Raw genomic sequence first — 56,159 nt, 5'->3', positions numbered from 1 at the left:
GGAGGAGCACCTGCTCGGCCCGCAGGACGAGACGGTCGCGGAGCGGTTCACCGCGCTGGTCCGTTCTCGGTACGACCTCAGGCTCGGCCAGGAACTCACGGCGCTCGGCGGTCGCCCGGGCGAGCTGCGCCTGACCCTGGACGACGGATCCACGGTAGAGGCGGACATGCTGCTCGTCGCGGTGGGCCGTGTCCCGAACACTGACCGGCTGAACCTGGAAGCGGCGGGCATTGCCACCCACGGCGACGGCCGGGTGATCGTGGACGAACACCAGCGCACCACCGCGGACGGTGTCTACGCGCTCGGTGACATCTGCTCGGCGGTGCCCCTCAAGCACGTGGCCAACCGTGAGGCGAAGGTCGTCGCGCACAACCTCCGCCACCCGGACGACCTGATCTCCGCCGACCACGGCCTGGTGCCGGCGGCCGTCTTCACTCACCCGCAGATCGCCTCCGTCGGCGCCACGGAGCAGGACTGCCGCGACCAGGGCCTCGACTATCTGGTGGGCAACGCCGAGTACGCCGACGTCGCCTACGGCTGGGCCATGGAGGACACCACCGGCTTCTGCAAGGTACTCGCCGAGGCCGGGACCGGGCGGCTCCTCGGCGCCCACCTGATGGGCCCGCAGGCCGCCACCCTCATCCAGCCCCTCGTCCTGGCCGCGACCCTCGGCATCGACGCCGCGACCCTCGCCACGTCTCCGTACTGGATCCACCCCGCGCTCACCGAGGTCGTGGAGAACGCTCTCCTCGACCTCGGCCTCTGAGCGGGCGGCGGTCGTCGCTCCTGCCGGCGCGAGATCGGGTGAATGCGCCGTCGGGGTCGGGGCAGGCGGAGTTCAAGGGCGTTCACCCCGCCCCGCAAGGCACACGGAAGAGGAGGGAGCCGGCGATCCGCCGGCTGCCCTTGCCTACCGGAGGAGTTGTTTTCGCGTGACTGAGCACGTGTGGAGCTACAAGTCGACCTCGGGTCATCTGGCCGGAACCGAATTGACCGGCTACAAGGTCGAGGCGATCGACGGCAGCATCGGGAAGGTGGACAAGCACTCCGACGAGGTCGGTGACGCCTATCTGGTCGTGGACACCGGGGTCTGGATCTTCGGCAAGGAGGTCCTCCTTCCGGCCGGCACCGTGGTGCGGATCGACGTGGACGACCGGAAGATCTTCGTCGACCGGACGAAGGAGCAGATCAAGGACGCGCCCGAGTTCCACAGTGACAAGCACCTCGGGGACCCCGACTACCACCACCAGCTGGGCTCGTACTACGGGCTGGGTGGCCCCTTCGGAGGCCGGATCGTCTGAGTCGTCGCGCGACGTTCGCGTGCGGTTCGTGCGAGGGAGGGCCCGTGCTCGTCGAGCACGGGCCCTCCCTCGCGCCGCAGCCGGCCCGGGAGAGCCGGGTCCCGCCGCGCCACGTGGGCGGGCACCCGGCCCCGTGAGGAGGCGATCACCGGACGGTCTGCGTAGCCTGAGAGCCACTCCAGGGGGCGCCCGGGGAGGACGGCAGCCCGCTGTCGCCGCCTCGTGAGACGTCCGAGGAGAGCCGCGGAGGTCGTGTGTCGACGTACGAGGATGTCCTGGCCGATCTGCTGGCCCGCTCCCACCTGCTGTCCGGGCGGGAGCTCGCCGGCCTGGTTCACGACGCCGGTCGGGGCCTGGGGCTCCAGGGGACAGCCATGTACGTGGCGGACCTGCAGCAGACCCGGCTCGTCGCACTGCCCCAGCCCGGTGCCGCGCGGCCGGAGACGGTCGACGTCGACACGTCACTGGCCGGCCTGGCCTACCGTACGCAGCAGGTGCAGCGGTCCAGGGACGGCAGCACCGCCTGGCTGCCGATGATCGACGGAATCGAACGCCTCGGCGTCCTGATGGTGACGGCGCCCTCGCTGGACGGCGCACTGCTCAAGCGCAGCGAGACGCTCGCCGGTGTCGCAGCCCTGCTCGTGGTGTCGGAGTCGTCCCACAGCGACCTGCTGGTCGAGGCGGAGCGCACACGGCCGATGACGGTACAGGCCGAATTGCTGTGGGCCTTCCTGCCGCCGCGGACCATCGGCACGGCGGATGTGACCTCCTCGGCCGTGCTGGAGCCCGCGTACGACATCGGCGGCGACACCTTCGACCACACCCTGGACGACACCGGCCTGCACCTGACCGTCCTCGACTCCATGGGCCACGACCTCGCCTCGGGCGGAGCCAGTGCCGCCGGGCTGGCCGCCTGCCGCGCGACGCGCCGCTCCGGCGGTTCACTGACCGACATCGTCACGGCGATCGACCGGATCCTGGACCAGTGGTTCACCGACCGGCTCATGACCGCCGTCGTCGCCCATCTGGACACGGCCGACGGACGGTTGACCTGGATCAACTGCGGCCATCCGCCGCCGCTGCTCATCCGTCAGGGAAGGGTTCTGCCGCAGGTTCTGGCCCGGGAGCCCGACCTGCCGCTCGGGTGGGGCTTCCTCGCCGAATCACCGCCCACCGAGCACTCCCAGCGCCTCCAGCCCGGTGACCGGATCCTCCTCTACAGTGACGGCGTCACCGAGGCTCGCTCACGCGGGGGAGACCTGTACGGCGAGGAACGGCTGGCCGACACCGTCATCCGCGCGACCGCCGCGGGCGACCCCGCCCCCGAGGCCCTACGCCGTCTGATCCAGGGGCTGCGCCAGCACCAGGACCACAAGCTGCGCGACGACGCCACCATCCTGCTCACCGAGTGGCACCCGAGCGACCGTGGCACGGAGCCACGAGGCCGGGCCCGCGACGTCCGCGGCGCACGCGGATAGGCTCTCAGGCCGCGTCGGCCGCGGTATCGGGGCGGACGCCGTGCGCGGGCTCGTCCTCGAGGGGAGAAGCGTCCGGTACGGGACGCAGATGCCGGGGCCGGGCGTGCCGGGGCCGCCCCGAGGGCACCTCCGCAGGTTCCCCGTCCGTCATCCGGTCCTCGAGCCGGTCCATCGCGTAGAGCAACAGCGCCAGCGTGGGCATCAACAATATGGCGACGGCGGTCACGGCCTTGCCTCCTCTGCGTGTCCCAGTCGTCCTCTTTCGGTGCGGCTTCCCCGGATGCCGTGCGATGCGCGCCACCTACGTGAAGATTCTGCGAGGGTCAGAGGGAGCGCCGACCGCCGATGCCCTGGAGGTCGGGCTGCTGGGCGATGGACCGGCGGGCCGGGTCGGTGAACTCCCGCTCGACCGACTCCTCCAGCAGGCTCGACAGCGTGCGCACCGCGGCGTGCTGCGGCGGCGGGAGGGCGTCGAGCAGACCGTCGAGCATGGCACGAAGCCTGCGGCAGATCTGCACGGACGAGCTTCCGTAGTCGATGATCTCGCAGACGGCGAGCTGAAGGTAGTTGTCCCAGTCACGCCCCGGCAGCACGAGCCGGGCCTCCCCCTGACCGTCGGCGAGAACGTAACGACCGGGGAGAGGAGACCTTCCCGCCGTGTGCAGGAACCACTCGATGTAGTTGATCACCTGTACGGCGGTCGTGGGATCGTTCACCGCCGGGGACAGCGCCCGGATGGCGATGTCGACGAGGACCCGCAGAGCGAAGGCGGGGTCCTGTTCGATGGTGCGCTCCGGCCCGAGGGCGATGAGTCCGGTCACCCGCACCGGGTCGGGCGCGGATCTGCCCCCGTGGACCTCGACGAGCACGGTGCCGGGCGGTACGAAATCCCCGATCAGCCGGGTGATGACGAAGACGCAGTCGTGGCGCGCCGCCTCCGCGACCAGACCGGTGAGATCGAGGGCCTGGATGGCGCCTCCCCGTGCGGAACGGATGCGCGTCACAGGACCGCCGGACTCCACGGCTCCGGCCTCGGACGGGGCTCCGGCTTCGGCTTCCGCCTGGGCTTCCGCTCCTGCTTCGGCTGCTGTTTCGGCTCGGCGTGGCGCCGCGTTCCGGATCGCCTCGGCGCCACGCGTGAACACGCCCTCTCCCATGCGCGCCACCAACTCGGCGATGGCCACCGGCCGGAGACTGTGGGTGAACCGGTTGAGGTAGATGAGCAGAAGCACGAGACTGACGGCCACGGCCGCGCCGGCCAGGGTCACCCCGAGGTCCGGAACCGAGTCGGACTCGACGCTGCGCAGCAACGAGAAGGCGAACGCGAACGTCCCCGTGAAGGTCGCCAGAACCGCCTTCTGCAGCCGGTCCCGGTACCAGAGGCGCATGTACCGGGGGGAGAGGGTTCCCGTGGCCTGCTGCACCACCAGCACGCCGATGGTGACGACGAACCCGAGCAACGCCACCATCGCGCCCACGATGGCGGCGAGTACCCCGCTCGCCGTCGCGGCGGAGTAGTGCCAGCCGCTGGGCGGCCAATCCGCGCTGTCGGCGGCGAGGGCGAGTTCGGCGAGGAGGGTGCCGAGGACGAGACCGAGCATCGGAATGATCCACAGGCTTGCCTTGACGTATTGGCGCAGCCTGAATCGGTCGGCCCAGGACGTCATGACACCCACGCCACGCCCCCTTCACCGGAGGAGTCAGGTGCTCTTGAGGCACTCGGGACGGCGGGCTCCCCAGGCGGGAGCGCCGTCACCTCACGGTAGGGCGATTCCCGCCCCCGCGCAGCGGCAGCACCGCTCTCACCTCGGGTGATCCCCTTGTCAGGACGGACCGGCGTCGGCGGCCTAAGCTGATCGCGTGACGCCGGGTGCACCTCGTCCGCGGCGTGACGGTGCCCCGAGTGTGGTCGACCGGGGCTGAAAGGGGTCCCTGATGGACGACTTCCCCCTGATCGAGGACCACGGACTGATCGGTGACCTGCAGACGGCGGCCCTCGTGACGACCGATGCGACGATCGACTGGTTCTGTTGTCCGCGGTTCGATTCGCCCAGTGTCTTCGGCGCCCTGCTCGACCGGACCAAGGGTGGCCACTTCACGGTGCGGCCGGCTGCGGGCACGTACACCACCAAACAGCTCTACCATCCGGATACCGCCGTTCTGGTGACCCGCTTCATGACCGAGGCAGGTGCCGGGGAGGTCGTCGACTTCATGCCGGTGACCGGAAAGACCGCGACCGACCGGCACCGACTCGTCCGTCTGCTGCGCTGCGTACGCGGCAGCATGACGTTCGAAGGTGAGATCGCTCCGCGCTTCGACTACGGCCGCAAGCCTCACGAGCTGCACCGCACCGAGCACGGGGCCGTCTTCACCTCGGAGGACCTGCGCCTCGCCGTCCACCCCGTCCGTGAGCCGGAGGACGAACGGCTGTTGAACATCCTGTCGGCCGACGGGAACGACCTGCGCTTCTCCTTGACCCTGCAGGCGGGGCAGCGGCGCGGCCTGATCATGGAATCCTCCCCGGCAGGGCCGCCGTACGAGGTCCGCGTGGAGGAGTTCGACCGGCTCTTCCACGAGACGGTCCGCTTCTGGCGTTCCTGGCTGGGGCAGTCCACCTACTCCGGCCGCTGGCGGGAGGCGGTGGAACGCTCGGCCGTCACGCTGAAGCTCATGACGTACGCGCCGACCGGCGCCCTGGTCGCCGCCCCCACGACGGGCCTGCCCGAGCAACTGGGCGGAGAGCGCAACTGGGACTACCGGTTCACCTGGATCCGTGACGCCTCGTTCTCGGTGTACGCCCTGTTGGGCATGGGTTTCAAGGAAGAGGCGGCCGCGTTCATCGACTGGCTGCACGACCGCGTGAAGGAGAAGGCCGGCCAGGCGAACAGCTCCGGACCGCTGAACATCATGTACCGGGTCGACGGCTCGGCCGACCTGGTCGAGGAGACCCTCGACCACTGGGAGGGGTACCGAGGCTCCGCGCCGGTCCGCATCGGCAACGGGGCGGCGAACCAGCTCCAGTTGGACATCTACGGTGAGGCGCTCGACAGCATCTACTTCGCGCACGAGCACGGCATGCATCTCGACCACGGAGGCTGGACCGCGCTGCACACCCTGCTCGACTGGTTGGTCGACCACTGGGATCAGCCCGGCGAAGGGCTCTGGGAGACACGCGGCGGCCGGAAGGACTTCACCTACGGTCGCGTGATGTCCTGGGTGGCCTTCGACCGTGCCCTCCGGATGGCGTACGACGACGGCCGTCCCGCGGCCGGCGGACGCTGGGTGGAGGCGCGGGACAAGATCTACGCGCAGGTGTTCGAGCGGGGATGGGACAGCGGCAAGCGGGCCTTCGTGCAGCATTACGGCGACGACGTGCTCGACTCGGCGCTGCTGCGCATGCCGACGGTCGGCTTCATCACGCCGGGCGACCCCCAGTGGCAGTCCACCCTGGACGCGATGGAGCGTGAGCTGGTCAGCGACAGCCTCGTCTACCGCTACAACCCCGAGGCGTCCCCCGACGGCCTGCGCGGCTCGGAGGGAACCTTCTCCCTGTGCACGTTCATGTACGTCGACGCCCTGGCGCGGGCCGGACGTACCGACATGGCCAGGCTGGTGCTGGAGAAGATGCTCACGTACGCCAACCACCTGGGCCTGTACTCCGAGGAGATCGACCTGACCGGGCGCCAGCTGGGCAATTTCCCCCAGGCGTTCACGCACCTGGCACAGATCGACGCGGCGATCACCCTGGACTCGATACTCCGGGAGGAGCGGCGGGACGAGATCTAGCCCGCGGAGCCGCCCCAGGAGCGCGCAGCGCGGGTGCTCAGCGCGAGTGCTCAGGGCGGGGGAGTGGCCGACGTTGTCGGCGCGGGCCCGAGAAGGACGAGGGTGTCCCCTTCCCGCGGGGCGCTCTCCCGGGTCTCGGTGACAGGGACGAGCTGGTGGTCGGCCCGCACCACGAAGAGCGTCTCGTGCCCCGGTGGCAGCGGGGCGGCGGCCGGCTGCACCACGAACCGGGCCCCCCGCGCGTAGCGCTCCGCGAGCACATGGCGGACCAGGGAGGTGCCGAAGAGGATGTCGCCCCCGGTGTACGGCGCGACCACGCCGTGGCTGTCGTGCGGGGGACCCACCCGGTAGACGGGCCCGTCGACGTTGTCCTGCATCACGATCGAGGCGAGCGCGTTGAAGTCGTCGTCCTCGGTGGCCAGGAAGACGGCCGTCACGCCCTCCAGACGCGCCCCGGGGTTGATGGCCGTGGCCAGCAGATCGCCCTTAGCCAGTTCGAGCCCCGCTCCCTTGATGCGTTCCCGCTCCTCCTCGAGCCCCGCCCACATCAGCATGTCGAGGCCGGCGGACCGCAACGCCCTGCCCAGGTCGACGACCCAGGGCCGGCCGCCCACCAGGAGAACGCGCGTGCCCTCCGCCTTCACGACCCCCAGCCGTCTTGCCATCGGCGCCGCCGTCAGCGCGTACAGCAGAACGGTTCCGACGATCACCAGGAAGGTCACCGGAAGGATCTTCGACGCCCCGGGCACCCCCCGTTGGACCAGACCGGCGGAGAAGGCCGAGGCCGTGGACGCCGCGACGATGCCACGTGGGTCCATCCATCCGATGAAGGTGCGCTCCCCCCGTGACAGGTCCGAACGCGCCGCTGCGCCGAAGGCCACGAGGGGGCGGATCACCAGGACGAGGATCGCGATCAGACCGAGCGCGGGAAGGAGGACCGGCACCACGGACGCCGGGGTGACGGTGGAGGAGATGGAGACGAACAGCAGCCCGATGATCAGCTGGACCAGCGTCTCGAAGAAGGGCCGGCGCGAGGGCATGTCGAAGCCCCGGATGTTGGCGACCGCCAGTCCCGCCACGATCGCGGCGATGAGTCCCGTGTCGTCCCGCACGATGTCGCAGACCGCCGACACGCCGATCACGATGGCGAGCTGCGCCAGCGTGCCGAGGGTCTCGCCGAGCCGGAGGGTGCGCAGGGTGAACCAGAGCAGAGCGGTGCCCACGACCCCGCCGGCCAGCCCGACGGCCATGCTGAGGAGGAACTGGCCCAGCTGGTAGCCCCGGCCGATGTCGATCTGGTGCGACGAGGCGACCGCGTGGAACGTCAGGGCGCCGAGGATGCCTCCGATCGGGTCGGTCAGCGTCCCCTCCCAGATCAGGATGCGCCGCACCTTGTCGCTCGGCCGCACGAAGTCGAGGATCGGCCCCACGACCGTGGGTCCCGACACGACGAGGATCATGCCGAGCATCGCGGCCACGCGCAGGGGCATGTCGAACATCGCCGGTGCCACCGCTCCGGTGACGAGGAAGGTGAGCAGCACGCCGTACACCAGCAGCCTGCCCACGATCCCCCGGGTGTGGTGGGCCAGCTTGCGCAGGTCGAGTCCCAGACCGGCGTCGTAGAGAATCACCGCGACGGACAGCGACACCAGGGCGGAGAACGACGGCCCCAGCAGTTTGTCCGGGTGGATGACGTCGGTCATCGCGCCGGCGGCGAACCCGACCGGAAGCAGGATGATCAGGGCAGGGACGCGCAGTCGGCCCGCCAGGATCTGTGAGCCGGTCGCGAGCACCACGGTCAGGGCGAGGCCGAGCAGGATCTCGTCGTCGGTCACTGGGGCTTCCTCCGTCGGGGGCGGGCGCGAAGGGGACGTCCGGATGGGACACGGGCAGGCGATCAGCCGTCGCCGACCGCTCCGTCACCGGCGGTGCCGCTTCCTCGGCGCAGCTCGGAGTCGGTGAGCTCTTCCAGCTCACCGTGGGTGTCCAGCCAGTAGAGGAGGACGACGGCCGGCACGACGACCACCAGGGCCACCAGCGTGACGATCGCCAGCCACGTCAGCGTGGAGGACGCGCCCGCGGCATCGGACACGGTCAGCGAGGTGGGGAGCAGGTAGGGGCGCTGGGCCATGCCCCAGGCGATCACGGCGGAGGCGACGACTCCGACTGCTGTGACGCGCATCCACGTCCCCGGTGTCCGCAGGAGGAGCCAGGCGGTCGCGAGAGCGGCCACCCCGGCCAGGATGACGAAGAGCAGCCCCAGACCGTGGGTGAGGCCGTGCCATACGTACGGGGAGTCCTCATGGGTGACGAACCCGGTCACCACGGCCAGGACGGTGAGCACGGCGAGACTGCCGAGCGCGCGCCGCCTGAAGTAGCCGACCAGATCGGGTGCGTCGAACCTGCGGGCGTCCCCGGTGAGGAACACCGCCCCGAGGAACGCCGTCGTCGCGATGGCGACAGACCGAAGACGAGCGAGGTCGGGCCGGCCCAGACGTCCGCCGAGGCTTCGGTACCGGGAGCCACGCGCTCCGACGCGACCCCGCCCACGGCCGCACCGAGGAAGAAGGGCGTGACGACCGAGGCCGAGGCGAACACGGCACCGTACAACCGCCGGCCGGCGAGCCGTTGGGACGGCTTGCGCAGTGCGAAGCCGGCGCCACGCAGGACCATGCCCACGACGGCCAGGGCCAGAGGGAGCCACATCGCCGTGAACACGGTCTGGAACAGGACGGGGAACCCGGTCCACATGATGACGAGGACGAAGATCAGCCAGACGTTGTTCACCTCCCACACGGGAGCCATGGCGTGGTCGATGAGCCACCGGGGACGCCGTCCGCGCTCCGTCCCACCGGCTGTCAGGTCCCAGAACCCGGCCCCGTAGTCCGTGCCGCCCGCGCAGGCGTAGGCGGTCACGGCCAGGAGCAGTACCACGGCGATGAGGTCGGCGGTCATGGGCTGTCACCCCCGGGGCGGCCGGCTCCGTTGCCGGCGGGCACGTCACCCGTGGGCAGCGAACCCCGCGGCCCGTAGGGGATGTCGGCCTCCGGCGTGTGGACACCCGCCGCGGCCTGCTGCTCGTCGGCGAGCCGCCAGCGCGTGCGCATCTTCAGCAGGACGACGAGGAACGAGGCGAAGAGGAAGACGTACACGACGATCACCACCCCGAGCATGATCCACAGGGTGGTGGAGCGGGTCGAGGTCACGGCCTCGGCGACGCGCATGTTCTGGTAGACGATCCAGGGCTGCCGTCCCACCTCGGTGGCGATCCAGCCGCACTCGACGGCCACGACGGAAGCGACACCGGCACAGGCCGCGGAGCGGTAGAACCACTTCGAGGCGGGCAGGCGGCGGTGCCGCAGCCAGACGAGCCCGTACCAGAGGGCGAGCAGCACCAGGACGGATCCGATGAGGACCATGATGTCGAAGGCCCAGTGGGCGATGGTCGCCTGAGTCGCCGTGGGACGCTGGTCCGCCGGGACAGAGGTCAGCCCCCTCACCTCGGTGTCCGCGCTGAATCCGGCCAGCACCGAGTCCAGGAGCGGGATCTTGATGCCGCCCGAGACGGTGCCGTCCTCGTTCAGCCTCCCGAAGAGGTACTCCGGCACACGGGTGTCGGTCTTCCAGACGATCTCCATCGCGGCGAACTTCACCGGCTGCTGGTGGAAGACCGACCGGGCGATGAAATCGCCGAGGAAGAACTGCACCGGTGCGGCGACTGCGGCGATGGTGAACGGAACGGCGAAGCCGAGCCGGTGGTAGTGGTCCCGGCGGCCGCGCAGCCACCCCATCGCGTAGACACCGGACACCATGAAGCCCGCGGTGAGGACCATCGCCACGACGAAGTGCCAGTACTGCGGCCCGAACATCGGCGTGAAGATGGCCTTCCAGACGTTCACGTCGACCGGGTTGCCCTCGGCGTCGAGCGAGAAGCCCTGTGGCGTGTTCATCCAGGAGTTGGCCGCCAGGATGCCGAACGCCCCGAGCAGCGCGGCGAACGGCAGGGGCAGCCCGAGGAGGAAATGCGTCCGCGGCTTCAGCCGCCGCCATCCGTACAGATAGATGGCGATGAGCACGGCCTCGAGGAAGAACGCCCACGCCTCGACGCCGAAGCCGACCCCGAAGACATCACCCCACCGCCCCATCAGCCCCGGCCACAACAGGCCGAACTCGAACGACAGCACCGTGCCCGTGACGATGCCCAGCGCGAACTGGACCGCCATGACAGCCGACCAGCGCCGTGCCAGGAGCAGCGCCGTGGCGTCCTTGCGGCGCAGTCCGCGGTAGTGCATCACCAGGGTGATGAAGGGGAAGGCCACGCCGAGGGGTACCAGGATGATGTGGGAGGCCAGGGTGAAGGCCATGAGCTCCCGGGCGGGCAGGAGTTGGGCCGGGGCATCCGCCAGCAGGTGGAGCGAGGTGGGCATGCGCGCCTTTGCCGTTCGAGGATGTGCGGGGCCGGGAGAGGGTCATCCACCGGTGGCGAAGCCGGGGAAGAGCGTCATGCCGCCGTCGACGTACAGGGTGGTGCCCACCACGTAGTCCATGAGGTCGGACGCGAGGGCGACCACCGCGTAGGCGATGTCGTCGGGGTCACCGATCCGGCTGTACGGGATGAGCCTCAGCAGGTCCTCCCGGGCCTCGGCCGTCTCCCAGGCCGCGCGGTTGATCGGCGTCTTGATCGCCCCCGGGGCGACCGCGTTCACCCGGATCTTCTCCGGCGCGAGCTCCTGGGCCAGGGTCTCCATCATCATCTGCACGCCGCCCTTGGAGGACGCGTAGTTGACGTGACCCGCCCAGGGAATGATCTGGTGCACCGAACTCATGCAGATGATCTTCCCGGCGGACCGGGACACCTCGGGGACCACGCCCCGGCGACGGAACTCCTTGGCCGCCTCCCGCGCACACAGGAACTGACCGGTGAGATTGACGTCGATGACCTTCTGCCACTGGGCGAGGGTCATCTCCGTGAACGGAGCGTCCCGCTGCAGTCCCGCGTTGGCCACCAGGATGTCGATGGTGCCGAACTCCTGGACCATCCGGTCCATCATGGCGACGACCTGGTCCTCCTGGGACACGTCCGCCTGGTACGCCGCCGCCCGCACCCCGAACGAGGCGATCTCCTCGACGACCTTCTCTGCCGCCTCGGGGTCCGCCACGTAGTTGACGACCACGTCGGCGCCGGCCCGGCCCAGGCCGATCGCCGTGGCCTTGCCGATGCCCGAATTGGCGCCGGTGACCAGAGCCTTCTGGCCGCGCAGCAAACGCGCCGGGATCACACCCTGCGGTGCTTCCACGGTGGAATCCATGCCGTCCTGCCTCCTCGCTGCGCGGATGCGCTGGGCCCGGGCGTCGGCTCGGCCGGGCACCGTCACGCAACCACCCGACGAGGCGGTCGGCATGTCCTCGGAATCGGCTTTAGGCCGTTGGGTCCAGCATCTTCCGCCGAACGGATGAGCGGTCGGCGTCGTTCTCCACCCGGCCGGGCGCTGCTCGCGACCCGGCCGGACGTCGTGTCATCCCAGCCGGTCCACGAGGTGGTCGCCGACCCGGAGGGCATTGGCGATGGCCGTCAGGGACGGATTGACCGCGCCGATGCTCGGGAAGAAGCTCGTGTCGACGACGTACAGGTTGTCGAGATCGTGGGCCTTGCAGTTGACGTCCAGCGCTGAGGCGGCGGGATCGGTGCCGAAGCGCACGGTGCCCGCCTGGTGCGCTGTCGCTCCGATCGGCATGCCCTTGTGCAGGTAGATACTGTGAGACAGCAGATGGTGCTCGTGCATGCCCAAGTGGCCCAGCATTCCCTGCAGTTTGTGCCGCAGGCGCTTCAGGCCCTCCATGTTGTTCGTCTCGTCGAGAGCGAGCCGGATCCGCCCGTCACCGTCGAGGGTCACCCGGTTGTCCGCCAGCGGCAGGTCCTCACCGCACAGCCAGAAGTCGACGGCGTGGTGTGCCAGCACCTCGAACGGCATGTCGGGCGCCACCGCACCGGCCCACCGGGGGGCCTCGCCGTGGATCTGCTCGGCGTCCGACTTGCCCAGCATCTGGATGCCGCCCAGCGGGAAGTCCCAGTCGTCCGCGCCGAGATACCAGTCGTTCAGGGCCAGGGTCTTCTGGAACTGGGTGTCGTTGGGCTCCTTCGACACCGCCATCAACGCCAGGTTGTTGTGCCGCATGTAGAACCGGCCGACCACGTCGGAGCTGTTCGCGAGACCACGCGGATGGTGCTCGTTCGCCGAGGCCAGCAGCAGCGCCGCGGAGTTGACCGCCCCGCAGGAGACGACCACCACGTCGGCCGTGAACCGGACCTCCGAGCCGTCGGGGAGCCGGCCGACGACCGCGCTGACCCTGCGCCCACGGTCGTCGGTCTCCAGGCGCACCACCTGTGTGTCCGTGACCATCTCGACGTTGGCGTGTTGCAGAGCCGGCTCGACGCAGATCACCTCGGCGTCGGACTTGCCGCGTACCAGACACGGAAAGCCGTCGACCCGGTTGCACCGGATGCAGACACTGGAGTGGGTGGGCCGGCCCCCGTTCTCCTGGCTCAGATTGACGCCGATCGGCAGATGGAACGGGTGCAGCCCACGCTTTTCGAGGTCGTCGCTCAGCTGCTGGATGCGCGGCTCGTGCTCCACGGGCGGATGGGCGTACTGCGCGCTCACGGGCCCTTCGCCGGGATCCTCGCCGTGCCGTCCGTGGACGAGGTAGAGGTGCTCGGCCTGCGTGTAGTACGGCTCCAGATCCTCGTACCGGATCGGCCAGGCCGGAGAGATGCCGCCGTGATGGCGGAGCTCGCCGAAGTCCTCGGGGCGCAGCCGGAAGAGGGCGGCTCCGTAGAACTTGGTGTTTCCGCCGACGTAGTAGTTGACCTCGGGCGGGAACTCCGTGCCGTTCTTGTCGAGCCAGAACTCCGGAGCCCGGTACTTGCCCTTCACGAAGACGGCCGTCGAGTCCCAGTTGTCACGCTCACGCGGCAGGTAGCCGCCGCGTTCGACGAGGAGCACACGCTTGCCCGAAGGGGCGAGGCGATGGGCGAGAGTCCCTCCGCCGGCACCGGTGCCGATGATGATGACGTCGTAGTGAGGGGTGTCGCCCACGGCGACCACCGTCCTTGGGGTCATGGCCCCGACCGGGTGTCAGGCACCGGGCGCCCCCCTCGGCGAGGGGCCAGAGGTCCCACCCCCCTCGAACGTAGCCGCCTTCCCCGCGCACGGCGACCGGAGCGGGCCGCCTGGTGGGTGCCCCGGAACGCTGCCCCGCCGCGCCCCGGTCACAGCACCGCGATCGGGTTCACCGGCGACCCCGTGGCCCCGGGCAGCCGCAGGGGGGCGACCACGCAGAGGAAACTCCAGCGTCCGGCCTCCGCGCAGGCGGCGCCCAGGTCCTCGAACCGCAGGTAGTCCATGAGGTGGATGCCCAGGGCGTGGATGGCCAGGACGTGTACGGGGAAGGCGATGTCCTTGACCGCGCTGGGCGCGGTGTCGTTGTTGCCGTCTCCGCCCAGGACCGAGACCTCGCGCTCGGCCAGGAACTCCACGGCGGTCGGATGGAGCCCCACCCGTGCCTCGGCCGCGTTCCACGGCCCGCGTTCGGTGCGCCGAAGACGGTGCCCCACCCGGACGAACAGCAGGTCGCCCGGTCCGGCGCGGACCCCCTGCGCGGCCTCGGCAGCCGTCAGATCGTCCGAGGTGACATGGTCGCCCGGTTCCAGCCAGGGCACGCCGCGCAGCCGCGGGATGTCCAGCAGGACACCACGGCCGACGATGCCGGCTGAGAGCAGGTCCACGGAGAGCCTCCGGGCACCCTCGGCCGTCACGGTGCTCGCGGGCACTCGGCCGTAGAGTTCTCCGTCGAACATGACATGACACAGCGCGTCCAGATGGCTGTCCGCGTCGCCGTGCACGTTCATGGCGAAGCGGTCCGTGGCGAAGTGAAGCGCGTCCGAGCCGACGTCGTCCGGGCTCGGTCCGGTCATCCGGTGGACCGCCGGCTCGGGATCGTCGGGGCCCGGCACGGTGTCGATCGGAGCCGCCAGCGAGACCGTACGTCCGACCCGCACCTCCGCGGCGGCCGCCGCCACCCGCTCGGGAGTGAGATGGCGCAGCGCGCCGCACCGGCCTTCCACCGCCGGCGGCGCCGCCCGGCCCCGTAGCCGCTCGTAGAGCGTCCGGAAGTCGTGCGCGCTCATCCCGCCCGTCGGCGAGGGCTCCACGGACGGGGTCACGCGTACCCCCATGGGCTCAGGCCCCATCGGAGCACATGGGTCGCGCCCGGCTGCAGGACGGTGAGGTCCGTACCGCTGTGGAAGGCGTCCGGTGGACAGGACATCGCCTCCACGGCGACCCCGCGCCGCCGTTCGGGTTCGGGCAGGGTGTCGCCCGTGTACACCTGCACGTAGCGGGTTCCCTCGCCGAGCCAGAGATCGACGCCCCGCAGCCCGGAGGGGTGTGCGAGCCGTACGGTCGCCCGCCCGTCAGGGGCGCGGTCGAGCCCGGTGAAGGCGGTGTCCAGTCGCAGATCGCCGATGGGCCGGGCGGTGCGGAAGTCGTACGGGGTTCCGTCGACGGGCTCCCGCCCGACGGGCAGGCCCCTGTTGTCGGTACGCAGCAGGTACCGGGCGGGAACGGTCAGCGCGGCGCTGTCCACGAGGTCGGTGCCGACCGTCAGATAGGGATGCTGCCCCGCTCCGTACGGCGCCGGCCCCGTACCGGTGTTGGTGGCGTGGACGGCGGCCGAGAGACCGTCCGGGCCCAGCCGGTACTCGACACGGACGTCGAGGAGGAACGGATATCCCGGCTGGGGACAGAGCGTCGTGCCGAGCATCACCGAGTCCTCGGTGCGGGCGAGCGGCTGCCACAGGGCCCAGCGAAGCAGTCCGTGGATCGCGTTGCCCTTCTCCACTTCGGTCAGGGGGAGCTGCAGACTCCTGCCGTCGAAGCGGTAGCGCCCGTCGCCCACGCGATTCGGCCAGGGGACGAGCAGCTGCCCCCGGCCGCCCGTGACGGCGGACCCCGCGGAGTAGCCGTCCAGCAGCGGTCGGCCGTTCACGGTGTAGTCGCGCAGGGCTCCGCCCAGCTGGACCACCGCCGCGCTCTGGTCTCCCCGGACCAACCGCCACGACGCGCCCGTGAGGCTGGGAGACGCGGAAGCGCCGACGCGGGCGGCCCGGTCCGTGTCCGGCCCGGCCGGCGGTGCCCCGACAGCGGGTTCCCCGGGCATCAGCGACAGCACGGCCGCGACGGCGGCCTCCGGGGGCTGGTCGATCTCCACCACCAGCGGGTGCTCGTCGGGCTCCGGCTCCTGGAGAACGGCGAGCTGGCTGTCCAACAGATCCGCCGGGAAGAAGTGGCCGTCCCGCGCGGCCAGCCGGGACCTCAGCAGGGCGCGCGAGCCGTGCAGGTACACCAGAAGAACTCCGTGGCGCCCCGCCAGCAGCTCGTCCCGGTAGTCACGCTTGAGCGCCGAGCAGGTGACGACGGCCTGCCGGCCAGCAGCGATCGACCGGTCCATCCACTCCCCGATCGCTTCGAGCCACGGCCCCCGGTCGTCGTCCGTGAGGGCCTGACCGGCAGCCATCTTGGCGCGGTTGGCCTCGGAGTGGAACGCGTCCGCGTCCTGGTACTCCCAGCCCAGTCGCTCGGCGAGAAGTCGCCCCACCGTCGACTTTCCCGACCCGGCGACGCCGACGACGAGCACCATCTGCGGCAGCTCCCCGATCGCCGCTTCACGTGCCACGCGTGCCACGCCTGCCGTTCCGTTCCCGGACGTCAGTCCCTCATCGGCCGGGGAGCGACGCACAGTCCCCAGATGATGAGTGCGTCGATGGCGATCAGCAACAGCGCCCACCACGGCGTGTAGGGAAGCCACATGAAGTTGGCGATCATGCTGAGACCGGCCAGCCCCACACCGACGACCCTGGCCCAGGTGGCGCCGGTGAACAGGGCGGCACCGGTGAGCGCGATGAGGATGCCCAGGATGAGATGGATCCAGCCCCAGCCGGTGAGGTCGAGCTCGTAGACGTAGTTGCGCGTGGCCAGGAACACGTCGTCCTTGGCGATGGCCGAGATGCCGCCGAGCAGCGTCATGACGCCGCTGAAGATCATGATGACGGCGGCGAACACCAGCCAGCCGCTGCTGTGTGTCTCCCCTTGGCGACCGGGTGCTCCCGTGTGGGTTGTCATAACTCGCTCCTCCGTCGTCTGCCCTCCGAGGCGTCTCCGTCCCGTGGGTCGGATACCTCCAATCTGACCCCCGTCGTCCCGCGACGCATGTCGGCGAGACGGGGGAGGGCCGCGAAGCTGCGTCCACCCGGCGCCAGGACCCGGAGCGGTCCTGGAGAGGACGCGCCGGGTAAAAGCTGAGAATTGTTCACTTTCCATTGACAGGGCGGACCCCGGGACCCGAAAGTGCCGTGAGCACCCCGCCCCGCCCCCCCCGCACCTCGCACCTGGCACCCCGCACCCGGCGATCGAAGCGAGTCCTCATGGCAGCGCCCGTACCCGAGTTCCCGGCCGACTTCCTCTGGGGAGTCTCCGCCTCCGCCTTCCAGATCGAAGGCTCCCTCACGGCCGACGGCCGTGGTCCCTCCTCCTGGGACGCCTTCACCGAGGAGCAGGGACGCGTCAAGGACGGCTCGCACGCCGCCGTGGCCACCGACCACTACCGGCGCTACCGCGAGGACGTGGCGCTGATGGCCCGACTCGGCGTCGACGCCTACCGGTTCTCCGTCTCCTGGTCCCGCGTCCTGCCCGACGGCCACGGCCGGGTCAACGACAAGGGGCTGGACTTCTACGACCGGCTCGTCGACGAGCTCTGCGCCTCGGGGATCGCCCCGGTACCCACCCTCTTCCACTGGGACACCCCGCTCGCCCTGGAGCGGCACGGCGGCTGGCTCGACCGGGACACCGCCGAGCGGTTCGCGGCGTACGCCTCGGTGGTCGCGGAGCGCCTCGCCGACCGGGTGCCCATGTGGATCACCATCAACGAGCCCGCCGAGGTCACCCTGCTCGGATACGGCCTCGGCGAGCACGCCCCCGGCCGGCGTCTCGTGTTCGACGCCCTGCCCGCGGCCCACCACCAGCTCCTGGCCCACGGCATGGGTGTCCAGGCCCTGCGCGCCGCGGGCGCCCGCCAGATCGGCATCGCCGCCTCCCACAGTCCCGTATGGAGCGCCGGCGACGGCGACGACGACCGCGCGGCCGCCGAGTTGTACGACACCCTCACGAACCGCCTCTTCGCCGACCCCGTCCTGACGGGCGCCTACCCGGACGAGGGCCTGGCCTCGCTCCTCCCCGGCCCGGTGGCGGAGGACCTCAAGACGATCTCGGCCCCGCTGGACTGGTACGGCATCAACTACTACAACCCGATGCTCGTCGGCGCCCCGCGGCCGAGCGCCGAAGCCGCCTCCGCTGACGCCCCCTCCTTCGGCGACACGTCCGCCGACGCCACCGCCTTCGGCGGCATCGACATACCGTCGGACCTCCCCTTCGCCATCCGGCAGATCGAAGGGCGGGAGCTCACCGACTTCGGCTGGCCGGTGGTCCCGGACGGACTGCGCGAACTGCTCGCCACCATGCGCGAGCGCTACGGCGACCGGCTGCCGCCCCTGTACATCACCGAGAACGGCTGCTCGTACGGTGACGGTCCGGACCCCCAGACGGGGAGGATCGACGACGCCCGCCGCGTCGCGTACCACGACGGCCACGTGCGCGCGCTGCACGAGGCGATGGCGGAGGGCGCCGACGTCCGCGGGTACTTCATCTGGTCGATCCTCGACAACTTCGAGTGGGCGGAGGGGTACCGGCAGCGGTTCGGCCTCGTCCACGTCGACTACGAGACGCTGGCGCGGACGCCCAAGCAGTCGTACGTCTGGTACCGCGACCTGATCAAGAGCGGCAGATGACCGCCGAGGGGACGGCGGAGGGAACCGCGGCCGAGCCGGCCCCCACGACCGGTACCCCGGCCGGCGGGCGGTGGGTGGGCGCGCTGTCCCTCGCGAACCTCGGAGTCTGGGTCGGCTGGTTCGGCCCGCTGCAACTGCTCCTGGCACGCCAGGCCGAGCAGCTCACCCCCGACGACAAGGCGTCCACACTCGCCCTGGTGACGGGGGTCGGAGCAGCCGTGTCGATGGTCGCCAACCCCGTCTTCGGCGCGCTCTCCGACCGGACGACGGCGTCCGTGGGCCGGCGCATCCCGTGGGTGGCCGGCGGAGTGGCGGGCGGGGCGGCCGGGCTGCTCGTCCTCGCCGGGGCGCGGAACGTGGCGACCGTGATCGCGGGCTGGTGCCTGGTCCAGCTCGCCCTCAACGCGGCCTTCGCCGCCCTCACCGCGGCCGTCCCCGACCAGGTGCCGGTGCGGCAGCGCGGTCTCGTCGGCGGCTGGCTCGGCGTCTCCCAGGTCGGCGGCGTCCTGGCGGGTACGGCGCTGGCCACGGTCGCGGGCGGGGTGGCCGCCGGATATCTGGCCTGCGCGGTCTTCTCGGTGCTCGCGGCCGTGCCTTACATCCTCATGCGGCGCGACACCCCGCTCTCCCGCGCCGCCCGGCCGGCCTTCCGGTGGGGGACGTTCCTCGGCGGCTTCTGGATCGACCCGCGGCGCCACCCCGATTTCGGGTGGGCCTGGCTCACCCGGTTCCTGATGAACCTGTCGTACTCGATCAGCACGATGTACCTGCTCTACTACCTGACCGACGCCGTGCACTACGAGGGCGACGCGGACAACGGCGTCCTGATCCTCACGGCGCTCAACGCGCTGACCCTGCTCTCCACCGTGGTGATCAGCGGCATCCGGTCGGACCGCAGCGGCCGACGGAAGTCCTATGTGATCTGGTCGGGTCTTGTCATCTCCGCGGCCACCCTGCTGCTCGCCGTCTGGCAGACCTGGACGGGCGCGGTCGTCGCCTCGCTCGTGCTCGGCCTCGGGTACGGCGTGTACACGGCCGTCGACTTCGCCCTGCTCACGGACGTGCTGCCGACGGCGGAGGACCGGGGCAAGGACCTGGGCGTCATCAACATCGCCAACGCCCTGCCCCAGGTGCTCGCACCCGTGATCGCGGCCCCGGTCGTCACCCACTTCGGCGGGTACACGGCCTTGTACGCGCTCGCGGGCACTCTGGCCGTAGCGGGCTCGGTCCTGGTGCGCCGCATCCGCTCGGTCTCCTGAACCGACGTCGTTCGAGCCCCCGTTGGGGCGCCCGGACGGGGCGTCAGCCGCTGGTCTGGTACGCCGAGGCCGTGCTGCCCCGCCTCGAACTTGCCGCAGAGGATCGTCGCCTCCCGTCGTGGACGCACAGCTCCGGAACCGCACCGACGTCCGGAGCCGCGGCGCGCCGTCCGGTCCCGGGTGTGGACGCGGTGGGCGTGTCAGGTGAGGGACCGCCATGTGCGGTGCAGGGCCTGCCGGAAGGCGTCGGTCTCCTCCGGGGTCAGGTCGGCCACCATGTGCTCCTCGAGCCTGCGGGCCGGCTCGGCGTACTCGCCGAGGAGCCGCCGCCCCGTGTCGGTCAGGAGGATCAGGCGCTCCCGGCGGTTGTCCGGGTTCGGCTCGCGGCGGATCAGGTCGCGGCTCTCCAGGGCGCGGACCATGTCGGCCATGGTCTGGGCCGTGACGAAGGAGTGGCGGGCGAGCTGAGCGGCGGAGATTCCGTCGTGCTGCTCCAGGACGGTCAGGGCGGTGTACTGCAGGGCGGTGATGCCCGCGGGTCTGACCAGCTCGTCGAGGCGGGCGCGTACCGCCAGCTCCGTCCGCTTGACCAGGTAGAGCAGCGAGGTGGTCACGTTCGTCCTCCTGTGATGCCGGCCGGTGAGTGGCGGGTACAGCCTAAGGCATTGACAGGAATCCTGTTGATTGGCGAGGCTGTCATTCATCAGGATTCCTGTCGATCGAACCCGGGCGGTGTGCCCGAAGGTCTCGACGTCCCACCCACCGCTCACACGAAGGACCCTCCATGGACCTCCACGGGAAAGTCGCCGTCGTCACCGGCAGCGGACGCGGCCTCGGCCTCGGATACGCCCGGGCCCTCGCCGCGGCCGGCGCCGCCGTCGTCGTCAACGACGTCGACCAGGACGCCGTCGACGCCGCCGTCGCCACCCTTCGCTCCGAGGGGGGCGCGGCGGTCGGGGCAGCCGCGGCCGTCGGGGACAGCGCTGCCGCCCAGGAGCTCGTCGACACCGCGGTACGGGAGTTCGGCCGCCTGGACGTCCTCGTCACGAACGCGGGCATCCTGCGCGACCGCGTGCTGTGGAAGATGACCGACGACGACTTCGACGACGTCGTCCGCGTCCACCTCCGCGGCACCTTCACCTGTGCCCGGGCGGCCGCGATCCGCATGCGGGAGCAGGGGGCCGGCGGCCGGCTCGTGCTCATCGCCTCGCCCGCCGGGCAGCGCGGCAACTTCGGCCAGACCAACTACGCCGCGGCCAAGGCCGGCATCGTCGCCATGGCCCGCACATGGGCCATGGAACTGGGCCGAGCCGGCATCACCGTCAACGCCGTCGTCCCGGTCGCCGCCACCGAGATGACCAGGACCATCCCCGCCTTCGCCCCGGTCATCGAGGCGTCCGAGCGCACCGGCACCCCGCTCCCGGACTGGCTGCGCAAGGGCGAGGGCCTGGGCACCGTCGAGGATGTAGCCGGACTCGTCACCTTCCTCGCCTCCGACGCCTCCAAGGACGTCACCGGACAGGCCATCGGTATCGGCGGTGACCGGCTGGCCCTGTGGTCGCACCCCAAGGAGAAGGCCGTCGCCTACGCCGACGGAGGCTGGAGCTCCCAGGCCATCGCCGAGGAATGGGCCGGCGGCCTCGGAACCGACCCCGAGACCTACGGCATCCCCGCGCCGCAGGCCCCGGAGGCGTGACATGGGCGTCCCTGTCTACGAGCTCGCGCTCGACCTCGACCGGCTGACCGCCATCGACATGCACACCCACGCCGAGGTCTCCAAGGACGGGCGTGCGGCGCTGAGCCCCGAACTGCTCGGCGCGTCCGAGAAGTACTTCAAGGCCCATGGGCACCGGCAGCCCACCATCGACGAGATGGCCCACCACTACCGCGAACGCCACATGGCCGCCGTGGTGTTCACCGTCGACGCCGAACACGCCACCGGACATCCGCGGATCTCCAACGAGGAGATCGCGGAGAACTGTGCCGCCCATCCCGACGTGCTGATCCCGTTCGCCAGCGTCGACCCGCACAAGGGACGCGCGGGGGGACGAGAGGCACGGCGCCTGGTGGAGGAGTACGGCGTGCGCGGGTTCAAGTTCCATCCCAGCATCCAGGCGTTCGCCCCGAACGACCGGCTCGCCTACCCGCTGTACGAGGCCATCGAGGAAGCCGGCGTACCCGCCCTGTTCCACAGCGGCCAGACCGGTATCGGCGCCGGTGTCCCGGGCGGCGGCGGAATCCGGCTGAAGTACTCCGACCCCATGCTCGTCGACGACGTCGCCGTCGACTTCCCGGAGCTGCGGATCATTCTCGCCCACCCGTCCTTCCCCTGGCAGGACGAGGCCCTGGCGGTGGCCACCCACAAGCCGCACGTCCACATCGACCTGTCCGGCTGGTCGCCGAAGTACTTCCCGCCGCAGCTCGTGCGCTACGCCGACACCCTGCTCAAGGACAAGGTCCTCTTCGGCTCCGACTACCCGGTCATCACACCCGACCACTGGCTCGCCGACTTCGGAGCGCTCGACATCAGGCCCGAGGTCCGGCCGAAGATCCTCAAGGAGAACGCCGCCCGGCTGCTCGGCCTGCTCACCGACTGAAGGAGTCGACGTGTTGAACCAAGGCATCGGCTCCTGGCCGGCCCGCCGGGCGCGCAGGACCCCCGACCGGATCGCCCTCGTCCACGACGGCGGCACCCGGACGTACCGCGAACTGCACCAGCGCGTCCTGTGCCTGGCTCACGCCCTGCGCGCGCTCGGCGCGGAACGCGGCGACCGCATCGCCTACCTGGGCCCCAACCACCCCGCGTTCCTGGAGACGCTGTTCGCCGCCGGTCTGCTCGGAGCGGTCTTCGTCCCGCTCAACACCCGGCTCGCGCCTCCGGAGCTGGCGTACAACCTGGCCGATTCCGGCAGCACCTTCCTCATCCACGCGCCGGAGCACACGGAGGCCGCCCAGGCCGCGACCGCCGAACGCGGCGTGGTGCGGCACCGGATCACGCTCGCCGGGGCCGGCCACGACGCCCTCGGCCACGACGCCCTCGGCCACGACGCCCTCGGCCACGACGCCCTCGGCTATGACGAGTTGCTTGCCGGCGGCGGAACCGAGCCTCTGGACGAGGCAGTGACCCCTGGGGATCCATGCATGATCATGTACACCTCGGGGACCACGGGCCGCCCCAAGGGCGCCGTGCTCTCCCACGGCAACGTCACGTGGAACAGCGTCAGCGTCCTCGTCGACACGGAGCTCCGCAGCGACGAGGCGACGCTGGTCGTGGCACCGCTCTTCCATACCGCCGGCCTCAACATGACCTGCCTGCCCACGCTCCTGAAGGGCGGTCGGGTGGTGCTGCTCGACACCTTCGACGCCGAGCATGTCCTGGAGACGATCGAACACCACCGCATCACGTACATGTTCGGCGTGCCCACGATGTACGACGCGATGGCCGCCCGGCCCCGCTGGACGACCAGCGATCTCTCCAGCCTGCGCACCCTCAACTGCGGCGGCGCGCCGGTCCCGGCCCGCACCATCGCCGCGTACCTCGACCGCGGCCTGGCCTTCAGCCAGGGCTACGGCATGACCGAGGCGTCTCCGGGCGTGCTCTTCCTGGATCAGGAGCAGGCCCGCGTCAAAGCGGGCTCCGCCGGTGTGCCCCACTTCTTCACCGACACGCGCGTCGTCCTGCCCGACGGGCGCGACGCCGGACCCGGCGAGCGCGGCGAGGTCCTGGTCCAGGGCCCGAACGTGATGGCCGGCTACTGGGGCAGGCCCGAGGAGACCGAGGCCGCGTTCACGGAAGACGGCTGGCTGCGCACCGGCGATCTCGCCCGGCTCGACTCCGACGGCCACGCCTACATCGTCGACCGGGTCAAGGACATGTTCGTCTCGGGTGGCGAGAACGTCTACCCGGCCGAGGTCGAGGACGTGCTCCTCACTCACGACGCCGTCGAGGAGTGCGCCGTCGTCGGCGTCCCGGACCCGGTCTGGGGCGAGGTCGGCCGCGCCGTCGTCGTCCTCAGACCAGGCGTCCGCACGGACGAGCAGGACCTGCTCGGCCATCTTCAGGGCCGGCTCGCCAAGTACAAGATTCCCAAGTCGGTGGTCCTCACGGAGGCCCTGCCCCGTACAGCCTCCGGAAAGGTCGTCAAAGCCGCCGTGCGCGAGCGCCACGCGGACTGACCGCCGCTCACAGAACGCCGGTCACAGAACGCCGGTCACAGAACGCCGGTCACAGAACGCCGGTCACAGAACGCCGCTCACAGAACGCCGGTCACACACCTTCGCCCCTTCGCACCTCCACCGGAAGGACCGTCCCACCATGTCCACCACCGCGCACGGCCTCGACGCCCTCAGGAACCTCAGCGGAGCCGACCTCGGCCGCACCGCGTGGCGGGAGATCACCCAGGAGCGGGTGAACACCTTTGCCGACGCCACCGACGACCACCAGTGGATCCATACCGATCCGGAGAGGGCCGAGACCGGCCCCTTCGGCCGCACCATCGCCCACGGTTACCTCACCCTCTCCCTCATCATTCCCCTGTTCGGCGAGCTCCTGGACATCACGGGCATCTCCATGAGCGTCAACTACGGCCTGGACAAGGTCCGTTTTCCCAGCCCCGTCCCCGTCGGTGCGAGGATCCGGCTGCACGGGGTCGTCGGCACCGTGGAGGAGGTCAACGGGAACGGTGTCCAGATGCCCCTCACCTTCACCGTCGAGGTCGAGGGCAGCGCCAAGCCGGCCTGCGTAGCCCAGGCCGTCTACCGCCATCACGCCTGAGAGAAGGCGTGCAGCGGAAGAACGGAAAAGGGGAGAACGGGCGGGTGGGAGAGGGGGAGGAAATGGTCCCCGGATTCCGGCGGTGCTATCTCTGCTGAGCCACGTCCCGGGCCTGCTGGGCGATCTGCTCCAGCACGATCTTCGGGTCGGCGGAGGGCGCGACGGCCCTGCCGATGTTCCGCTTGATGGTATTGCTGACCTGAAGCCAGGAGGGGTCGTTGACCGGATACAGCTGGGCACTGCGCAATGCGGTCAGGAATTGTTCGGCGCTGGGGTCCGCCGCCGCGTAGCGGGATGCCTGGGTGGCGGACACCGTCGACGGCAACAGGTGGTAGCGCCCGGCGAACTCGCTGAGGTTCTTGTCCTCGTAGACGAAGTTCAGGAAAGAGCCCACGAGTTCGCGATTTCCGTCGTGCTTGAAAGCCATCATCCAGTCGGCGACGCCCACCGCCGGTGGTGCCTCCCTGGAGTCCAGCGTGTCCGACACGGGCATGGGCAACGTGCCGACCTTCACGCCCTTGGCCCTGGCCTCGTGAAGGAGCGACGGATAGCCGTTGACCATACCGACGTCGCCGCGCAGGAAGGCGGCGAAGGCGTCCTCCCGGTTGAGCTCGGCCGGCGGGACCGGGCCGGTCAGGCCCGGCACGACCAGGTTGTCCCTGATCCAGCGGAAGGTCTGGGTGTTCTGCTCGGACGCGATGCTGTACCCGCCGGTGCTGTCGGTGTACCCGCCGCCGTTGCTCAGCCCCCAGATCATGGCCTCGGCGTGCGCCTCCTCCGGGCCGAGCGGCAGGGCGTACGGGTAGAGCACGTCCTCCTTCTTCAGCGCCTTGGCCGCGTCCTTCAGATCCGACCACGTCTTCGGCGGCTTCGCTCCGGCCTCGTCGAACAGCTCCTTGTTGTAGAAGAGCAGCCGGCTGCTGGCCACGAACGGCAAGCCGTACAGCGTGCCGTCGACCGAGCCCGCCTCCGCGAGAGGCAGCAGGAAGTTCGCCTCCGCCCTGATCGACATCACCTCGTCGGCGGCGTAAAGGCGGCCCTGCGCGGCGAAGTCGGAGTACGCGCCCATCAGAGCCACGTCCGGGGCGTTGTTCTCCTCGACCATGCGCGTGACCTCGCGGTCGACGTCGGTCCACGGACTGAGCGTCACCTCGACCTTCGTGCCGGGATGGGCGGCGGTGAAGGCGGCGGCCAACTTGTCCCAGTACGCCTTCGAGCTGGTCGCCGGGCTGGTGCCGTACTCGGGCACCACCAGGCGCAACGTCGTGCCGTCGCCCCCGGACGAGCCGCAGGCGGTGACGAGGGAGCCCAAGAGTCCCAATGCGGCCACGGAGGCGGTCATGCCGAAGAGTCTTCGTCGCATGGATCTTTCCTCTTGATCTTTTCGGACAGTGCGTCCGAAATTCTCTCCTGGTCCGAGGTGTGTTTCGCCCCCTGCCGAACAGTTGTGGTGATAGCTCCAACGGGGAGGATTCCGAGTGGTGTTTTCCGATATGCCGGCGCCTGTTCGGACGCGCGTAGAACTCTCCACGATGTCCAATGCGGCTCCGTCGAGGCGCATTGACGCATTCCGTACGGTCTTCTCCGGAGCGGTCCTCGGGCACCGTCCGGAACGGGTCATGAATGATCAGGCGACGCGAGCTGCTCGGGATGGTCGGCGCGACGGCCGGCGCGGGGTTGCTGGGGGCGGGTACGGCCGAGGCGACGCCGCGGAGTGGTGGGCGAGTGCCGTCGTACCGCACGCTCAAGGTCCTGCAGTTCAACATCTGGCTGGGTGGCAGCCAGGTCCCGGGAGGCCGGGCCGGTATCGCCGACACGATCGCCGCGGTGGAGCCGGACGTCGTCATGCTCAGCGAGTCGACTCCGGAGCGGGTCGCCACCACCCTCGCCGATCTCGCGGACCGCGGGCTGACCTACTACGACAACGAGAACCCGACCGATCCGGCGGTGATCTCGCGCTACCCCGTCATCGAGCACCAGTCCTTCCCGTACTGGTCGTAGGCGGTCATCGAGGTCGACGGCACGGAGATAGCGGCCTACTCCGGGCACCTGGAGTACCGCTACTACGCCAACTACCTGCCGCGCGGATACGGCGGCGGTACTCCGGCGCCCCTGGAGACCTCGGAGTACGGCTGGGACGAGATCCCGACGGGCCCGGTCACCGACGTCGGCCTGATCACGAGGATCAACGAGGCGTCGGGTCGTACCCAGGTGACGAAGGCGGTGCTGGCGGACGCCGCCGAGGAGCGGCGCCGTGGCCGGCTCACGATGCCGGCCGGGGACTTCAACGAGCCGTCGCACCGGGACTGGACCCGTCGGACGCGGAACCTGTTCGACCACAACGGCACCGTCGTCGAGTGGTCGACGACCAAGGCCATCGAGGACGCCGGGTTCCGCGACAGCTACCGCGAGATCTACCCGGACCCCGTGCGGACGCCCGGGTTCACCTGGCCGAGTGACAACGCGGGGGCCGAGCCGGGGGCGCTCACCTGGGCGCCGAAGGCGGACGAGCGGGACCGGATCGACTTCGTGTTCTACCACCCGGACCGGCGGATCCGCCTCCTCGACAGCGTGATCGTCGGTCCGTCCACCTCGATCGTGCGCAACGAGCGGGTGGAGGAGTCCGGTCGCGAGAAGTTCCGGGAACCGAGCTGGACCTGGCCGACCGATCACAAGGCGGTGCTCAGCACCTTCCGGGTGTCCACCGGGCACCGGAACGGCCACTGATCAGGTGCTCTCCGGCGCCCACACCCTCTCCGCGTAGTCGACGAAGTTCTTCCCCATGATCTTCTCGATACGGGAAGAGCGGTATCCGCGGGCCTCCAGGAGGCGGATGAGTTCGCGGAACTGGTCCACCCCGCGCAGGTCGAGCACGAAGGGCAGGGTGTCGGGGCGTTCCCCGGCCGCACCCACACCAGCCGCTCTGCGCAGCGCCACGTGTTCCACGAGGTGCCTGCGGTACGAGTCGAGGTCGTCGATGGAGGTGATGGTGCCGTCGGTACCGATGCCGACGGCATCCTCGCCGCACACGTTCACCGCGTGATCGATGTGCTCGACGACGTCGGCGGCGCTCGCGTGCCCGGAGAGACTGAGGAAGGGCATGAAGTAGACCCCGACGAACCCGCCGCGGGACGCCACCAGGCGGAGCTCCTCGTCGGTCTTGTTGCGGGGCAGGTCGGCCAGGGCGCGGCAGCCGGTGTGGTTGATCGACACGGGGGCGCGCGAGATCCTCGCGGCCTCCAGGCAGGTGCGCTCACCGCTGTGGGAGAGGTCGACCATGAGGTGGTGGTCGTTGAGGGCTTCGACGACGCTCCTGCCGAAGTCGGTCAGCCCCCGGTTCTCCGCTGCCATGGAGCCGTCGCCGATGTGGTTGGCCTGGTTGTAGGTGAGCTGGACGACCCGGACGCCCCGGTCGGCGAAGGTGGCGATGCGTCCGGTGTCCTCGCCGACGGCGACGGCGTTCTGGAATCCGTAGATGATGCCGATCCGGCCTTCCTCCCTCGCGCGGTGCAGGTCGGCGACCGTGCGGATCGGAAGGAGGTCGGCCGCCTTGTCGCGGATGATGGCGTCCCAGACGTCGAGTTCCTGGAGCGTGTGCTCGTAGGGAGGCAGGTCGCCGATGGTGTAGCCCAGGGTGATGTTGACGGCGGTGAGGCCGGAGGCGTGGGCGTCGGCCAGGGTCCGCGCGTCGATGGTGAGTTGCGCGCTCGACTGGTTGAGCTCGGCGGCCGCCTCTGCGGAGCGCGGCGCGTTGGGGTTGTCGAGCTGTCCGAGGGCGTTGATGATCATGGGCGTGGTGGTCATCGGGTCTCCTCGACGCCGTGGGAATCCGCGGTGCGGCCGTTTCCGGGGGTGTAGGCGTGCCGCTCGAAGCGGCGACCACGTTTGACCGTGAGGGTGATCGTGCGCAGATGGTCGATGTTCTGCAGCGGATCGTTCTCCAGGACGGCGAAGTTGGCCAGTTTGCCCGCTTCCACGCTGCCCATGACGTCCTCGGCGCCGGCACTGCGCGCACCGATCAGGGTGGCTGAGCGCAGCACCTGCTCGGGAGGGATTCCGCAGCGGTGGACGAGGAAGGCCAGCTCGTCGTACAGAGCGGGGAACGGGTCCGCGGCGTCGGTCTCGTAGTCCGTGCCGGTGCAGATGTCGACGCCCGCCCGATGGGCCTGGGCGGTGAGACACGCGGCGAGTTCGGCGTTGGCGGCCGCGCGGGCCGCGTCCCGCGGGCCCGAGCCGGCCATCACGTCGCTCGTCCACATCGCGGCGGTCGCGTCGAGGACGGTTCCGTGCCGTCGCATCAGGGCGAAGAGCTCCTCGATGCCGGGGTCGTCGCCGGCCGCGAACCTCGCGTGGTCGACGGGCGGCTTGTGCTTGTAGCTGGACAACTGCCCGTCTGCGCCGTCGAAGGCGAGCAGCGTGACGTGGGAGACGCTGTCCACCCCCGCCGCGACGACCTGCCGGGGTGTGGCGGGGAAGACGGTGGCGTGGGCCCAGACGGGGATGCCCTGGCGGTGTGCCTCGGCGGTGATCGCGGCGACGGTGGCGTGGTCGAGGTCCGCGTAGACCTTGATGGCGGCGGCGTGGGTGCCGCGCGCCAGGGCCACGGCGAGACGAAGGTCGGTCTCGCCGGTCACCGCCTGCATCCACGGCACGGTGCCCGGAATCTCTCCCTGGGAGACCTGGTGGGTACGCGGGTCGTCGAAGAAGCCGGGTCCTGCCATCAGCGCGGCGTACCGGATGTCGGGGCCCGGGATCTCGCCGACCAGCGTGGCGCGCGCGAGGTCCCCCACCTGGCGCAGGTCGTCGGCCATGTCGCGGATCGCGGTGACGCCGCTGTGGACGAGCCGGCGCAGCACCGCCTCCGCGGCCGGCCGGTCGGGAGGAGTGGCGAGGTGCTGGTGGGTGTCGATCAGGCCGGGGATGACGAAGCGGCCGTCCAGATCGAAGACCTGGGCGTCGACCGGGAGCCGTGCGGCGATCTCGGCGTCGTCGGCGACGGCGCTGATCGTGGGGCCGTCGACCACGATCGACGTCGAGGCCGTGGGCGGCCGCCCGGTGCCGTCGAACAGGGTGGCGTTCCGGTACACCGCGACCGCCCCCTTCCGCGCCGGAGCGTAGGGGGTTGGTGCGCCCGGGGTCCCGTTGGTCATCTCCACCTCGCGTACTCGACCAGGTTGTTACGCTCTACGTAACAGGTGTATCGCTGGTTGCAACGTGCGCTACCGTACGCTCGCACCCCCGACGCCACAAGGAGTGGTCGGAATGCCCGAAGCGCCCCGCACGGCCGTGGACAAGGCCCTCGACCTGGTCGAGGCCGTGGCCCGCGCGTCCCAGCCGCCACGCCTCACCGATCTGGCCGAGGAGGTCGGCCTGCACCGGGCGACCGCGTACCGCGTCCTCCTCGACCTGGTCCGGCGCGGCTGGGTGCTGCGCGTCGGCGACCGGTACCTCCCGGGCGTCGCCGTACTGCAGCTGTCGTCCGCCGCGTCCCGGAACTCGCTCGGAGTCCTGGCCCGGCCGGTCCTGGCGGAGCTCTCCGAGCGCAGCGGCATGATGGTCAATCTCCAGGTGCCGGAGGCGGACCGGTCACGTGTGATCGACGTCGTACGCCCGGATCGCCTGGCCATGGTCAGCCGGTTGATGGGTCATTCGCTGCCCGTCCACCGCTTCGCGGGCCCTCTCGCACTCGTCGCGGCGCTCGCCCCGGCCGACCGGGCGCCGTACCTGCGCGTGGCCGAGGAGGACGGGTGCCAACTGGCGGGGCCCGAGGGGCTGCTGGCCGACATCGAGCGCACGGAGCGGTCCGGGTTCGCCGTCGAGTACGGGCGGAACGAGCAGCCCGTCGCCTCCCTCAGCCGTGCCGTCGTCCCCCGTCCTGGCTCGCCCGTGTGCGCGCTGACCCTCGTCGGCCTCGCCCCGGAGTTCGACGCGGCCCGGCTCCCCCCGCTGCAGCAGATCCTGCGCGAGGCGGCCGACGAGCTCGCACGCGTCCTCTCCACCCGGGGAGAGCCGGCCGGGCAGCCGACGCCCGCCTCCTCTTCCCCCTCCTCCCCGGGCGGTCCTGAATGAGCGAGATCCTGTTCCTCGACGGCCCCCTGACCCGCGCCGCACTCGACCCGCACCGCGTCATCGACGCCACGGCCACGGCACTGATCGCCATCGCCCGGTCCGAGGTCTCCGCGCCGCCCCGGATCGCCGCACGCGCGCCGGACGGCCTGCTCGGCGCCATGCCCGGGTACGTCCCCGGACTGGGCCTCGGCGCCAAGCTGGTCTCCGTGTTCGCCGACCGGGCGGCGCCGGGCCGGAGCAGCCACCGCGGGTTGGTCGCCCTCTTCGACGAGACGGACGGCCGCCCCCTGGCACTGATGGACGCCGGGCCCCTGACCGAGGTGCGTACGGCGGTCACCGCCACGCTCGGCGCCCGCGCCCTGGCCCGGCCCCGTCCCTCCCGCGTCGCCGTCATCGGGACCGGGGCCCAGGCCCGCGCCCAGATCGGCCTCCTCGCCGCGCTCGACCCGGCGACGCCCGTCGTCGTGGCCGGTCGTGACCCGCGACGCGCCCGCGAGACCGCGGCATTTCATCCGGCCGCACGGGTCGGGGCCGGGATCGAGGAGGCGGTCCGAGGAGCCGACCGGGTGTTCTGCTGCACCGGAGCCGTCCAGCCCGTGGTCCGCCGCGCGTGGCTCGACCCGGGAACCCACGTCAGCTCGGTGGGCGGCTCCCACGGCCCTGAACTGGACGCCGACACCGTCCGCGACGCGGCCCTGTTCGCCGAGTGGCCGGGCGCCGCCACGACCCCGCCTCCCTCGGGCTCCCATGAGCTCCAGAACCTCCCCTCCGACCGGCCCGTCACGCTCCTCGGTTCCGTCCTCTCCGGCGACCACCCGGGCCGACGGGATGCCGACGAGATCACGCTGTTCAAGTCCACCGGCCACGCCGCACTGGACGTCGCGGCCGCGCACGTCGCCTACTCCGTCGCAACGGCCCGCGGGTGGGGTACCCGCATGGAGATGTAGGTCGTCCGCGTAACAACGGCTCGTTCGGTCAGCGGTCCAGTGCGGGCAGGTGGGCCAGGCCGGTGTCGAGCATGATGCGGTCGACCGTCCCGGACAGGGTGCTGTCGGCTCCGATGACGGTCTCCGACTCGCCGGGAAGCAGATCGCGCGGGCGGTACCAGTCGCGTAGCTGCGACTCGTCGACGTCATGGGCGATCGGTTTGGTGGCGTGCCGGGCCACCGTCTCCTCGAACGGCACGTCCAGGTAGTAGCCGTGGGTGGGGCCGCGGTGGTCCGCGCGCAGCCGCGCGAGCATGTCGCCGTAGTGGGCGGCGGTGAGGATTCCTTCGACGACGACGTGATAGCCGGCATCGAGGGCGTAACGGGCGGTCAGGTCGATCAGGCCGATGTTCGCCGCACGGGGCCGGTCCCGCTCGCGGAGCACGACACGTCGGAGGTTGTCCTGGCCGACCAGGGCCAGGCCGCGGCCGAACCGCTCACGGAGACCGGCCGCGACGGACGACTTCCCCGACGCGCTGTTGCCACGCAGCACGACCAGCCGGGTCTCTTCGGTTCCCACCATCACGAGCGGCCACGCTACCGGTGGCCGTCGCGACGGACCCCGGAATTCGCCCTCGGCCCTAGGGGGTGAGGGGGTCGAGGAGGTGAGGGCCGTCGTTGCGCACGCTGTTGACCGCGGTGGACACGGCCGCCACCGCGAGGCGGCCGTCCGCAGGGGTGTGCAGGAGGGTACGGAGAGCTGCCGTGTCCTGGTGGGAGGGGTCGAGCCACTCCTCGTAGTCGTCCGGGTCGAGCGCGAGGGGCATCCGCGGGTGGATCCGGCCCGCCGCGTCGGTGGCCTCGGTCGTGATGACGGTGGCTGTGGTGAGCCAGGCCGCCGGATCGCCGTCGTCGGCGACAGCGGGGTCGCGCCAGAACTCGTACAGCCCGGCCATCGCCACCACGGACCCGGTCTCGGGCCGGATGAAGTACGGCTGCTTGTACGCCTTGGCCGATGCCGTGGCGGGAACGGCGACCCACTCGTAGAAGCCGTCCGCGGGCAGCAGGCAGCGGCGCTTGGCCAGGGCTCGCCGGTAGGCCGGCTTCTCGTGGACCGTCTCCACCCTAGCGTTGATCATCCGTGACCCCACCGCCGGGTCCTTCGCCCAGGACGGGACCAAGCCCCAGCGCACAGGGCGCAGTTGCCGCTCCACGGCGCCGGTGCCCCGTTCCGCCCGCTCCAGCACCGCCCACACCTCGTCGGTGGGTGCCACGTTCCAGGAGGGCTCGAGGACGTGGTCGGTGTCGAGGCGGGCGTCGAAGAGACCCGCGAGGTCCTCGGGCGCTCGCGAGGAGGCATATCGGCCGCACATGCCCTCCAGTGTCGCACCGGCCCCCGGTCATCGTGGTGAAGGACGGCGGCCGGGACACCTCGCTCGGTGCCCCGGCCGCCCACCGGTCAGCGACTCACCCGATCTCGACGAGGAGGTCGCCGCCTTCCACCTGCTGGATCCTGGTGATGGCCAGGCGGGACACCCGGCCGCTCCTCGGGGCGGTGATCGAGGCCTCCATCTTCATCGCCTCGATGGTCGCCACCGTCGCACCCGCCTCGACCTCGTCGCCCTCGGCGACGGCCAGCGTGACCACGCCGGCGAACGGCGCGGCGACGTGGCCGGGGTCGGACCTGTCGGCCTTCTCGGTGACCGGGAGATCGGCGGCCGCCGCGTTGTCGCGTACCTGGATCGGCCGCAGTTGGCCGTTCAGGGTGGACAGGACCGTACGCATACCGCGTTCGTCGGCCTCGCCGATGGCCTCCAGCTCGATGAGCAGCCGCACACCCGGCCCGAAATCGACGGTGTACTCCTTACCCGGGCGCAGCCCGTAGAAGAAGTCCTTGCTGTCGAGCACGCTCGTGTCGCCGTACGCCTGGCGGTGTGCCTCGTACGCCTTCGTCGGGCCGGGGAAGAGAAGGCGGTTCAGCGTCGCGCGCCGGTCCTTGGCCAGGCCGGTGCGGTCCTCCGCGGTCAGCTCGCGCATCGGCTTGGGACCGGCGCGGCCCTCCAGCGCCTTGGTGCGGAACGGCTCCGGCCAGCCACCGGGAGGAGTGCCCAGCTCGCCGTGGAGGAAGCCGACGACCGAGTCGGGGATGTCGAAGCGGTTCGGCGCCGCCTCGAAGTCCTCGGGTGCCACCCCGGCGCCCACGAGATGCAGCGCGAGGTCACCCACCACCTTCGACGACGGCGTGACCTTCACCAGCCGGCCCAGCATCCGGTCCGCGGCGGCGTACGTCGACTCGACGTCCTCGAAACGGTCGCCGAGGCCGAGCGCGACGGCCTGCGTGCGCAGGTTGGAGAGCTGCCCGCCGGGAATCTCGTGGTGGTACACGCGCCCGGTCGGCGAGTCCAGGCCCGCCTCGAAGGGGGCGTAGACCTTGCGGACGCTCTCCCAGTACGGCTCCAGATCACCGACCGCCTGCAGGTCGAGGCCGGTGGGCCGGTCGGAGTGGTCGGTCGCGGCGACGATCGCCGACAGCGACGGCTGGGAGGTGGTACCGGCCATCGAGGCCACCGCGCCGTCCACCGCGTCGGCCCCGGCCTGGATCGCCGCGAGATACGTGGCGAGCTGGCCGCCCGCGGTGTCGTGGGTGTGGAGGTGCACCGGCAGGTCGAACTCCGCGCGCAGCGCGGAGACCAGCTTGGCCGCGGCGGGGGCGCGCAGCAGGCCCGCCATGTCCTTGATCGCCAGCACGTGCGCTCCCGCGGCGACGATCTTCTCCGCCAGCCGCAGGTAGTAGTCCAGGGTGTACAGCTTCTCCGCCGGGTCGGAGAGGTCGGACGTGTAGCAGAGCGCGACCTCGGCCACCGCCGTCCCGGTCGCCCGTACGGCCTCGATGGCGGGGCGCATCTGGTCGACGTCGTTGAGCGCGTCGAAGATGCGGAAGATGTCGATGCCGGTGGCGGCGGCCTCCTCCACGAAGGCATCGGTCACCTCGGTCGGGTACGGGGTGTACCCCACGGTGTTACGGCCCCGCAGAAGCATCTGCAGGCAGATGTTCGGGACGGCCTCGCGCAACGCGGCGAGGCGCTCCCACGGGTCCTCCGCGAGGAAGCGCAGCGCGACGTCGTAGGTGGCGCCGCCCCAGCACTCCAGGGACAGCAGCTGCGGCAGGTTGTGCGCCACCGCGGGGGCCACGGCCAGCAGATCCTTGGTACGGACCCGGGTGGCGAGCAGCGACTGGTGGGCGTCGCGGAAGGTGGTGTCGGTGACACCGATGGTCGGCGACTCGCGCAGACTCCGCGCGAAGCCCTCCGGACCGAGCGCGAGAAGTCTCTGACGGGAGCCGGAGGCCGGCTCGCCCGCGGGCAGCGCCGGCAGCTTGCCGGCCGGGGAGATCAGCTCGGGCCGCGGGCCGTGCGGCTTGTTCACGGTGACGTCGGCGAGGTAGGTGAGCAGCTTCGTACCGCGGTCGGCGGAGTGGCGCGCGGTGAGCAGGTGCGGCCGCTGCTCGATGAACGCCGTCGTGACGTTTCCCGCCTGGAAGTCCGGGTCGTCGAGCACGGCCTGCAGGAAGGGGATGTTCGTGGACACGCCGCGGATACGGAACTCGGCCACAGCGCGCCGGGCGCGGTCGACGGCGGTCCTGAAGTCCCGGCCCCGACAGGTCAGCTTGACCAGCATTGAGTCGAAGTGCGCGCTGACCTCCGTTCCGGCGTGGGTCGTGCCGCCGTCGAGCCGGATTCCGGAGCCGCCCGGAGACCGGTACGCGCTGATCATGCCGGTGTCCGGGCGGAAGCCGTTGGCCGGGTCCTCGGTGGTGATCCGGCACTGCAGGGCGGCACCGCGCAGCACGACGGACTCCTGCGACAGGCCGAGGTCGGCGAGGGTCTCGCCGGCGGCGATGCGCAGCTGCGACTGCACCAGGTCGATGTCGGTGACCTCCTCGGTCACCGTGTGCTCGACCTGGATGCGCGGATTCATCTCGATGAAGACATGGTTGCCGTCGCGGTCGAGGAGGAACTCCACGGTGCCCGCGTTGCGGTAGCCGATCCGGCGGGCGAACTTCACGGCGTCGTCGCAGATGCGCTGCCGCACCTCCGGGTCGAGGTTCGGGGCGGGCGCGAGTTCGATCACCTTCTGGTGGCGCCGCTGCATCGAGCAGTCGCGCTCGTACAGGTGGATGACGTTGCCCTCGCCGTCGGCGAGGATCTGCACCTCGATGTGGCGCGGGTCGACGACGGCCTTCTCCAGGAAGACGGTCGCGTCGCCGAAGGCGGACTCGGCCTCCCGGGCCGCCGCCTCGATGGACTCGCGCAGCGTCGCCGGGTCCTCGACCCGCCTCATGCCTCGACCGCCACCGCCCGCGACCGCCTTGACGAAGACCGGGAAGCCGATGCCGTCGGCGGCCGCCACCAGTTCGTCCACGTCCGTGGAGGGCGCCGAGGAGCCGAGCACGGGTACGCCCGCCTCCCGGGCGGCGGCCACGGCACGCGCCTTGTTCCCGGTCAGCTCCAGGGTCTGCACGCTCGGGCCCACGAACGTGATGCCCGCCTCCTCGCAGGCGTGCGCCAGTTCCGGGTTCTCGGACAGGAACCCGTACCCCGGGTAGACGGCGTCGGCGCCGGCCAGACGGGCCGCCCGGACGATCTCCTCCACGGAGAGGTAGGCCCGCACCGGATGTCCGGGCTCGCCGATCTCGTACGCCTCGTCGGCCTTCAGCCGGTGCAGAGAGTTGCGGTCCTCGTGGGGGAAGACGGCCACCGTGCGCGCACCCAGTTCGTAGCCTGCGCGGAACGCGCGAATCGCGATCTCCCCGCGATTGGCCACCAGTACCTTGCGGAACATCCTGATCCCTTCACCCTGCCGGTGATGAGCAACGGGTCGCCGACACCTCCCCGCGTACGTCGTGCCTGGGAGCGGCACGCGCCCGCGTCGTGCCCGGCTCGTTTCGGCAACGCTAAGGGCTGCGCCGTGGCCTTCTGAAGAACCCACGACAGTGACATGGATCATCGCCGCCCCGCTGTGCGAGAGGGGCCCGGAGGGGGTACCCGGCAGGGTCCTGCGCGCTCGACGTGTACCTCGCCGTCGGCAGAATCCTTTTCGCATCATGCGGCGCATTCGGGTGATATTTGAGTGTCCCCATATTTTCCAGTGCCTATGATCCACTGTTGTGACAGAGAGTCAGTACGCCCGGGTCGCCCAGGACTCGGCCGATGTGGTCATCCTCGGGGCCGGCCCGGCCGGCTTGGTGCTGGGGAACCTCTTACTTCGCAGCGGAATCGACTGTGTCGTGCTGGAACGTGCCGGTCGTGACCACGTCCAGAACCGCGCACGGGCAGGCTTCCTCGCCGCGAACACCGTGCGGATCCTGGAACGCAACGGTCTCGACGGGGGAGTGCGCCGGCGCGGGCGGGAGCACAGCGTCTGCGAGTTCCGCACCGAGGACGGCCGCTTCCGCCTGGACTACCGAAGCCTCGGCCGAGGCGAGCCGCACACCGTCTATCCGCAGCACGAGCTGGTCGCCGATCTGCTGGCGCAGTTCATCGACGCCGGGGGGCGGATCCGCTTCGACACCGAGGCGGTCGCCGTGTCCGACGCGGACGGCCCCACGCCCACGGTGGCCGTACGGGAGGGCGACGGGCGCCCCGGACGGTGGCGGGCACGGTACGTCGCCGCCTGCGACGGCCGCCACGGGGCGGGTCGGCGCTCGCTTCCGTCCGGCGTGGTCCACCGCCACCACCGCGACCACGGCGTGTCCTGGCTGGGCCTGCTCGCCGAGGCGCCGCCGAGCCTGGACGCCGTGGGTTACGCGACCCACCCGCGCGGTTTCGCCGGGCACATGGCCCGCTCTGTCGAGATCACCCGCTACTACCTGCAGTGTGAACGCGGTACCCGGGCCGACGCATGGAGCGAGGACCGCGTCTGGGCCGAGCTCGACCTGCGCATGCGCGCGACCGAGTACGGACCCCTGCTGCGCGGCCGGGTCGTCCAGCGTGCCGTCGTCGACCTCGAGTCCGACGTGCTCGAACCGCTGCGCCACGGCTCGCTGTTCCTGGTGGGCGATGCCGCCGCCCTGATCAGCCCGTCCGCCGCGAAGGGCGCGAACCTGGCGGTGCTGGAGGCAGAGATCCTGGCGCAGGCCCTGACCGCGGACCTCGCCCACGGCGACCGCGAGCCACTCGACTCCTACTCGGAGCGGTGCCTGGCCCACATCTGGCGTGCGCAGGAGTTCTCGCACTGGATGATCCGCCTCCTGCACGACGACCCGGGCACCGAGAGCGCCTCCCTCTTCCAGAAGCGTCTGCGCCACTCCCGGTTGGCCTCGCTGCGCACCTCGCGCACCCAACAGGACTGGTTCGCCGAGAACTACGTCGGCATCTGACCGACCCTCTCTTCTTCTCTTCCTCCTCTTCTCTTCTCCCGACTTCGTCCCCGTTCCGGGCCAGGCCCGGGCTTCCTCCTTCACACACGGACAGGGAATGCATTCCGAACATCCCTTCACCATGCCCGCGAACACGCCGACGGCCGACGTCGGTGACGACGCGGAACGGCTGAGCGCCACGGCCGGATTCGTCCGGGAGCAGGACACGTCCGTGCTGCTCTCGCGCGTGTTGCCCGGGCTCGACGGTCCCGAACTGCGGGCACTGACGGACCGGTGCCGCTTCGCGCACGCCGCCGTGCTCGTGTTCCCGCCCGACGAGCAGGCGCTGCGGGCGGACCTGGCGGCGTGCGGGCTGTCCGCCGACGCGGGGGCGCAGCCCAGCGTCGTCGTGCGCGAGCGCCTCGCGTCACGCCACCGCCGCGATCCGGCGGATCTTGACGTAAGGATTCTCCGTCCCGTGGTCCGGGGCCCCGCAGAGGAGCACCGAGCGGTCGAGGTGTTCGCGTTGACGGTGCCACCGGGCTCCGGGCTGTCCGGGATCGCCGCCGAGGAGCGCCGCCTGGACCACGAGGCGCATCTCGCCTTCGACGTCGAGCAGCCCGACCCCCTGGTGCTGCGCGGGCTGTTGGCGAGCTTCGCGCGGCACGGCGCGGCGGCCGACGGGGGCGGCTACAACCCGCATGAGGACGGCACCGTGTTCTACTTCACCGCTCCCGCCGACACGAAGACGGCGTACCGGCGCGTCGAGCTGTACGCGAGCGGAGACCACCGGGACGTACTGACCGAGCATCTCGGCCGGCCCCAGGCCCCGGCGGGGGAGGCGCGGCAGACAGGCGAGCCCCAGCCGGCGGAAACACTCTTGTGGCTGCTGACCGGCGCCTGGACCACCCAGGCCCTGGCGGCCTGCGCACGGCTTCGGCTGCCGGAGGTCATGAACCGCCACACCGGGGCGGACAGTGCGGAGCTGGCCCGGGCCGTCGGCGCCGACCCGCAGAGCCTGGCGACCCTGCTGCGGTACCTCGCCATGCTGGGTGTGGTCTCCGAAGGGCCCGACGGCTTCCGACTCACCGCCGTCGGAGCACTCCTGGACTCGGAGGCGCCGGGCTCGATGCGCGCCCTGGCGCTGATGTACGGCGGCCCCTTCTACCAGTCCTTCGCGCACCTGACCCACACCGTACGCACCGGACGACCCGGCTTCGAGCATCTCTACGGCGAGAACCACTTCGACCACTTCGCCCGCGACCCCGAACTCGCCCCCCTGTTCGACCAGTCCATGGTGTCGAGCGCCGCCATGTTCGACGCCCTCCCCTCGCACCCGGTCCTGACCGCCGCCGCCACCGCCCCCGGCCGCCCTCGTACCGTGGTCGACATCGCGGGCGGCACCGGAGAACTCCTCGGCCGCATCCTGACCGCCCACCCCGGCCTGCGCGGCATCCTCCTCGAACGCCCGCAGGTCCTCGCGGCGGCGCGCACGTACCTGGACTCCACCGACGTCGGCGAGCGGTGCGGATACCGGGCGGGCGACTTCGCGGACGTACCCCCGGGCGGTGACGTCTACATCCTCTCCCGTGTCCTGCACGACTGGGACGACGACCGCTGCCGGAGCATCCTGCGGCACTGCGCCGACGCCATGCCGCCGCACGCGGACCTGCTCATCGTCGAACGTCTCCTGCCGGCCGACGCCGCTCCCTCGCTCGCCACCGCGTGGGACCTCCACATGATGTGCAACACCGGAGGCCGCGAGCGTACGGCCGGCCACTATGCCCGGCTGCTCGAAGACCAAGGCCTCCAACTCGTCGGTCACACCCCGCTCGCACTGGGCGCCCACGCCCTCCACGCCCGCAGACCCTGACGTCCCGGCCCGCCTGGAGGGGTGAACCCCCTCCAGGCGCCGGTATCTTGGTCACGTCGGGCCACCCTGTCCTGCGACCGGCGTGATGGAGGGGGACGACGCAGATGATCACCGCTCTTCCGGCCGAGTTCTGGACCGTGCGGTACGAAGGCTCGCGCTTCCCGGGCGCTGCCGCCGTGGCCGCCCGACCGGGCCTCGCGGCCGGCGCCAACTGTCAGTTGTACGCCTACGAGGTGCTCCGGCATTTCGGCCTGACCCCTCCGGACCTGCGCTCCTCCGAGTTGTGGAGCGACACGGAGGCCACGGTCCGCGTACCGGTCGCGCAGCCCCTCGACCTGGTCCTGTTCAACTCCACCGCCTCTGCCTACGGGGCTCACGTCGGTGTCCATGTCGGGGACGACGCGATCCTCCACCTGTGCGCGGAGGTCGGGCGGCCGGCGGTGTGGGGGGCGGCCGATTTCGCGGCCCGCGAGCGTTACGGCGTCCGGCTCGGAGCCAAGAGGGTCCTGCCGTCCCGGCCGGACCGACACACCCCCGAGGGGTGGTCAGCCGCGGCGGGACGCGCGGGAGGTCCCTCGTCGGTCACGACGTGACGGGGACGGGGGCGTGTGCCTCGTCGGGGTCCTGTTCCGGCCCTTCGCCGCTGAGCTGCTCACGCAGGTAGTTCCAGAAGACCGCGATGAGCGCGGCCAGCGGGACGGCGAGCAGACTGCCCACGATGCCGGCCAGGCTTCCGCCGAGGGTCACCGCAAGCAGGACGACGGCCGCGTGCAGGCCGAGTCCGCGACTCTGGATCATCGGCTGGAACACGTTTCCCTCCAACTGCTGTACCACGACGATGATCGCCAGAACGATCAGCGCGTCGGTGAGGCCGTTCGACACCAGCGCGATGAGAACCGCGACCAAGCCGGCGAACAGGGCGCCCACGATCGGTACGAACGCGGAGACGAAGGTCAGCACCGCGAGGGGAAGGACCAGAGGGACGTCGAGTATCCACAGACCCAGGCCGATGAGCACGGCGTCGAGGAGGCCGACGAATGCCTGGCTGCGCACGAAGGCTCCCAGAGTGTCCCAGCTCCGCTCCGCCACGATCGGGACGTCGACGGCGAGCCGGCCGGGGAGCTGGCGGGCGAGCCACGGTACGAACCGCGGGCCGTCCTTGAGGAAGAAGAACATCAGGAAGAGGGCGAGGAAGGCCGTCACCACGCCGTTGAACACCGTGCCCACGCCGGTGGCGACCGCGGTGACCATGCTGCCGATGCTGTCCTGAACGCGGGCGATCGCCGTGTCGAGAGCCCCGGAGATCTCGTCCTCGCCGATGTTCAGCGGCGGCCCGGCCGCCCACTCACGCAGCCGCTGGATTCCCTCGACCACGCCCTTGGAGAGCTCCCCGGACTGGGATGCGACCGGCACCGCGATGAGCGCGACGATCCCGGCGACGGCCAGGACGAACGTGACCGTGACGACCCCTGCCGCCAAGGCGGGAGGCCAGCCGTGCCGCCGGAGGAAGCGGGCCAGCGGCCAGGTCAGGGTCGTGAGGATCAGTCCGACGATGAGAGGCCAGACGACCGACCACATGCGACCCAAGATCCACAGGGCCACCCCCGCCATCAGCAGGACCAACAACGACTCGGCGGACACGCGAGCCGCTGTGCGCAGAGCGGCGGCGGCTTTCGTGGAACTCAACGTGGCAGACATGGGGCCACCTTATGGACCCGCCGGTCCGCACTCGGGCCCCGCCCCCGCTGCCCGGGTCGTGGCCGCCTGCTCCCACGGGCCACGAACTGCGCGCCGCCGTCGCGGAGATCGGCACACCCCGCTCCTACTCCGAGGGCGAGGCCCTTGTCCTACGACCATTTCGGCGCCCGGCAGTTCGCAGGTGTGTGAGCAGGAGACCGGGGCACATGATTTTCCGGAGGTAAACAATCATGGTTCCCCTGCTTCTCGTTCTTCTGTTGATCCTGATTCTCTTCGGTGCCGGATTCGCGCTGAAGATTCTCTGGTGGATCGCGATCGCCCTGCTCGTCGTCTGGCTGCTCGGTTTCGTCGCCCGCCCCAAGACCGGTAGCGGTCGATGGTATCGGTGGTAGCCGGCCCGTTCCGTCGATCCGCGCCGCGCGCCCGTCCGAATGATGTGAATGGGCGACCGGAAGCGGGGTAGGCGGAATTCCGGCGGGACGTGAGGTCCGCCGCGCACGACGTACGGAAAAGTAGAAGCGGCGAGAATTTCCTCGCCGTACTCCCTTTATCGGAGGAGTTGTTTTCGCGTGACTGAGCATGTGTGGAGTTTCAAGTCGACCTCGGGCCACCTGGCCGGTGCCGATCTCACCGGTTACAAGGTGGAGGCCACCGACGGGAGCATCGGCAAGGTCGACAAGCACTCCGACGAGGTCGGTGACGCCTACCTGGTCGTGGACACCGGTGTGTGGATCTTCGGGAAGGAGGTCCTCCTGCCGGCGAGCACGGTGACCCGGGTCGTTCCGGAGGACGGGAAGATCTTCGTCGACCTGACCAAGGATCAGATCAAGGACTCGCCCGAGTTCCACCGTGAGAAGCACCTCGGCGACACGGGGTACCGCGAGGAGCTCGGCACGTACTACGGCTTCCCGCCGATCGGCGGCCGCCCGCTCTGATCGCCGGGCGTGACAGGGGTGTGGGGCCCGAACTCGCTGAGTTCGGGCCCCACACCCCTGTCATGAGTCCGCTCCTCACCCGTCAGAGCGTGGTGGGGAACCGGTCCCAGGCGCGGTGCCCGGCCAGGGACTTCGTGATCTGCTTGAGGACCGCGCCGGGGGTTCCTTCCAGCACGATGCCCGGTTCGTCCGCTCCGATGCCGGCGGCATCGAACGTCAGGGAGGCGTTCCCCCATCCGCCGATCGCCTTGCCGTGGCGGTACGCCTCCGACACCAGCAGCAGGACACGGGGGTCGGGACCGCCGGCCCCGGCCGCACCGGCCTTGGCGTCCCGGGCGCCGTGGGCGTCGGCAGCGGCGTCGGGCGTTCCGGCGAGCAGGAGGGCGTCGAACTCGATGGAACGGGCGGCGGCGAAGGTGCGCTGCACGGTGACCGGGTTCTTCCCGCGGCCGAGGACGCCGCCTGTGGGGGCGATGACCAGGGGAACCATGCCCGCCCTGAACACGGCGTCCCGTACGGAGCGGACGCTTCTCAGGTCTGCCGCCGGGTGGGCGACGATGCCGATGACCCGTCCGTCCACGGGCCAGGTCCGGCCGAGTTGCGACAGTGCCGGGCTCGGGTCGGGGCGGGTGAGGGGCTCCGTGGGGGCCGGTACGGGGAGTCCGAGTCCGGTGGCGACCTCTTCGCAGAGCTGGGGGTCGATGTTGGCGAGGACGGCCAGGACACGTTCCTTGACGGCCTGCTCGTAGCACTTGCTCAGTTCGAACGTGTAGGCGGCGACGATGTGTTCGCGCTCGACGGGCGTCATGCTCAGCCAGAAGAGCCGGGGCTGGCTGAAGTGGTCGGCGAACGACGCGGGAGCCTCACGGACCTTCTGTGCGGCGGGCAGCTCTACGGGCGCTTCGATGAAGGCGGCGGTGTCCGCTCCGGCGAGGAAGGGGCAGCCGCCGTCGAGGCTGTTGGGCCGGTAGGGGGCGGTCCCGGCATGGACGGCGGTCTGGTGCATGCCGTCGCGGAGCATGTCGTTGACGGGAGCGTGTGGGCGGTTGATGGGGATCTGGGCGAAGTTCGGGCCGCCGAGCCGGCTGATCTGCGTGTCGAGGTAGGAGAACAGCCGCCCCGCGAGGAGCGGGTCGTCCGTGACGTCGATGCCGGGAACGAGATGCCCGGGGTGGAAGGCCACCTGCTCGGTCTCGGCGAAGTAGTTGACCGGGTTGGCGTTCAGCGTCATCAGCCCGATGGGCTGTACCGGTGCGAGCTCCTCCGGGACGATCTTGGTGGGGTCGAGGAGGTCGATGCCCTCGAAGGTCTGGTCCGGGGTGTCGGGGAAGGTCTGGATGCCCAGCTCCCACTGGGGGAAGGCACCCGCCTCGATCGCGTCGGCCAGATCCCTGCGGTGGAAGTCGGGGTCCATGCCGTTGGTGATCTGTGCCTCCTCCCAGACCAGGGAGTGGACGCCCAGCCTGGGCTTCCAGTGGAACTTCGCCAATGTCGTGCCGCCTTCGGCGTCGACCAGGCGGAACGTGTGCACGCCGAAGCCCTCCATCATCCGGAACGAGCGGGGCAGAGCCCGGTCCGACATGTTCCAGAGGGTGTGGTGGGTGGCCTCGGTGTGCAGGGACACGAAGTCCCAGAAGGTGTCGTGGGCGCTCTGTGCCTGCGGGATCTCCCGGTCGGGGTGCGGCTTCGCGGCGTGGATGACATCGGGGAACTTGATGGCGTCCTGGATGAAGAAGACCGGGATGTTGTTGCCCACCAGGTCGAACGTGCCTTCCCCGGTGTAGAACTTCGTCGCGAACCCACGCGTGTCACGCACCGTGTCCGCCGAGCCCCGTGAACCGAGGACGGTGGAGAACCTGACGAACACCGGCGTCTCGGCGCCCTTGGCCAGGAACGCCGCCTTGGTGATCTTCGCCGCCGTGCCGTAACCCTGGAAGATCCCGTGGGCGGCGGCGCCGCGTGCGTGCACCACGCGCTCGGGGATGCGTTCGTGATCGAAGTGAGTGATCTTCTCGCGAAGGTGGTGGTCCTGCAGCAGCACCGGCCCTCGTGCGCCGGCCTTCAGGGAGTGGTCGCTGTCGGGGAGCCGGGTACCTTGTGCATTCGTGAGATAGGCGCCTCCCTGGGCCACGGCGGCCTGGGGAGCGCCGGTGGGCTGCCCGGTGGGGCTCACCGTGTCGGGGCCGCTCTGGTCCGGCTTGGGCGGCAGGGGCTCCTGGGGCCGGGTGGGCTCCGCCACGGCGGGCGGCCGGGGCGAAGGCCGTCCGGGCGGTTGTTCCGACGCGGGCTGCTTCTTCGGCGTGGTCCCGGCCTTCGTGACCCTGCCGGCCGCGGCCTTCTTCGCCTTCTTCTGCACCATGCCTGACGTCTCCTCCTGGCGGACTCCGCGCCCGCGAGATCCCTGCCGCACAGGTCGGCGGGGGCCGGAGCGGCCCCGCCGCAAGCCTCGCCCCTCCAGCCGCCCGCGGCACGCCGAGTACGCCCGTACCGCCTACAGCCGGACGATGCGGCGGGCACGACCGGGGCAACTCCGCGTGTCCGGCGCCGGCACCGATCGACAGATCACCGCATCGTGGATGAGTCACCCCGCAGGGGGCAGTCGCAGGGAGTGGCTGGCACCTGTCGGCCGCGATCCGGCCCGTCGATCATGGAGGTACGCCGTGTCCGCTACGGCTCTGACCCCGGGCGCCCTGCCTGCCGGGCTGATCGCCCTGCCCGGTGTCTACCGACCGCAGGCGGACACCCGTCTGCTCGCGCACGCGCTCTCCCACGAGGAGCTGGGCCCCGGCACGGACGTGCTGGAGATCGGTACGGGAACCGGCGCCCTCGCCCTCCACGCCGCGCGGAGACGGGCACGGGTCACGGCGGTCGACGTCTCGTGGTCCGCCGTCGTCACGGCCCGCCTGAACGCTCTGCGCCAGCGACTGCCCCTGCGCGTCGTGCACGGCGACTTCGCGGCACGCGCCGCAGGCCGCCGCTTCGACCTCATCCTCTCGAACCCGCCCTACGTCCCCGCACCGAGCGCCAGGCCGCCCTCGCGGGGGCCCGAACGTGCCTGGGACGCCGGACCCGACGGGCGCAGTGTCATCGACCGGATCTGCGCGAGCGCACCGGCGCTGCTGCGTCCCGGCGGGGTCCTGCTCATGGTCCACTCCGGGCTGTGCGGGGCCCAGGAGACCGTCGACCGGCTGCGCGGCGCGGGAATGGCCGCGGAGGTCACGACGAGAGCCTCGGTGCCCTGGGGACCCGTCCTGCGCTCGCGCCGGGCCTGGCTCGAACGAGTGGGGCTGGTGGCCGAGGCCGAGGAGCGGGAAGAGCTGGTGGTCATCCGTGCCCGCTGACCCGCGGAACATCGCAGGCCCGGGCCGTACGGAAGCACCGGCCCGACGGCTGGCCGTGGACCCGAAGGGCCCCGTCCTGGTGGAGGGCCCCGTCGAGATCGTCCTCGACGACGGAACGGTCGCCCGGTCCGATCGCTTCATGGTCGCCGTCTGCACATGCCGCCGCAGCCGTACGTACCCGTGGTGCGACACCAGTCATCGCCCCCGCGAGCGCGCCGCCTCGCCCTCCGAGAACGAGGACCCCCAATGACGCCCTCCGTCACGAGCGCCACGGCCACCGCCGCCGGGCCCCGCCTGGCCGAACCGCGCGGCGAGCTGTCCGCCACCGTCACCACGGCCCTGCGGTCGAACGGCGTGCCGGAATACAGCCCGGGCGCCGTACTGACCGCGGACCCCTGGGGTGACGACCTCCAGCTCGCCCTCTACCTCCTGTACGAACTCCACTACCGCGGTTTCGACGGGGTGGACGACGCCCGCGAATGGGACCCGGAACTCCTGCGGCTGCGCCAGGCCATGGAATCCCGCTTCCTGCACGCACTCGCCACCGAGCTGTCCGACGCCCCCCGGTCGGTGGCGGAAGCCTTCGCCCCGCTCCTCGTCGAAGAACTGGACCCCGTCGGCAGTGTCAGCCACCACCTCGAACGGAAGGGCGAGTTCTGGCAGCTGCGCGAGTACGCCGCCCTGCGCTCGCTCTACCACCTGAAGGAGGCCGACCCGCACGCCTGGGTGATCCCCCGGCTGCGAGGCCGGGCCAAGGCCGCGATGGTGGCCATCGAGTACGACGAGTTCGGCGCCGGCCGCGCCGACCGGATCCACGCCCGGCTCTTCGCGGACCTCATGGAGGACCTCGGCCTCGACCCCACGTACGGCCGCTACGTCGACCATGCTCCCGCGCCGCTGCTCGCCACCGTCAACCTGATGTCCCTCTTCGGGCTCCACCGGTCCCACCGCGGTGCACTCGTCGGTCACTTCGCCTGCGTCGAGGTGACCTCCTCACCCGGTTCCAGGCGGCTCGCCAAGGCGATGCGGCGCTGCGGGGCAGGACCGGCCGCCCAGCACTTCTACGACGAGCACGTCGAGGCCGACGCCGTGCACGAGCAGGTCGTCCGCCATGAGGTCGTCGGCGGGCTGCTCGACGACGAGCCGTCCCTGGAGGCCGACATCGCCTTCGGCTGCGCTGCCACCGTCCACCTCGAGAACCGCCTGGCCGCACACATCGGCGCGGCCTGGGCCGAGGGACGCAGCGCGTTGCGCACGCCGCTGGAGGGGCCGTGACCGTACCGGCAACCGAAGACCCGCCGGACGGAGCGACCTGAGGCGATCGGCGAGCCTGCCGCCTGGGCCCTCAGACGAGCCTGCCGGGCCCTCAGACGTGTTGGGCGCGGTGGAACAGGGCGTGCAGTCCATGTCGGCGCAGCGCCGCGCGGGCGGCGTTCGCGCCCGGCGCGCCATGGACACCGCCGCCCGGGTGGGCGGCCGCGGAGGCCAGGTAGAGGCCCTTGACGGGCGTCTCGGGGCGGCCTGTGCCGGGCGTCGGGCGGAAGATCGCCTGCTGGTGCAGGGCGGTGGTTCCGTTGTTGATGGCGCCGTTGTGCAGATTCTCGTCCAGCGCCTGGAGGGTGGCCGGGGCCAGGATGCGGCGGGCGCGGATCAGCGCCCGGAAGCCGGGCGCGTAGCGCTCCACCTGGGCTTCGATGCGATCGGCCATGGTTTCCTGCTCGCCTGCGTCCCACCGGCCGGTGATGCCGTCGGGTCCGGCGTCGGCGGTGATGCGCTGGGGGAGGTGGGTGTAGGCCCACGCCGATTCCGTACCGGCGGGCGAGCGGCGGGGGTCGGCGGTCGTCATCTGGCCGACGAGGGCGAACGGCTCGTCAGGGACGTGGCCCGTGGCGAGCTGGGCGGCGAACCGGGTCAGGCCGTCCACGCCGTCGGCCACGTGGACCGTACCCGCGCCGACCGCGCCCCGCGCCGTCCACGGCACCGGACCGCTCAGCGCCCAGTCGACCTTGAAGGTCGCGAAGTCCCAGTGGAAGCGCTCCAGATCCCGTACGAGGCGGGGCGGGAGGTGTTCTTCGCCGACGAGGTCGCGGTACAGCGAGGGAGCCGAGGTGTCGGCCAGTACGGCACGGCGCGCGCCGACCGTCTCACCGCCCGCGGTCCTGACCCCGACCGCCGTGCCCCCGCGCACCACGACCGACGCGACGCGCTCCCCGCAGCGCAGGACACCTCCGCGGCGCCGGAACCGGCTCACCAGCGCGGTGGTCAGCGCGCTGGAACCCCCGGCGGGGACGGGGAAGCCGTGGCTCTGGCCCAGCATGGACATCAGCCAGCCGAAGCCGCCACTGCCCGCTGCCTCCGGAGTGAGGTCGGCGTGCAGGGCGTTCCCGGTCAGCAGGAGCCGCCCGCCTTCGCCCGCGAACTCCTCCTCGCCCAGGCGCCGCACGGGCAGCGTCAGATTCCGCGCCAGGCGGAGCCCGCCCGTGGCGCGGAGTTTCGCGGCCAGGCGGAGCCCGGCTCGGACCGGCGGGAACGGTGTGAACAGGGCCTGCACGAGATCCGGCCCGATCCGGCTCCACGTCCGGTACATGCTCTCCCAGGCGTCGCCGTCGGCGGGCGCGAACTCCGCGAGCCCGGCCGACGTGTCCTGCACCCGGCGTTCGAGGACCGCGCACCGGCCGTCCCGCAGGGGGTGCGCCAGCACGCGCGGGGCATGGCTCCAGCGCAGGCCCTCGGCGGCCAGATCGAGGCGGGCGAGGATCGGGGAGGCCGCGGCGAGCGGGTAGAAGGCGCTGAAGACGTCCGAGACGTAGTCCGGGTGGACCCCGCGGTCGCTGCGTACCGCCCCGCCGGGCTCCTCCTGCGCCTCCAGGACCTCCACCGTCCACCCCGCGTCGACCAGCAGATTCGCCGCCACCAGGCCGTTCGGCCCGGCGCCGATCACCACCGCGTCAGGCATGCCGGCTCCCGGCGCGGTCCTGCTCCACGACCCTGGCGAGGCGGGCCAGCATGCCACGGTGACGGAGCTGGACGGCTGCTTCGCTGACGGAGTTGTGCAGGGTCCCGCCCAGACCGCGCAGCGGATGCTCGTCGCAGACGACCAGGGTCTCCTCTCCCCACGGCCTGAGCTGGAGGAAGATCCTCGCCGTGCCGAGGGCCTTGAACGCCGCCTCCAGTTCCAACTCCCGGCCGGAAACGGTGTGCCGGACCGTGGTGGTTCCGTCGGTCGACCAGGGGCCGAGACGGACGGTGTAGCGAAGCCGGGAGCCGACCTCCGGCCAGGACTGGTCGAGCGGCGTGGACTCGGACGGGCCCACCACCCACTCGCCGTAGCGGGTCGGATCGGCGAGAACGGCCCACACGGCGTGCGGGGGACGGTGGATCAGCTGATGACGGACGGCCATGAGGAGCTCCTCCTACCGGGACGGTCTGGACGCCGCCAACCCGCTCGGCAGGGCCCTGGTAGGGCGAACAGGTCGGTCCCGCGGCTCCTGGGAACAGCGGCCTCCCTCGACAGACGGCGTCACGGTCATGGTGCGCGTGCCCCGATCGCGCCGCATCTCACGCGTTTCGAGCGCGCACTTCCCGCCAGGGTCCGCCGGGGCGTACATCCGCCGGTTCCCGGTCGCAGCCGCTCGTGACGCCGTGGCCGAGGGAGTCGCCAGGACCCGACCGCCCGGCGGGCGCATCCTGGAACAAGGGAGACCGGACGAAGGTCCTGGGCGGAGGCGCGGCCGACCGGCGGACGGTACTCGGACGGACGGAGGCAGCCGTGAGGATTCGTACGCGCACCCGGCCCCTCGAGGGCCGCACCGTGGTGGTGACGGGAGCAGCGCGGGGGCTGGGAGCGGCTCTCTCCCGTGCGCTGGACGACCGGGGTGCGCGGCTCGCCCTGCTGGGCCTGGAGGGGCCGCGTCTGGAGGAGGTGGCCGCCTCGTTGCGTCACGAGGCGGTGTGCTGGGAGACCGACGTGACCGACGACGCGGCCGTGGCCGACACCGCGCGGCAGGTCCGTGCCCGCCTCGGACCCGTGTCCGCGGTGGTGGCCAACGCGGGGGTCGCCGAAGGAGGTACGTTCGCCGACTCCGATCCGGCGGTCTGGCGCCGCGTCATCGAGGTCAATCTCATCGGCAGCGCGGCGACGGCACGCTCCTTCCTGCCCGACCTCTTCGCCACCCACGGCTACTACCTCCAGATCACCTCCTTGGCTGCGATGGGTACATCACCCCTGATGAGCGCCTACTGCGCGTCCAAGGCCGGCGCCGAGTCCTTCGCCCACGCCCTGCGCGCCGAAGTCGCCCACCAGGGGGTCGCCGTCGGCATCGCCTACCTCAACTGGATCGACACCGACATGGTCCGGGACGCCGACCGGCACGCCGTCCTGCGGGAACTGCGCGCCCACATGCCGCAGCCCGCACGCAAGGTCCATCCGGTGGACCTGGTCGCGGAGCGTCTGGCCACCGCCGTGGAACGTCGCAGTGCCTCGGTCTACGTGCCCGCCTGGCTCCGTGCCGTCCAGCCGGTGCGGGCGCTCCTTCCACCCGTCGTCACACACGTCGCCCGCACCGAGCTGCCTCGTCTGGAACGCACGGAACCGTTCGAGGCGACCGGCCTGCTGGGCGCCGGAGGCCGGGCCGACGACCGAGCCCGGCGCGGCTCCTGAAGCCCGGCCAGAGGGTTCCACGTATCAGGCGAGCAGGTTCACGGCGTGCCGGAACAGGCCGGGGAACCTGGCGGCTGCCGGCGTGATCAGGGGGGCCAGGCCGGGCTGGTTCCGGGTCCAGAGGAGGGACGTCGTCAGCAGACGGTAGGTGCGGGACAGACGACGCCACGCACGTTCGTACTCCTGTGGACGGTCGGCGTGCAGGCAGCGCACCAACGCGTCCGCCGATGCCAGAGCGAGGGTGAGCCCCTCACCTGTCAGCGCGTCGACGTACCCGGCCGCGTCACCGACGAACAGGACCCGTCCGGCCACCCGGGAACGGGCTTGCTGGCGCAGCGGTCCGGCTCCCCTGACCGGGGTCCCGTCGGCGCCGTGGAGGCGGGACGCCAGGAGGGGGAAGTGGGCCAACTGGGATTCGTACGAAGCGTGTTGACCGGTGAGGATCGCGACGCCGATCTGCCGCGGTCCCAGGGGCGTGACGTACGCCTCGCACGCGGCCGACCAGTGGACCTCCACGAGGTCGCTCCACGGTTCGACGGCGTAATGGCGCCGCAGTCCGTACCTCGGTGGATGTCGCCGGGCGTCCGGACGCACGGTCAGGCCGAGTGTCCGGCGGGTGGGGGAGTGCAGTCCGTCAGCCGCCACGAGGTAGCGGGCGGCCATCCCGTCCGCGGTGACGTACGTGTCGTGCTGGCTCACCTGGCGAACGCGGTGCGGGACGACCGGAACACCCAGCTGGGCCGCCCGTGCGGTGAGGGCCTCGTGCAGCAGGGTCCGGCGGGCGCCGAGGCCGTACCCGGTGCGGAACGCGGCTTCGGCACGTCGGCCGTCGGCGGCGTCGACGTAGCCGATACCCCGCAGGGCCTGGCCGGGCACGCTCACGTCGAGCGCCTTGAGAGCCCGTACGGCCGCGGGCATCAATCCCTCACCGCACGCCTTGTCGACAGGCGCGGGGCGCGGCTCGGCGACCATCACGTCGAGGCCGCGTCGCGCCGCGTGGATCGCGGTGGCCAGTCCCGCCGGGCCCCCTCCGACGACGAGGAGGTCGATCACTGCGCCGTACCGGAGGCGGGGAGGGTGCGTGACGGCGCCAGCGCGGTGTTCTCGCAGCGGATGCGTACGGTCAGCAGAGCCGCGTTGAGGAGCGTGAAGCACAGGGCGGTGAGCCAGGCGGTGTGCACCAGGGGGAGGGCCAGGCCCTCGACGACCACGGCCAGATAGTTGGGGTGCCGCAGGTACCGGTACGGGCCGGAGGAGACCAGCGGAAGGTCGGGGACGATCAGAACGCGGGTGTGCCAGCGGGGGCCGAGGGTGCCGATGCACCACCAGCGCAGCCCTTGGGCGGCCAGCGTGAGGGCGAGGGCGGGCCAGCCGAGCACGGGCAGGAAGGGCCGGTCGGCCGCCCAGGGCTCGACGAGGCAGCCGACGAGGAGCGCGGTGTGGAGGGCGACCATGGTCGGGTAGTGCCCGGCGCCGTGCTCGAGGCCGCCGCGGGCCCGGCTCCAGGCGCCGTTCCGGCGGGCCACGGCGAGTTCGGCGAACCGCTCGGCGACGACCAGGAGGATCAGTACGGTGTACGGCGTCACAGGTGTCACCACGCCAGCAGGACGAGTTCGGACGAGAAGCCGGGCCCGAGGGCGATCATCAGGCCGGTCGTACCCGCCGACGGCGGTGCCGTCTGCGTGTCGCTCAGAATCTGCAGCACCGAGGCGGAGGACAGGTTCCCCGTGGCCGCCAGGGCGCGACGGCTCGCGGCGAGGGCCGAGTCCGGCAGACCGAGCTCCTCAGCCAGCGCGTCGAGGATCCGGGGGCCGCCCGGGTGACAGATCCACGCCGTGACATCCATGGGCTTGAGGTCGTGCTCGGCGAGGAAGGACTCGACCTCCTCGGTCACGTGCAGCCGGACCAGCTCGGGGAGCTCCGGCCCCAGCACCATGCGGAACCCCCACTCGCCGACGTCCCAGCCGAGCATCTGCTCGGTCCCCGGGTACAACCGGCTGCGTGTGGCCACGACCCTGGGCCCCGGGGCGGCCGTCCCACCCGTCGTCGTGGACGCACGGTCGCTGTGCGCGGCAACGAGCGCGGCGGCTCCGTCCCCGAACAGGCTTCCCGCCACCAGGTTCGCCATCGACATGTCTCCGCGCTGCAAGGTCAGCGAGCACAGTTCGGTGGACAGGAGGAGTGCCATGCGGTCGGGCCGGACGCTGAGATGGTCGTGCGCGCGGGCCAGTGCGGCGGCGCCTCCGGCGCACCCGAGACCGAACAGGGGCAGTCGCGTGACGTCGGACCGCAGGCCGATCCGTGTGGCGACGCGGGCTTCCAGGGAGGGGGTCGCGACCCCGGTCACGGTCGTCGAGACGACCAGGTCGATCTCCTCGGGGCGCACCCCCGCGTCGCCGAGGGCCCGTTGGGCCGCTTCGACGGCCAGATCGGTGGCCAGTTCGACGAAGAGTCGGTTGGTCTCGCCGAACGTGCCGAGCGCCCGGTAGCGGTCGAGGGGCAGGGCGAGATGACGCGTGTCCACCTGAGCCCCGGCGTGCAGCCGGCGCAGGAGGCCGCTGTCGGTCCCGGGCGGCAGGCTGGAGACGAGGTCGTCGGTGATCTCCTGCTGCATGTAGCGGTGTGGCGGGAATGCCGTACTCACCGCGAGTACACGAGTCATTGCTCCAACATAGGGACAGGGAGACGGCGACACCCTGAACCCGGCCGTCACGGGCGCGCCGTGGCCTAGCGTGTCGGTGGTGCACGCCACGACTGATGAAGGAACCGACGGCCTGGTCGGCCCGTCCCGTCAAGGCCGCGGCGAACGGTCCGCTCTCGTCGCTCTTCTGAAGGCCGCTCACCCTGTGCCGGCAGTGGCGGTCACGGCCGTGAGCGCGCTGCTGGCCGCCGCCGTGGGCCTGGGCCCCGCTGCCGGGGTCAAGGCGATGGCAGCGGTCGCCGCAGGCCAGCTCTCCATCGGCTGGTGCAACGACCGGATCGACATGCGGCGCGACAGGGCCGCAGGCCGGCGGGACAAGCCGCTTGCCGTGGGGGCGCTGCGGCCCGGGACCGTGGGTGCGGCAGCGCTGGTGGCCCTGCTCGCCTGCGTCCCGCTGTCGCTTGCCTGCGGGTTCCGGGCCGGCGCGGTCCACCTCGGTTGCGTCGCCGCCGCATGGGCCTACAACCTGTGGCTGAAACGAACCATCGTCTCGTGGGTGCCGTACGCCGTGGCCTTCGGGCTGCTTCCCGCGTTCCTGACGCTGGCTCTCCCGGGCAGCCCGTGGCCACCTCCCTGGCTCATCGCCGCAGCGGGTCTCCTTGCCACCGGCGCACACTTCGCCAACGTCCTCCCCGACATCGAGGACGACCTTGCGGAGGGTGTGCGGGGACTGCCGCAGCGACTGGGCAGGCGCGGGTCGATCGCATGGGCCGCCTTTCTGACGTTCGCCTCCTGCGTGGTGGTGACGGTTGGGCCGACGGGGTCCGTCACCCGCGGCGGCGCAGTCCTGATCGCGGTGACACTGACGGTGTGCCTCGTCTCGGTGGCCGGACCGACCGCACTCGTGGAAGGCCGCCTGCCGTTCTTGGTCATCCTGGGCGTCGCCGGGGTCGATGCCGTACTTCTGGTGCTGGCCAGTCGCACGCAGGCCGCCGGACAGGCCTGGCCGTGACGAACCCGTGGACCCGTCCTTCCCCGAGCCCCTGAAGGTGCGGGGGTCAGCCAGTGGTGGGCCGCCAGGCGGCCTCGGCGGCTCCGGCGGTGGGGTGGATGGGGAAGACGTGCTCCAGGCCGACGATGCGGAAGGTCCGGTGGAGGTGGTCGGGGACCGCGGCCAGCGCGATGGTCGCGTCGGCGGCGAGGGCGTGGTTGCGGGCTGCGATGAGCACGGTGATGCCGCTGGAGTCGCAGAACGTGAGACCTGCGAGGTCGAGGACGAGCTGTTGGCCCGCCCGTAGGCCGGCGCCGGGCAGCGCCGCGCGGACCTGGGGTGCGGTGCGGTGGTCCAGCTCCCCGGTCAGTTCGATGACCGCTCCCTTGGCGGTGGTGCGGGTATGGAGGGTCAGATGCCTGTTCATCGGGGCTCTTCGCTGGTGGGCCGGGGCACGTGGACGGCCAGGACGGCGGTGTCGTCGTCCACGCCGCTGCCGAAGGTGTCGAGCAGGTCGCGGACAGCGCCGATGGTGGCCGACGCGGTGGTGGGGGCGAGGGAGCGGCCGAAGGCGAGGAGGGCGTCGTCTCCGTAGCGGCCCTCGGTACCGGCGTTGGTGTGGGCCTCGGTCAGGCCGTCGGTGTGCAGGAGCAGGGTGTCACCGGGGGCGAGGTGGACGGTGGTGGTGGCGATGTCGGCGTCCGGCAGGACGCCGATGAGCTGCCCGCCGGGTGTGGGCAGGTAGTCCGCCGTGCCGTCCGCGCGCATCAGCAGGGCGGGTGGGTGGCCGCCGCTGGCCAGGGTGATGCGGAAGCCGCCGCGGTCGGCGTCGGGGGTGAGCAGGCCGAAGATGACGGTGCAGAAGCGCGGGTCTGTGCCGTTGTACTCGTGGTTGAGGACGGTGTTCAGGTTGGTGAGGACGGCGGCCGGGTCGGGGTCGTAGACGGCCGCGGCACGCAGGGTGTACCGGGCCAGCGAGGTGACGGCCGCGGCGGCGGCGCCCTTCCCGCAGACGTCGCCCAGGAACATTCCCCAGGTGCCGGCGGCCAGGGGGAAGAGGTCGTAGAAGTCGCCGCCGACCTCCTCGACGGAGGCGATGTGGTAGTACGCCGCCACGTCCAGGCCGGGCACGTTCGCCAGCGCCGGGGGCAGCAGGGTCTTCTGCAGGGTGGTGTTCAGGAGTTTCAGGCGGTCGCGTTCCTGGTCCGCTTCCTGACGGGCGCGCAGCAGCTCGGTCTCGTAGGCGCGGCGGTCGCGGGCGTCGAAGACGGTCGTGCGGATCAGCAGTGGCTGCCCGTCACTGCCCGTCTTGACCCTCGAGGTGACCATGACGGGCAGGCGGGAGCCGTCGGCGGCCTTCAGCTCCAGGGCGATTCCGCTGATCTCGCCCTGCATCCGCAGGAGCGGTGCGAAGTGTGTCTCGTGGTAGAGCCGCCCGCCGACGGTCAGCAGCTCGGAGAACCGCTTGCGTCCCACCAGCTCGCCGCGCTCGTATCCGAGCCAGTCCAGCAGCGTGCTGTTGACCTTGGCGATCTCCCCGTCCAGCAGGGTGGTCAGGTATCCGCAGGGCGCGTGCTCGTAGAGTTCTTCGGCGCTGTCCTCCAGCAGGGCGGAGAACCGAGCCTCCCCGTCCGCCGGGCCCCGGTCCTCGCCCGGGTCTCCGCTCCCTGCCGCGTCGCCTGTCCTGCCCATCTATCCGGCGGTTCCCACGAACGCGGTGATCGCCGCGACGGTCTCCTCCGGGGCGGAGAGCTGGGGGCAGTGGCCCGTCGCGTTCAGCGTGACGAGCCGGCTTCCCGGAATCCGTGCGTGGACGAAAGCGCCCACCTCCGGCGGAGCGATCGCGTCGCTCGAACACTGAGCGACCAGGGTGGGCACACCCACCGCTGCGAGATCGGCGCGGTTGTCGGACAGGAACGTCACCCGGGCGAACACCCGGGCGATGTCCGGGTCGGTACGGCAGAAGCTGTTGGTCAGCTCCTCACCCAGCTCCGGCCGCTCCGGGTTACCCATGATCACCGGGGCCATGGCGCCCGACCAGCCCAGATAGTTCGCGTCCAGCGACTCCAGAAGCTCGTCGATGTCCTCGGCGCTGAACCCGCCCCGGTATCCGGTGTCCGGGTCATCGATGAAACAGGGCGACGGCGCGAGCAGCACCAGGCCGGCG

At 71.1% G+C, this 56,159-nt stretch carries 50 protein-coding genes and 1 pseudogene (2 of these 51 only partly in view); 24 read left to right on the top strand and 27 right to left on the bottom strand.

Going from position 1 to position 56,159, the window contains the following annotated elements; genetic code table 11:
* The 3 genes from ACFY8U_RS09110 to ACFY8U_RS09100 all read left to right on the top strand — a co-directional run.
* Positions 1-766, top strand: partial view of a mycothione reductase gene (locus tag ACFY8U_RS09110; protein WP_389567665.1) — the 3' portion only. Its footprint begins 602 nt before the window's first position; only the last 766 of its 1,368 coding nucleotides appear in the window; the start codon falls outside the window, past its left edge; its stop codon occupies positions 764-766.
* 166 nt (positions 767-932) lie between these two features.
* Positions 933-1,301, top strand: a complete 369-nt coding sequence (locus ACFY8U_RS09105) for a PRC-barrel domain-containing protein (RefSeq protein WP_361602827.1) — start codon at positions 933-935, stop codon at positions 1,299-1,301.
* 254 nt (positions 1,302-1,555) lie between these two features.
* Positions 1,556-2,779 carry a PP2C family protein-serine/threonine phosphatase gene (locus tag ACFY8U_RS09100; protein ID WP_389567662.1) on the top strand — a complete coding sequence of 408 codons (1,224 nt, stop codon included), beginning with the start codon at positions 1,556-1,558 and terminating at the stop codon, positions 2,777-2,779.
* Between the two features lie 4 nt (positions 2,780-2,783).
* Here ACFY8U_RS09100 and ACFY8U_RS09095 read toward each other — a convergent pair whose 3' ends face one another.
* Both ACFY8U_RS09095 and ACFY8U_RS09090 read right to left on the bottom strand, forming a co-directional pair.
* Positions 2,784-2,981 carry a hypothetical protein gene (locus tag ACFY8U_RS09095; protein ID WP_389567659.1) on the bottom strand — a complete coding sequence of 66 codons (198 nt, stop codon included), beginning with the start codon at positions 2,979-2,981 and terminating at the stop codon, positions 2,784-2,786.
* Positions 2,982-3,102: 121 nt separating this feature from the next.
* A complete protein-coding gene (locus ACFY8U_RS09090) occupies positions 3,103-4,446 on the bottom strand; it encodes a DUF2254 domain-containing protein (RefSeq protein ID WP_389568292.1) in 1,344 nt (447 codons plus the stop codon).
* A 268-nt stretch (positions 4,447-4,714) separates the two neighbouring features.
* Between ACFY8U_RS09090 and ACFY8U_RS09085 the strand changes: the two genes are divergently transcribed.
* Positions 4,715-6,565, top strand: coding sequence for a glycoside hydrolase family 15 protein (locus ACFY8U_RS09085; protein WP_389567656.1), 1,851 nt, complete (start codon positions 4,715-4,717; stop codon positions 6,563-6,565).
* 50 nt (positions 6,566-6,615) lie between these two features.
* On the opposite strand, the gene ACFY8U_RS09080 is transcribed toward ACFY8U_RS09085, so the two are convergent.
* From ACFY8U_RS09080 to ACFY8U_RS09045, 8 genes and pseudogenes are all read right to left on the bottom strand, one after another.
* On the bottom strand, positions 6,616-8,400 hold the full coding sequence (locus ACFY8U_RS09080) for a cation:proton antiporter (RefSeq protein ID WP_389567654.1): 1,785 nt from the start codon (positions 8,398-8,400) through the stop codon (positions 6,616-6,618).
* Between the two features lie 62 nt (positions 8,401-8,462).
* Positions 8,463-9,520: pseudogene (locus ACFY8U_RS09075) on the bottom strand (cytochrome d ubiquinol oxidase subunit II).
* Positions 9,517-10,992: a cytochrome ubiquinol oxidase subunit I gene (locus ACFY8U_RS09070; RefSeq protein WP_389567651.1), complete on the bottom strand. Its 1,476-nt coding sequence runs from the start codon at positions 10,990-10,992 to the stop codon at positions 9,517-9,519. Before ACFY8U_RS09070 ends, ACFY8U_RS09075 begins: the two are co-directional and overlap by 4 nt.
* A gap of 42 nt (positions 10,993-11,034) precedes the next feature.
* Positions 11,035-11,874, bottom strand: a complete 840-nt coding sequence (locus ACFY8U_RS09065; protein ID WP_389567648.1) for an SDR family oxidoreductase — start codon at positions 11,872-11,874, stop codon at positions 11,035-11,037.
* A gap of 207 nt (positions 11,875-12,081) precedes the next feature.
* Positions 12,082-13,686 carry a GMC oxidoreductase gene (locus ACFY8U_RS09060; protein ID WP_389567646.1) on the bottom strand — a complete coding sequence of 535 codons (1,605 nt, stop codon included), beginning with the start codon at positions 13,684-13,686 and terminating at the stop codon, positions 12,082-12,084.
* Positions 13,687-13,835: 149 nt separating this feature from the next.
* Entirely contained in the window at positions 13,836-14,753 is a 918-nt protein-coding gene (locus tag ACFY8U_RS09055; protein ID WP_389568289.1) for a cyclase family protein, read from the bottom strand.
* Between the two features lie 32 nt (positions 14,754-14,785).
* Positions 14,786-16,300, bottom strand: a complete 1,515-nt coding sequence (locus ACFY8U_RS09050) for a gluconokinase, GntK/IdnK-type (protein ID WP_389567644.1) — start codon at positions 16,298-16,300, stop codon at positions 14,786-14,788.
* A gap of 32 nt (positions 16,301-16,332) precedes the next feature.
* Positions 16,333-16,746, bottom strand: coding sequence for a hypothetical protein (locus tag ACFY8U_RS09045; RefSeq protein ID WP_361602857.1), 414 nt, complete (start codon positions 16,744-16,746; stop codon positions 16,333-16,335).
* Between the two features lie 302 nt (positions 16,747-17,048).
* On the opposite strand from ACFY8U_RS09045, the gene ACFY8U_RS09040 reads away from it, so the two are divergent.
* Complete coding sequence (locus ACFY8U_RS09040; RefSeq protein ID WP_389567641.1) at positions 17,049-18,467, top strand: glycoside hydrolase family 1 protein; 1,419 nt, start codon at positions 17,049-17,051, stop codon at positions 18,465-18,467.
* Positions 18,464-19,726: an MFS transporter gene (locus tag ACFY8U_RS09035; protein ID WP_389567637.1), complete on the top strand. Its 1,263-nt coding sequence runs from the start codon at positions 18,464-18,466 to the stop codon at positions 19,724-19,726. The genes ACFY8U_RS09040 and ACFY8U_RS09035 overlap by 4 nt, the downstream gene beginning before the upstream one ends.
* Positions 19,727-19,926: 200 nt before the next feature.
* Here ACFY8U_RS09035 and ACFY8U_RS09030 read toward each other — a convergent pair whose 3' ends face one another.
* Positions 19,927-20,340, bottom strand: a complete 414-nt coding sequence (locus ACFY8U_RS09030) for a MarR family winged helix-turn-helix transcriptional regulator (RefSeq protein ID WP_389567634.1) — start codon at positions 20,338-20,340, stop codon at positions 19,927-19,929.
* A 170-nt stretch (positions 20,341-20,510) separates the two neighbouring features.
* Here ACFY8U_RS09030 and ACFY8U_RS09025 point away from each other — a divergent pair, with 170 nt between their 5' ends.
* The 4 genes from ACFY8U_RS09025 (at position 20,511) to ACFY8U_RS09010 (ending at position 24,500) form a co-directional block, all read left to right on the top strand.
* Complete coding sequence (locus tag ACFY8U_RS09025; protein ID WP_389567632.1) at positions 20,511-21,422, top strand: SDR family oxidoreductase; 912 nt, start codon at positions 20,511-20,513, stop codon at positions 21,420-21,422.
* 1 nt (position 21,423) lies between these two features.
* Entirely contained in the window at positions 21,424-22,323 is a 900-nt protein-coding gene (locus tag ACFY8U_RS09020; protein ID WP_389567629.1) for an amidohydrolase family protein, read from the top strand.
* Positions 22,324-22,333: 10 nt separating this feature from the next.
* The gene (locus tag ACFY8U_RS09015; protein WP_389567627.1) at positions 22,334-23,902 is read left to right on the top strand and encodes a long-chain fatty acid--CoA ligase; all 1,569 of its coding nucleotides are present in this window, start codon (positions 22,334-22,336) and stop codon (positions 23,900-23,902) included.
* A 139-nt stretch (positions 23,903-24,041) separates the two neighbouring features.
* Positions 24,042-24,500: a MaoC family dehydratase gene (locus tag ACFY8U_RS09010; protein ID WP_389567625.1), complete on the top strand. Its 459-nt coding sequence runs from the start codon at positions 24,042-24,044 to the stop codon at positions 24,498-24,500.
* A gap of 85 nt (positions 24,501-24,585) precedes the next feature.
* Here the strand turns inward: ACFY8U_RS09010 and ACFY8U_RS09005 are convergent, their stop codons facing one another.
* Positions 24,586-25,863: an extracellular solute-binding protein gene (locus ACFY8U_RS09005; RefSeq protein WP_389567622.1), complete on the bottom strand. Its 1,278-nt coding sequence runs from the start codon at positions 25,861-25,863 to the stop codon at positions 24,586-24,588.
* 260 nt (positions 25,864-26,123) lie between these two features.
* On the opposite strand from ACFY8U_RS09005, the gene ACFY8U_RS09000 reads away from it, so the two are divergent.
* Complete coding sequence (locus tag ACFY8U_RS09000) at positions 26,124-26,501, top strand: endonuclease/exonuclease/phosphatase family protein (protein WP_389567620.1); 378 nt, start codon at positions 26,124-26,126, stop codon at positions 26,499-26,501.
* Positions 26,502-26,507: 6 nt separating this feature from the next.
* Positions 26,508-27,227 carry an endonuclease/exonuclease/phosphatase family protein gene (locus ACFY8U_RS08995; protein ID WP_389568286.1) on the top strand — a complete coding sequence of 240 codons (720 nt, stop codon included), beginning with the start codon at positions 26,508-26,510 and terminating at the stop codon, positions 27,225-27,227.
* Here ACFY8U_RS08995 and ACFY8U_RS08990 read toward each other — a convergent pair whose 3' ends face one another.
* Positions 27,228-28,304 (bottom strand): dipeptidase, encoded by a 1,077-nt coding sequence (locus ACFY8U_RS08990; protein WP_389567618.1) that lies wholly within the window; start codon positions 28,302-28,304, stop codon positions 27,228-27,230.
* Positions 28,301-29,650 carry an amidohydrolase family protein gene (locus ACFY8U_RS08985; protein ID WP_389567615.1) on the bottom strand — a complete coding sequence of 450 codons (1,350 nt, stop codon included), beginning with the start codon at positions 29,648-29,650 and terminating at the stop codon, positions 28,301-28,303. The genes ACFY8U_RS08990 and ACFY8U_RS08985 overlap by 4 nt, the downstream gene beginning before the upstream one ends.
* A gap of 112 nt (positions 29,651-29,762) precedes the next feature.
* Here ACFY8U_RS08985 and ACFY8U_RS08980 point away from each other — a divergent pair, with 112 nt between their 5' ends.
* Both ACFY8U_RS08980 and ACFY8U_RS08975 read left to right on the top strand, forming a co-directional pair.
* Positions 29,763-30,569, top strand: coding sequence for an IclR family transcriptional regulator (locus ACFY8U_RS08980; protein WP_389567612.1), 807 nt, complete (start codon positions 29,763-29,765; stop codon positions 30,567-30,569).
* Positions 30,566-31,516 (top strand): ornithine cyclodeaminase family protein, encoded by a 951-nt coding sequence (locus tag ACFY8U_RS08975; protein WP_389567609.1) that lies wholly within the window; start codon positions 30,566-30,568, stop codon positions 31,514-31,516. Before ACFY8U_RS08980 ends, ACFY8U_RS08975 begins: the two co-directional genes overlap by 4 nt.
* A 28-nt stretch (positions 31,517-31,544) precedes the next feature.
* Here the strand turns inward: ACFY8U_RS08975 and ACFY8U_RS08970 are convergent, their stop codons facing one another.
* The 3 genes from ACFY8U_RS08970 to ACFY8U_RS08960 all read right to left on the bottom strand — a co-directional run bounded on the left by ACFY8U_RS08970 (position 31,545) and on the right by ACFY8U_RS08960 (position 36,337).
* Positions 31,545-32,078 carry an AAA family ATPase gene (locus ACFY8U_RS08970; protein ID WP_389568283.1) on the bottom strand — a complete coding sequence of 178 codons (534 nt, stop codon included), beginning with the start codon at positions 32,076-32,078 and terminating at the stop codon, positions 31,545-31,547.
* Between the two features lie 58 nt (positions 32,079-32,136).
* Positions 32,137-32,868, bottom strand: coding sequence for an SOS response-associated peptidase (locus ACFY8U_RS08965; protein WP_361602890.1), 732 nt, complete (start codon positions 32,866-32,868; stop codon positions 32,137-32,139).
* Positions 32,869-32,962: 94 nt separating this feature from the next.
* Complete coding sequence (locus ACFY8U_RS08960) at positions 32,963-36,337, bottom strand: pyruvate carboxylase (protein ID WP_389567606.1); 3,375 nt, start codon at positions 36,335-36,337, stop codon at positions 32,963-32,965.
* Positions 36,338-36,662: 325 nt separating this feature from the next.
* Between ACFY8U_RS08960 and ACFY8U_RS08955 the strand changes: the two genes are divergently transcribed.
* From ACFY8U_RS08955 to ACFY8U_RS08945, 3 genes are all read left to right on the top strand, one after another.
* Positions 36,663-37,874 (top strand): 4-hydroxybenzoate 3-monooxygenase, encoded by a 1,212-nt coding sequence (locus ACFY8U_RS08955; RefSeq protein WP_389567604.1) that lies wholly within the window; start codon positions 36,663-36,665, stop codon positions 37,872-37,874.
* A gap of 121 nt (positions 37,875-37,995) precedes the next feature.
* Entirely contained in the window at positions 37,996-39,726 is a 1,731-nt protein-coding gene (locus ACFY8U_RS08950; protein WP_389567601.1) for a methyltransferase, read from the top strand.
* Between the two features lie 104 nt (positions 39,727-39,830).
* Positions 39,831-40,319, top strand: coding sequence for a hydrolase (locus ACFY8U_RS08945; RefSeq protein ID WP_389567599.1), 489 nt, complete (start codon positions 39,831-39,833; stop codon positions 40,317-40,319).
* Here ACFY8U_RS08945 and ACFY8U_RS08940 read toward each other — a convergent pair.
* Positions 40,309-41,424 carry an AI-2E family transporter gene (locus tag ACFY8U_RS08940; RefSeq protein ID WP_389567597.1) on the bottom strand — a complete coding sequence of 372 codons (1,116 nt, stop codon included), beginning with the start codon at positions 41,422-41,424 and terminating at the stop codon, positions 40,309-40,311. The two genes, ACFY8U_RS08945 and ACFY8U_RS08940, sit on opposite strands and share 11 nt — an antisense overlap.
* 230 nt (positions 41,425-41,654) lie before the next feature.
* On the opposite strand from ACFY8U_RS08940, the gene ACFY8U_RS08935 reads away from it, so the two are divergent.
* Together ACFY8U_RS08935 and ACFY8U_RS08930 are read left to right on the top strand one after the other, a co-directional pair.
* Positions 41,655-41,816: a hydrophobic protein gene (locus ACFY8U_RS08935; RefSeq protein WP_361602905.1), complete on the top strand. Its 162-nt coding sequence runs from the start codon at positions 41,655-41,657 to the stop codon at positions 41,814-41,816.
* A 177-nt stretch (positions 41,817-41,993) separates the two neighbouring features.
* Positions 41,994-42,359, top strand: a complete 366-nt coding sequence (locus ACFY8U_RS08930; protein ID WP_361434362.1) for a PRC-barrel domain-containing protein — start codon at positions 41,994-41,996, stop codon at positions 42,357-42,359.
* An 82-nt stretch (positions 42,360-42,441) separates the two neighbouring features.
* Here ACFY8U_RS08930 and ACFY8U_RS08925 read toward each other — a convergent pair whose 3' ends face one another.
* The gene (locus ACFY8U_RS08925; RefSeq protein WP_389567594.1) at positions 42,442-44,718 is read right to left on the bottom strand and encodes a catalase; all 2,277 of its coding nucleotides are present in this window, start codon (positions 44,716-44,718) and stop codon (positions 42,442-42,444) included.
* A gap of 301 nt (positions 44,719-45,019) precedes the next feature.
* Here ACFY8U_RS08925 and ACFY8U_RS08920 point away from each other — a divergent pair, with 301 nt between their 5' ends.
* The 3 genes from ACFY8U_RS08920 to ACFY8U_RS08910 are packed head-to-tail and all read left to right on the top strand — an operon-like array spanning position 45,020 to position 46,975.
* Positions 45,020-45,700, top strand: coding sequence for a HemK2/MTQ2 family protein methyltransferase (locus ACFY8U_RS08920; protein WP_389567591.1), 681 nt, complete (start codon positions 45,020-45,022; stop codon positions 45,698-45,700).
* Positions 45,690-45,950: a CDGSH iron-sulfur domain-containing protein gene (locus ACFY8U_RS08915; protein WP_389567589.1), complete on the top strand. Its 261-nt coding sequence runs from the start codon at positions 45,690-45,692 to the stop codon at positions 45,948-45,950. The genes ACFY8U_RS08920 and ACFY8U_RS08915 overlap by 11 nt, the downstream gene beginning before the upstream one ends.
* Positions 45,947-46,975 (top strand): iron-containing redox enzyme family protein, encoded by a 1,029-nt coding sequence (locus tag ACFY8U_RS08910; protein WP_389567587.1) that lies wholly within the window; start codon positions 45,947-45,949, stop codon positions 46,973-46,975. Before ACFY8U_RS08915 ends, ACFY8U_RS08910 begins: the two co-directional genes overlap by 4 nt.
* A 91-nt stretch (positions 46,976-47,066) precedes the next feature.
* Here the strand turns inward: ACFY8U_RS08910 and ACFY8U_RS08905 are convergent, their stop codons facing one another.
* Together ACFY8U_RS08905 and ACFY8U_RS08900 are read right to left on the bottom strand one after the other, a co-directional pair.
* Positions 47,067-48,656 carry a phytoene desaturase family protein gene (locus ACFY8U_RS08905; RefSeq protein WP_389567585.1) on the bottom strand — a complete coding sequence of 530 codons (1,590 nt, stop codon included), beginning with the start codon at positions 48,654-48,656 and terminating at the stop codon, positions 47,067-47,069.
* Positions 48,649-49,101, bottom strand: coding sequence for an SRPBCC family protein (locus ACFY8U_RS08900; RefSeq protein ID WP_389567582.1), 453 nt, complete (start codon positions 49,099-49,101; stop codon positions 48,649-48,651). Before ACFY8U_RS08900 ends, ACFY8U_RS08905 begins: the two co-directional genes overlap by 8 nt.
* A gap of 368 nt (positions 49,102-49,469) precedes the next feature.
* Here ACFY8U_RS08900 and ACFY8U_RS08895 point away from each other — a divergent pair, with 368 nt between their 5' ends.
* A complete protein-coding gene (locus ACFY8U_RS08895) occupies positions 49,470-50,360 on the top strand; it encodes an SDR family oxidoreductase (RefSeq protein WP_389567580.1) in 891 nt (296 codons plus the stop codon).
* Between the two features lie 24 nt (positions 50,361-50,384).
* Here ACFY8U_RS08895 and ACFY8U_RS08890 read toward each other — a convergent pair whose 3' ends face one another.
* Genes ACFY8U_RS08890 through ACFY8U_RS08880 form a run of 3 tightly spaced genes read right to left on the bottom strand, consistent with a single transcriptional unit; the run spans position 50,385 to position 53,022 of the window.
* Positions 50,385-51,413: an NAD(P)/FAD-dependent oxidoreductase gene (locus ACFY8U_RS08890; RefSeq protein ID WP_389567578.1), complete on the bottom strand. Its 1,029-nt coding sequence runs from the start codon at positions 51,411-51,413 to the stop codon at positions 50,385-50,387.
* Positions 51,410-51,946: an isoprenylcysteine carboxyl methyltransferase family protein gene (locus ACFY8U_RS08885; RefSeq protein ID WP_361444922.1), complete on the bottom strand. Its 537-nt coding sequence runs from the start codon at positions 51,944-51,946 to the stop codon at positions 51,410-51,412. The genes ACFY8U_RS08890 and ACFY8U_RS08885 overlap by 4 nt, the downstream gene beginning before the upstream one ends.
* Positions 51,947-51,951: 5 nt before the next feature.
* Positions 51,952-53,022: a type III polyketide synthase gene (locus ACFY8U_RS08880; RefSeq protein WP_389567574.1), complete on the bottom strand. Its 1,071-nt coding sequence runs from the start codon at positions 53,020-53,022 to the stop codon at positions 51,952-51,954.
* Between the two features lie 184 nt (positions 53,023-53,206).
* On the opposite strand from ACFY8U_RS08880, the gene ACFY8U_RS08875 reads away from it, so the two are divergent.
* On the top strand, positions 53,207-54,013 hold the full coding sequence (locus tag ACFY8U_RS08875; RefSeq protein ID WP_389568280.1) for a UbiA family prenyltransferase: 807 nt from the start codon (positions 53,207-53,209) through the stop codon (positions 54,011-54,013).
* 46 nt (positions 54,014-54,059) lie between these two features.
* On the opposite strand, the gene ACFY8U_RS08870 is transcribed toward ACFY8U_RS08875, so the two are convergent.
* The 3 genes in view from ACFY8U_RS08870 to ACFY8U_RS08860 are tightly spaced (each overlapping or abutting the next) and all read right to left on the bottom strand, a layout consistent with a single transcriptional unit that may run on beyond the window.
* Positions 54,060-54,419, bottom strand: a complete 360-nt coding sequence (locus ACFY8U_RS08870; RefSeq protein WP_389567571.1) for an STAS domain-containing protein — start codon at positions 54,417-54,419, stop codon at positions 54,060-54,062.
* Complete coding sequence (locus tag ACFY8U_RS08865; RefSeq protein WP_389567568.1) at positions 54,416-55,684, bottom strand: PP2C family protein-serine/threonine phosphatase; 1,269 nt, start codon at positions 55,682-55,684, stop codon at positions 54,416-54,418. Before ACFY8U_RS08865 ends, ACFY8U_RS08870 begins: the two co-directional genes overlap by 4 nt.
* Positions 55,685-56,159: the 3' portion of an alpha/beta fold hydrolase gene (locus ACFY8U_RS08860; RefSeq protein WP_389567567.1), read on the bottom strand. Its footprint extends 335 nt past the window's final position; 475 of the gene's 810 nt are visible here — the last part of the coding sequence; the start codon falls outside the window, past its right edge — the gene reads right to left on this strand; it ends in the stop codon at positions 55,685-55,687.

The sequence above is a fragment of the Streptomyces sp. NPDC012508 genome, from assembly GCF_042902595.1.
Taxonomy (GTDB): Bacteria; Actinomycetota; Actinomycetes; order Streptomycetales; family Streptomycetaceae; genus Streptomyces.
Note: the sequence above shows the minus strand (reverse complement) of the source record. Positions and strands in the feature narration are given on the sequence as shown.

What these genes read in the sequence shown, in the direction of transcription:
- ACFY8U_RS09095 (WP_389567659.1), bottom strand. Translation starts at nt 2,981, where the DNA reads ATGCCCACGCTGGCGCTGTTGCTCTACGCGATGGACCGGCTCGAGGAC.
- ACFY8U_RS09090 (WP_389568292.1), bottom strand. Translation starts at nt 4,446, where the DNA reads ATGACGTCCTGGGCCGACCGATTCAGGCTGCGCCAATACGTCAAGGCA.
- ACFY8U_RS09085 (WP_389567656.1), top strand. Translation starts at nt 4,715, where the DNA reads ATGGACGACTTCCCCCTGATCGAGGACCACGGACTGATCGGTGACCTG.
- ACFY8U_RS09070 (WP_389567651.1), bottom strand. Translation starts at nt 10,992, where the DNA reads ATGCCCACCTCGCTCCACCTGCTGGCGGATGCCCCGGCCCAACTCCTG.
- ACFY8U_RS09065 (WP_389567648.1), bottom strand. Translation starts at nt 11,874, where the DNA reads ATGGATTCCACCGTGGAAGCACCGCAGGGTGTGATCCCGGCGCGTTTG.
- ACFY8U_RS09060 (WP_389567646.1), bottom strand. Translation starts at nt 13,686, where the DNA reads ATGACCCCAAGGACGGTGGTCGCCGTGGGCGACACCCCTCACTACGAC.
- ACFY8U_RS09055 (WP_389568289.1), bottom strand. Translation starts at nt 14,753, where the DNA reads ATGAGCGCGCACGACTTCCGGACGCTCTACGAGCGGCTACGGGGCCGG.
- ACFY8U_RS09045 (WP_361602857.1), bottom strand. Translation starts at nt 16,746, where the DNA reads ATGACAACCCACACGGGAGCACCCGGTCGCCAAGGGGAGACACACAGC.
- ACFY8U_RS09040 (WP_389567641.1), top strand. Translation starts at nt 17,049, where the DNA reads ATGGCAGCGCCCGTACCCGAGTTCCCGGCCGACTTCCTCTGGGGAGTC.
- ACFY8U_RS09035 (WP_389567637.1), top strand. Translation starts at nt 18,464, where the DNA reads ATGACCGCCGAGGGGACGGCGGAGGGAACCGCGGCCGAGCCGGCCCCC.
- ACFY8U_RS09025 (WP_389567632.1), top strand. Translation starts at nt 20,511, where the DNA reads ATGGACCTCCACGGGAAAGTCGCCGTCGTCACCGGCAGCGGACGCGGC.
- ACFY8U_RS09020 (WP_389567629.1), top strand. Translation starts at nt 21,424, where the DNA reads ATGGGCGTCCCTGTCTACGAGCTCGCGCTCGACCTCGACCGGCTGACC.
- ACFY8U_RS09010 (WP_389567625.1), top strand. Translation starts at nt 24,042, where the DNA reads ATGTCCACCACCGCGCACGGCCTCGACGCCCTCAGGAACCTCAGCGGA.
- ACFY8U_RS09005 (WP_389567622.1), bottom strand. Translation starts at nt 25,863, where the DNA reads ATGCGACGAAGACTCTTCGGCATGACCGCCTCCGTGGCCGCATTGGGA.
- ACFY8U_RS09000 (WP_389567620.1), top strand. Translation starts at nt 26,124, where the DNA reads ATGATCAGGCGACGCGAGCTGCTCGGGATGGTCGGCGCGACGGCCGGC.
- ACFY8U_RS08990 (WP_389567618.1), bottom strand. Translation starts at nt 28,304, where the DNA reads ATGACCACCACGCCCATGATCATCAACGCCCTCGGACAGCTCGACAAC.
- ACFY8U_RS08985 (WP_389567615.1), bottom strand. Translation starts at nt 29,650, where the DNA reads ATGACCAACGGGACCCCGGGCGCACCAACCCCCTACGCTCCGGCGCGG.
- ACFY8U_RS08980 (WP_389567612.1), top strand. Translation starts at nt 29,763, where the DNA reads ATGCCCGAAGCGCCCCGCACGGCCGTGGACAAGGCCCTCGACCTGGTC.
- ACFY8U_RS08975 (WP_389567609.1), top strand. Translation starts at nt 30,566, where the DNA reads ATGAGCGAGATCCTGTTCCTCGACGGCCCCCTGACCCGCGCCGCACTC.
- ACFY8U_RS08970 (WP_389568283.1), bottom strand. Translation starts at nt 32,078, where the DNA reads ATGGTGGGAACCGAAGAGACCCGGCTGGTCGTGCTGCGTGGCAACAGC.
- ACFY8U_RS08965 (WP_361602890.1), bottom strand. Translation starts at nt 32,868, where the DNA reads ATGTGCGGCCGATATGCCTCCTCGCGAGCGCCCGAGGACCTCGCGGGT.
- ACFY8U_RS08960 (WP_389567606.1), bottom strand. Translation starts at nt 36,337, where the DNA reads ATGTTCCGCAAGGTACTGGTGGCCAATCGCGGGGAGATCGCGATTCGC.
- ACFY8U_RS08950 (WP_389567601.1), top strand. Translation starts at nt 37,996, where the DNA reads ATGCCCGCGAACACGCCGACGGCCGACGTCGGTGACGACGCGGAACGG.
- ACFY8U_RS08945 (WP_389567599.1), top strand. Translation starts at nt 39,831, where the DNA reads ATGATCACCGCTCTTCCGGCCGAGTTCTGGACCGTGCGGTACGAAGGC.
- ACFY8U_RS08940 (WP_389567597.1), bottom strand. Translation starts at nt 41,424, where the DNA reads ATGTCTGCCACGTTGAGTTCCACGAAAGCCGCCGCCGCTCTGCGCACA.
- ACFY8U_RS08935 (WP_361602905.1), top strand. Translation starts at nt 41,655, where the DNA reads ATGGTTCCCCTGCTTCTCGTTCTTCTGTTGATCCTGATTCTCTTCGGT.
- ACFY8U_RS08925 (WP_389567594.1), bottom strand. Translation starts at nt 44,718, where the DNA reads ATGGTGCAGAAGAAGGCGAAGAAGGCCGCGGCCGGCAGGGTCACGAAG.
- ACFY8U_RS08910 (WP_389567587.1), top strand. Translation starts at nt 45,947, where the DNA reads ATGACGCCCTCCGTCACGAGCGCCACGGCCACCGCCGCCGGGCCCCGC.
- ACFY8U_RS08905 (WP_389567585.1), bottom strand. Translation starts at nt 48,656, where the DNA reads ATGCCTGACGCGGTGGTGATCGGCGCCGGGCCGAACGGCCTGGTGGCG.
- ACFY8U_RS08900 (WP_389567582.1), bottom strand. Translation starts at nt 49,101, where the DNA reads ATGGCCGTCCGTCATCAGCTGATCCACCGTCCCCCGCACGCCGTGTGG.
- ACFY8U_RS08880 (WP_389567574.1), bottom strand. Translation starts at nt 53,022, where the DNA reads ATGACTCGTGTACTCGCGGTGAGTACGGCATTCCCGCCACACCGCTAC.
- ACFY8U_RS08870 (WP_389567571.1), bottom strand. Translation starts at nt 54,419, where the DNA reads ATGAACAGGCATCTGACCCTCCATACCCGCACCACCGCCAAGGGAGCG.
- ACFY8U_RS08865 (WP_389567568.1), bottom strand. Translation starts at nt 55,684, where the DNA reads ATGGGCAGGACAGGCGACGCGGCAGGGAGCGGAGACCCGGGCGAGGAC.